Origin of the sequence: Saccharopolyspora soli (assembly GCF_022678645.1) — a bacterium.
Taxonomy (GTDB): Bacteria; Actinomycetota; Actinomycetes; order Mycobacteriales; family Pseudonocardiaceae; genus Saccharopolyspora; species Saccharopolyspora soli.
Window position 1 is genome coordinate 1 of the sequence record NZ_JALBWV010000025.1, and the last position, 56,423, is coordinate 56,423.

50 protein-coding genes and 1 pseudogene (1 of these 51 running past the window's edge) are annotated in these 56,423 nt (G+C 67.7%); 20 read left to right on the forward strand and 31 right to left on the reverse strand.

Going from position 1 to position 56,423, the window contains the following annotated elements:
- Positions 1 to 504 precede the first annotated feature (504 nt).
- Entirely contained in the window at positions 505 to 1,371 is an 867-nt protein-coding gene (locus MOQ72_RS19890) for a Sco1979 family transcriptional regulator (protein ID WP_242185377.1), read from the reverse strand.
- An 87-nt stretch (positions 1,372 to 1,458) separates the two neighbouring features.
- Here MOQ72_RS19890 and MOQ72_RS19895 point away from each other — a divergent pair, with 87 nt between their 5' ends.
- On the forward strand, positions 1,459 to 1,674 hold the full coding sequence (locus MOQ72_RS19895; RefSeq protein WP_242185379.1) for a hypothetical protein: 216 nt from the start codon (positions 1,459 to 1,461) through the stop codon (positions 1,672 to 1,674).
- On the opposite strand, the gene MOQ72_RS19900 is transcribed toward MOQ72_RS19895, so the two are convergent.
- Positions 1,664 to 2,509, reverse strand: a complete 846-nt coding sequence (locus tag MOQ72_RS19900; RefSeq protein ID WP_242185380.1) for an SAM-dependent methyltransferase — start codon at positions 2,507 to 2,509, stop codon at positions 1,664 to 1,666. The genes MOQ72_RS19895 and MOQ72_RS19900 overlap by 11 nt on opposite strands.
- Before the next feature lie 427 nt (positions 2,510 to 2,936).
- On the opposite strand from MOQ72_RS19900, the gene MOQ72_RS19905 reads away from it, so the two are divergent.
- The 3 genes from MOQ72_RS19905 (at position 2,937) to asnB (ending at position 6,726) form a co-directional block, all read left to right on the forward strand.
- Positions 2,937 to 4,094: an AfsR/SARP family transcriptional regulator gene (locus MOQ72_RS19905; protein ID WP_242185381.1), complete on the forward strand. Its 1,158-nt coding sequence runs from the start codon at positions 2,937 to 2,939 to the stop codon at positions 4,092 to 4,094.
- Between the two features lie 7 nt (positions 4,095 to 4,101).
- Positions 4,102 to 4,401 carry a hypothetical protein gene (locus tag MOQ72_RS19910; protein ID WP_242185382.1) on the forward strand — a complete coding sequence of 100 codons (300 nt, stop codon included), beginning with the start codon at positions 4,102 to 4,104 and terminating at the stop codon, positions 4,399 to 4,401.
- 489 nt (positions 4,402 to 4,890) lie between these two features.
- Entirely contained in the window at positions 4,891 to 6,726 is a 1,836-nt protein-coding gene (gene asnB, locus MOQ72_RS19915) for an asparagine synthase (glutamine-hydrolyzing) (RefSeq protein WP_242185383.1), read from the forward strand.
- Between the two features lie 78 nt (positions 6,727 to 6,804).
- Here the strand turns inward: asnB and MOQ72_RS19920 are convergent, their stop codons facing one another.
- Positions 6,805 to 7,695 carry a LysR family transcriptional regulator gene (locus MOQ72_RS19920; RefSeq protein WP_242185384.1) on the reverse strand — a complete coding sequence of 297 codons (891 nt, stop codon included), beginning with the start codon at positions 7,693 to 7,695 and terminating at the stop codon, positions 6,805 to 6,807.
- A 115-nt stretch (positions 7,696 to 7,810) separates the two neighbouring features.
- On the opposite strand from MOQ72_RS19920, the gene dgoD reads away from it, so the two are divergent.
- Genes dgoD through MOQ72_RS19940 form a run of 4 tightly spaced genes read left to right on the forward strand, consistent with a single transcriptional unit; the run spans position 7,811 to position 12,452 of the window.
- Positions 7,811 to 9,007 (forward strand): galactonate dehydratase, encoded by a 1,197-nt coding sequence (gene dgoD / locus MOQ72_RS19925; RefSeq protein WP_242185385.1) that lies wholly within the window; start codon positions 7,811 to 7,813, stop codon positions 9,005 to 9,007.
- Positions 9,007 to 10,107, forward strand: a complete 1,101-nt coding sequence (locus MOQ72_RS19930) for a maleylacetate reductase (protein WP_242185386.1) — start codon at positions 9,007 to 9,009, stop codon at positions 10,105 to 10,107. Before dgoD ends, MOQ72_RS19930 begins: the two co-directional genes overlap by 1 nt.
- Entirely contained in the window at positions 10,104 to 11,078 is a 975-nt protein-coding gene (locus MOQ72_RS19935) for an NAD(P)-dependent oxidoreductase (protein WP_242185388.1), read from the forward strand. The genes MOQ72_RS19930 and MOQ72_RS19935 overlap by 4 nt, the downstream gene beginning before the upstream one ends.
- 33 nt (positions 11,079 to 11,111) lie before the next feature.
- Complete coding sequence (locus tag MOQ72_RS19940) at positions 11,112 to 12,452, forward strand: MFS transporter (protein ID WP_242185390.1); 1,341 nt, start codon at positions 11,112 to 11,114, stop codon at positions 12,450 to 12,452.
- 198 nt (positions 12,453 to 12,650) lie between these two features.
- Here the strand turns inward: MOQ72_RS19940 and MOQ72_RS19945 are convergent, their stop codons facing one another.
- Both MOQ72_RS19945 and MOQ72_RS19950 read right to left on the reverse strand, forming a co-directional pair.
- Positions 12,651 to 13,100: a VOC family protein gene (locus MOQ72_RS19945; protein ID WP_242185392.1), complete on the reverse strand. Its 450-nt coding sequence runs from the start codon at positions 13,098 to 13,100 to the stop codon at positions 12,651 to 12,653.
- A 24-nt stretch (positions 13,101 to 13,124) separates the two neighbouring features.
- Positions 13,125 to 14,354, reverse strand: coding sequence for an FAD-dependent monooxygenase (locus tag MOQ72_RS19950; protein ID WP_242185393.1), 1,230 nt, complete (start codon positions 14,352 to 14,354; stop codon positions 13,125 to 13,127).
- A gap of 247 nt (positions 14,355 to 14,601) precedes the next feature.
- Here MOQ72_RS19950 and MOQ72_RS19955 point away from each other — a divergent pair, with 247 nt between their 5' ends.
- Complete coding sequence (locus MOQ72_RS19955) at positions 14,602 to 15,603, forward strand: TetR/AcrR family transcriptional regulator C-terminal domain-containing protein (RefSeq protein WP_242185394.1); 1,002 nt, start codon at positions 14,602 to 14,604, stop codon at positions 15,601 to 15,603.
- A gap of 856 nt (positions 15,604 to 16,459) precedes the next feature.
- Positions 16,460 to 18,190 (forward strand): oxalyl-CoA decarboxylase, encoded by a 1,731-nt coding sequence (gene oxc, locus MOQ72_RS19960; RefSeq protein ID WP_242185395.1) that lies wholly within the window; start codon positions 16,460 to 16,462, stop codon positions 18,188 to 18,190.
- A gap of 165 nt (positions 18,191 to 18,355) precedes the next feature.
- Here oxc and MOQ72_RS19965 read toward each other — a convergent pair whose 3' ends face one another.
- From MOQ72_RS19965 to MOQ72_RS19975, 4 genes are all read right to left on the reverse strand, one after another.
- On the reverse strand, positions 18,356 to 19,336 hold the full coding sequence (locus tag MOQ72_RS19965) for an aldo/keto reductase (RefSeq protein WP_242185396.1): 981 nt from the start codon (positions 19,334 to 19,336) through the stop codon (positions 18,356 to 18,358).
- A 402-nt stretch (positions 19,337 to 19,738) separates the two neighbouring features.
- Positions 19,739 to 20,695 carry an ABC transporter substrate-binding protein gene (locus tag MOQ72_RS19970; protein ID WP_277954372.1) on the reverse strand — a complete coding sequence of 319 codons (957 nt, stop codon included), beginning with the start codon at positions 20,693 to 20,695 and terminating at the stop codon, positions 19,739 to 19,741.
- Positions 20,696 to 20,999: 304 nt separating this feature from the next.
- Positions 21,000 to 21,203 (reverse strand): RGCVC family protein, encoded by a 204-nt coding sequence (locus MOQ72_RS45650; protein ID WP_372495479.1) that lies wholly within the window; start codon positions 21,201 to 21,203, stop codon positions 21,000 to 21,002.
- A gap of 108 nt (positions 21,204 to 21,311) precedes the next feature.
- Positions 21,312 to 21,515: a cold-shock protein gene (locus MOQ72_RS19975; protein WP_242185398.1), complete on the reverse strand. Its 204-nt coding sequence runs from the start codon at positions 21,513 to 21,515 to the stop codon at positions 21,312 to 21,314.
- A gap of 614 nt (positions 21,516 to 22,129) precedes the next feature.
- Here MOQ72_RS19975 and MOQ72_RS44555 point away from each other — a divergent pair.
- Entirely contained in the window at positions 22,130 to 22,258 is a 129-nt protein-coding gene (locus tag MOQ72_RS44555; protein WP_277954373.1) for a hypothetical protein, read from the forward strand.
- A 231-nt stretch (positions 22,259 to 22,489) separates the two neighbouring features.
- On the opposite strand, the gene MOQ72_RS19980 is transcribed toward MOQ72_RS44555, so the two are convergent.
- Positions 22,490 to 23,536, reverse strand: coding sequence for a glucose 1-dehydrogenase (locus MOQ72_RS19980; protein WP_242185399.1), 1,047 nt, complete (start codon positions 23,534 to 23,536; stop codon positions 22,490 to 22,492).
- 546 nt (positions 23,537 to 24,082) lie between these two features.
- On the opposite strand from MOQ72_RS19980, the gene MOQ72_RS19985 reads away from it, so the two are divergent.
- Positions 24,083 to 24,262, forward strand: coding sequence for a hypothetical protein (locus MOQ72_RS19985; RefSeq protein ID WP_242185401.1), 180 nt, complete (start codon positions 24,083 to 24,085; stop codon positions 24,260 to 24,262).
- A gap of 263 nt (positions 24,263 to 24,525) precedes the next feature.
- Here MOQ72_RS19985 and MOQ72_RS19990 read toward each other — a convergent pair whose 3' ends face one another.
- Both MOQ72_RS19990 and MOQ72_RS19995 read right to left on the reverse strand, forming a co-directional pair.
- Positions 24,526 to 25,101 carry a GNAT family N-acetyltransferase gene (locus MOQ72_RS19990; RefSeq protein WP_242185402.1) on the reverse strand — a complete coding sequence of 192 codons (576 nt, stop codon included), beginning with the start codon at positions 25,099 to 25,101 and terminating at the stop codon, positions 24,526 to 24,528.
- A 266-nt stretch (positions 25,102 to 25,367) separates the two neighbouring features.
- Positions 25,368 to 25,814 carry a head GIN domain-containing protein gene (locus MOQ72_RS19995; RefSeq protein ID WP_242185494.1) on the reverse strand — a complete coding sequence of 149 codons (447 nt, stop codon included), beginning with the start codon at positions 25,812 to 25,814 and terminating at the stop codon, positions 25,368 to 25,370.
- 582 nt (positions 25,815 to 26,396) lie between these two features.
- On the opposite strand from MOQ72_RS19995, the gene MOQ72_RS20000 reads away from it, so the two are divergent.
- Positions 26,397 to 26,879 (forward strand): hypothetical protein, encoded by a 483-nt coding sequence (locus tag MOQ72_RS20000; RefSeq protein ID WP_242185403.1) that lies wholly within the window; start codon positions 26,397 to 26,399, stop codon positions 26,877 to 26,879.
- Positions 26,880 to 26,978: 99 nt separating this feature from the next.
- Here the strand turns inward: MOQ72_RS20000 and MOQ72_RS20005 are convergent, their stop codons facing one another.
- Both MOQ72_RS20005 and MOQ72_RS20010 read right to left on the reverse strand, forming a co-directional pair.
- Positions 26,979 to 28,205 (reverse strand): hypothetical protein, encoded by a 1,227-nt coding sequence (locus MOQ72_RS20005; RefSeq protein WP_242185404.1) that lies wholly within the window; start codon positions 28,203 to 28,205, stop codon positions 26,979 to 26,981.
- Positions 28,202 to 30,193 carry a hypothetical protein gene (locus MOQ72_RS20010; protein ID WP_242185405.1) on the reverse strand — a complete coding sequence of 664 codons (1,992 nt, stop codon included), beginning with the start codon at positions 30,191 to 30,193 and terminating at the stop codon, positions 28,202 to 28,204. The genes MOQ72_RS20005 and MOQ72_RS20010 overlap by 4 nt, the downstream gene beginning before the upstream one ends.
- A gap of 519 nt (positions 30,194 to 30,712) precedes the next feature.
- On the opposite strand from MOQ72_RS20010, the gene MOQ72_RS20015 reads away from it, so the two are divergent.
- Genes MOQ72_RS20015 through MOQ72_RS20025 form a run of 3 tightly spaced genes read left to right on the forward strand, consistent with a single transcriptional unit; the run spans position 30,713 to position 34,396 of the window.
- Entirely contained in the window at positions 30,713 to 33,070 is a 2,358-nt protein-coding gene (locus MOQ72_RS20015) for a xanthine dehydrogenase family protein molybdopterin-binding subunit (RefSeq protein WP_242185406.1), read from the forward strand.
- Positions 33,067 to 33,918 carry an FAD binding domain-containing protein gene (locus MOQ72_RS45210; RefSeq protein WP_242185407.1) on the forward strand — a complete coding sequence of 284 codons (852 nt, stop codon included), beginning with the start codon at positions 33,067 to 33,069 and terminating at the stop codon, positions 33,916 to 33,918. Before MOQ72_RS20015 ends, MOQ72_RS45210 begins: the two co-directional genes overlap by 4 nt.
- Complete coding sequence (locus MOQ72_RS20025) at positions 33,911 to 34,396, forward strand: (2Fe-2S)-binding protein (RefSeq protein ID WP_242185408.1); 486 nt, start codon at positions 33,911 to 33,913, stop codon at positions 34,394 to 34,396. Before MOQ72_RS45210 ends, MOQ72_RS20025 begins: the two co-directional genes overlap by 8 nt.
- Before the next feature lie 53 nt (positions 34,397 to 34,449).
- On the opposite strand, the gene MOQ72_RS20030 is transcribed toward MOQ72_RS20025, so the two are convergent.
- The 8 genes from MOQ72_RS20030 to MOQ72_RS20065 form a co-directional block, all read right to left on the reverse strand.
- The gene (locus MOQ72_RS20030) at positions 34,450 to 35,298 is read right to left on the reverse strand and encodes an iron-sulfur cluster-binding protein (RefSeq protein WP_242185409.1); all 849 of its coding nucleotides are present in this window, start codon (positions 35,296 to 35,298) and stop codon (positions 34,450 to 34,452) included.
- Positions 35,295 to 36,557 carry a Zn-dependent hydrolase gene (locus MOQ72_RS20035; RefSeq protein WP_242185410.1) on the reverse strand — a complete coding sequence of 421 codons (1,263 nt, stop codon included), beginning with the start codon at positions 36,555 to 36,557 and terminating at the stop codon, positions 35,295 to 35,297. Before MOQ72_RS20035 ends, MOQ72_RS20030 begins: the two co-directional genes overlap by 4 nt.
- A complete protein-coding gene (locus MOQ72_RS45215; RefSeq protein WP_242185411.1) occupies positions 36,554 to 37,030 on the reverse strand; it encodes a hypothetical protein in 477 nt (158 codons plus the stop codon). The genes MOQ72_RS20035 and MOQ72_RS45215 overlap by 4 nt, the downstream gene beginning before the upstream one ends.
- Entirely contained in the window at positions 37,027 to 38,334 is a 1,308-nt protein-coding gene (locus MOQ72_RS20045) for an MFS transporter (RefSeq protein WP_242185413.1), read from the reverse strand. Before MOQ72_RS20045 ends, MOQ72_RS45215 begins: the two co-directional genes overlap by 4 nt.
- Entirely contained in the window at positions 38,334 to 39,296 is a 963-nt protein-coding gene (locus tag MOQ72_RS20050) for a dihydroorotate dehydrogenase (RefSeq protein WP_242185414.1), read from the reverse strand. The genes MOQ72_RS20045 and MOQ72_RS20050 overlap by 1 nt, the downstream gene beginning before the upstream one ends.
- 71 nt (positions 39,297 to 39,367) lie before the next feature.
- Positions 39,368 to 40,702: an MmgE/PrpD family protein gene (locus MOQ72_RS45220; protein ID WP_242185415.1), complete on the reverse strand. Its 1,335-nt coding sequence runs from the start codon at positions 40,700 to 40,702 to the stop codon at positions 39,368 to 39,370.
- Entirely contained in the window at positions 40,699 to 42,117 is a 1,419-nt protein-coding gene (locus MOQ72_RS20060) for a dihydroorotase (protein WP_242185416.1), read from the reverse strand. Before MOQ72_RS20060 ends, MOQ72_RS45220 begins: the two co-directional genes overlap by 4 nt.
- A complete protein-coding gene (locus tag MOQ72_RS20065; RefSeq protein WP_242185417.1) occupies positions 42,114 to 43,112 on the reverse strand; it encodes an ornithine cyclodeaminase family protein in 999 nt (332 codons plus the stop codon). The genes MOQ72_RS20060 and MOQ72_RS20065 overlap by 4 nt, the downstream gene beginning before the upstream one ends.
- Positions 43,113 to 43,327: 215 nt before the next feature.
- Between MOQ72_RS20065 and MOQ72_RS20070 the strand changes: the two genes are divergently transcribed.
- Positions 43,328 to 44,110 (forward strand): IclR family transcriptional regulator, encoded by a 783-nt coding sequence (locus MOQ72_RS20070; RefSeq protein WP_242185418.1) that lies wholly within the window; start codon positions 43,328 to 43,330, stop codon positions 44,108 to 44,110.
- Positions 44,110 to 45,114, forward strand: a complete 1,005-nt coding sequence (locus MOQ72_RS20075; protein WP_242185419.1) for an asparaginase — start codon at positions 44,110 to 44,112, stop codon at positions 45,112 to 45,114. The genes MOQ72_RS20070 and MOQ72_RS20075 overlap by 1 nt, the downstream gene beginning before the upstream one ends.
- Here MOQ72_RS20075 and pqqA read toward each other — a convergent pair.
- From pqqA to MOQ72_RS20110, 7 genes and pseudogenes are all read right to left on the reverse strand, one after another.
- Entirely contained in the window at positions 45,011 to 45,442 is a 432-nt protein-coding gene (gene pqqA, locus MOQ72_RS20080; protein WP_242185420.1) for a pyrroloquinoline quinone precursor peptide PqqA, read from the reverse strand. The two genes, MOQ72_RS20075 and pqqA, sit on opposite strands and share 104 nt — an antisense overlap.
- Positions 45,355 to 47,040 carry a PQQ-dependent dehydrogenase, methanol/ethanol family gene (locus MOQ72_RS20085; RefSeq protein ID WP_242185421.1) on the reverse strand — a complete coding sequence of 562 codons (1,686 nt, stop codon included), beginning with the start codon at positions 47,038 to 47,040 and terminating at the stop codon, positions 45,355 to 45,357. Before MOQ72_RS20085 ends, pqqA begins: the two co-directional genes overlap by 88 nt.
- 13 nt (positions 47,041 to 47,053) lie before the next feature.
- The gene (locus tag MOQ72_RS20090) at positions 47,054 to 47,515 is read right to left on the reverse strand and encodes an MSMEG_3727 family PQQ-associated protein (RefSeq protein WP_242185423.1); all 462 of its coding nucleotides are present in this window, start codon (positions 47,513 to 47,515) and stop codon (positions 47,054 to 47,056) included.
- Positions 47,516 to 48,020: 505 nt separating this feature from the next.
- Positions 48,021 to 50,321, reverse strand: a complete 2,301-nt coding sequence (gene katG / locus MOQ72_RS20095; RefSeq protein WP_372495481.1) for a catalase/peroxidase HPI — start codon at positions 50,319 to 50,321, stop codon at positions 48,021 to 48,023.
- A 24-nt stretch (positions 50,322 to 50,345) separates the two neighbouring features.
- Positions 50,346 to 51,740 (reverse strand): DNA-binding protein, encoded by a 1,395-nt coding sequence (locus MOQ72_RS20100; protein WP_242185425.1) that lies wholly within the window; start codon positions 51,738 to 51,740, stop codon positions 50,346 to 50,348.
- A 535-nt stretch (positions 51,741 to 52,275) separates the two neighbouring features.
- Positions 52,276 to 52,383, reverse strand: a pseudogene (locus MOQ72_RS45225) (proline racemase family protein); the annotation flags it as partial.
- Between the two features lie 206 nt (positions 52,384 to 52,589).
- Complete coding sequence (locus MOQ72_RS20110) at positions 52,590 to 53,513, reverse strand: SDR family NAD(P)-dependent oxidoreductase (RefSeq protein WP_242185429.1); 924 nt, start codon at positions 53,511 to 53,513, stop codon at positions 52,590 to 52,592.
- 101 nt (positions 53,514 to 53,614) lie between these two features.
- Between MOQ72_RS20110 and MOQ72_RS20115 the strand changes: the two genes are divergently transcribed.
- Entirely contained in the window at positions 53,615 to 54,199 is a 585-nt protein-coding gene (locus MOQ72_RS20115) for a TetR/AcrR family transcriptional regulator (RefSeq protein WP_242185430.1), read from the forward strand.
- Between the two features lie 167 nt (positions 54,200 to 54,366).
- On the opposite strand, the gene MOQ72_RS20120 is transcribed toward MOQ72_RS20115, so the two are convergent.
- Together MOQ72_RS20120 and MOQ72_RS20125 are read right to left on the reverse strand one after the other, a co-directional pair.
- Entirely contained in the window at positions 54,367 to 54,561 is a 195-nt protein-coding gene (locus MOQ72_RS20120) for a ferredoxin (RefSeq protein ID WP_242185431.1), read from the reverse strand.
- 27 nt (positions 54,562 to 54,588) lie between these two features.
- Positions 54,589 to 55,800: a cytochrome P450 gene (locus tag MOQ72_RS20125; RefSeq protein WP_242185432.1), complete on the reverse strand. Its 1,212-nt coding sequence runs from the start codon at positions 55,798 to 55,800 to the stop codon at positions 54,589 to 54,591.
- Positions 55,801 to 55,924: 124 nt separating this feature from the next.
- On the opposite strand from MOQ72_RS20125, the gene MOQ72_RS20130 reads away from it, so the two are divergent.
- A protein-coding gene (locus MOQ72_RS20130; protein ID WP_308197916.1) for a TetR/AcrR family transcriptional regulator crosses the window boundary here: on the forward strand, positions 55,925 to 56,423 show its 5' portion. The gene runs 146 nt beyond the window's last position; 499 of the gene's 645 nt are visible here — the first part of the coding sequence; its start codon is at positions 55,925 to 55,927; its stop codon lies off the right edge, out of view.

Sequence of the window (56,423 nt, forward strand, 5' to 3'; positions counted from 1 at the left end):
GCCACACCACGTTGGGAAGCTGCTGCGCGGGCATACCGTTCTGGATGTTCGTCATCCGAACCCCACCCTTCCCCGAATTAACGCTGCACGATCGCTTGCACGTGCAGTTGATCGTGCACGCACACTAGCAGTAGCACGCGCAGCTGCACGTGCACGCACCATGGTCGTGATCATCCGGTGATCAACGATCGGCGCGCGGCCGGTCTACCTCGTCAGAAGACGAGTGTGAGGTGGCGATCGAACCCATTGCCGCCGCTGGCACTGAAGGCGGTCGGCCGGGATCGTGGCCCATGATCACCGATGATCCGGGCGGTGCTGCGGCGTGGGCCAGCAAAGGAGCGTTGTGCGGTTCGGAGCCAGAAGGTCACATCACCGCGGTCCGGCACACGAACGCCTAGGGTCTTGGACGGCGCGGGATGATTACGTCAACGAACGCAACCCGTTCCGTTTCCGTACGTCCTGTCTTCCTTGCTGGAGCACCGACGTTTCCGGGCCGCCTGGCCACTAGAGATCTTCGAGTGCGGTTTCCAGTGCTGTGCGGGTGCGTTGTGGGGGATGAGCGTCAACGGTGAGGCGGTGGAAAGCGGTGCTGTAGACCTCAACTTCGTCAGGTTTGTCGAGGTACAGCGCGCCGCAGAGGTGTTCCAGGTAGACGATGTCAGGGATTTCCGGTTCGGCGAAGCGCAGCACGGTGAAGGCGCCTTCCGCGCTGGAGCGACCGACTTCCAGCGGCAGGATCTGCAGCGACACCGTCGACAGGGTGGTCGCATCGAGCAGATGCTCGATCTGCTGGCGCAGCGCCGCCGAGCCGCCGATCGGCCGGTACAGCACCGACTCGTCGATCACCGCCCACAACCGCGGCGCTTTCGCCTGGCTGAACAGCTTCTGGCGCTGCATGCGCAACCGGACCCGCCGATCCAGCTCGTCTTCCGGAAAGTCTGGACGACCCTGCGTGGCCACCGCACGGGCGTAGCTCTCGGTCTGCAGCAGACCGGGCACGAACTGGATCTCGTAAGTCTGGATCCGGGAAGCGGATTCCTCCAGCCCCACGTAGTCCTGGAACCACGAGGGCAACAGGTCGTTGAAGCGATACCACCAACCCGGCTCGTTCGATCGGCGCACCAGGTTCAGGAACGTGTCGCGCTCCTCCGGGTCGTCCACGCCGTAGAGTGTGAGCAGGTCGGCAACGTCGCGTTCCTTGAAGCCGACTCGGCCCAATTCGAGACGGCTGATCTTCGACTCGGAACCACGGATGGCGTCTCCGGCGTTCTCGCGAGAGATCGAACTGGCCTCACGCAACCGACGCAACTGGCTGCCCAGCACAAGACGACGAGCCGTGGGGCCGCTCTCCGAGACACTCCCTCCAGCCACGCGAGACCTCCTGCACAGCGGACTGCGACCGCAGCATATTAATCGATTTCAGCACCGATAGTGCCGTATCCGCGGAGAATCTCTGCCGTGGCCGCGATGGTGGGCCGCCTGTTCTACCAACCGGCTTCGGGCGGCATCCCACCTATCTGTACGACGGTGACGGCCTTGCGCGGCACCGTCCTGACGGCGTCTGTCACGATCACGCATCTCCAGTACGGCGACGGGTGCTGGCGGGAGGGGAGGATGTTCGCAGACCCCTGGAAGCGCGGCGAACGGCAGGGAGTTCCGCTGGTCACCGTTTGATGGCAACGCCCCCGAGCATGTGGACCTGGGCGTCGGTGAATCTCGCCGCGGCGTCGTCCGGGTGCCAATGGTTGATCAGTGTCACGCCAGGAGGCAGCAGTTCCAGGCCATCGAAGAGGTCCTCGACCTCGGTCTGGTCCATCGACCTGGCCGGGATCCCTTTCGCGTTGTAGGAGGCAATGCCTTTGTGCACCTCTTCGGGCGCGCTGATGTGCGTCGTGGTCGACACCACCAGGGCGCTGCCCTGGGGCAGCGGCGCCATGAGACGGGCGATGATGTCCCGCGCCTCCCCCTGGTCGAGGATGTAGTGCATGACCGCGAGCAGGGTCAGCGCAACCGGCTGGTCCAGGTCGAGAATCTCCCGGTATTCCTCGGAATTCAGGATCGCGTCCGTGTCACGCAGATCCGCGTCCACGTACGCGGTGCGCCCCTGCGGTGTGCTGGTGAGCAGAGCACGCGCATGCACCAGCACGATGGGATCGTTGTCGACGTACAGGATGCGCGATTCCGGGGCCACCTCTTGCGCGACCTCGTGCAGGTTCGGCGAGGTCGGTAGTCCGGTGCCGACGTCGAGGAACTGCCGGAAGCCCAGCTCCGCCGCGAGGTACCGCGTCACCCGAACCAGGAAGTCGCGGTTCGCGCGCATCGACTTCGGCAGGTTCGGCCAGCCTTCGGTGATACCGCTGGACGCTTCCCGGTCCGCCGCGAAGTTGTCCCGACCGCCCAGCAAGTAGTCGTAGATCCGCGCCGGATGCGGCTTGTCCGTGTGGAGATCGGGAGGAGGACGGTAACCATCCTCATCCGCTTTCGACCCTAGCCAATCCGTGCCCGACATGACGCCCTCCAACGATGATCACAAAAATCCGTGTGCACTCTATCGTCCACATCTGGTGCGTGGTCGAGCCGACAAAACTGTCGCCAGTACGAGCTCCGCCCCGTCGCTGACCACCACCGCGTCACCAGCACGGAGCTCGCCGAACGAGTACGAGGAAAGCCGAAGAGAACGCACTACAACCGAACTCACAGACCGGTGCACCGCCGCTGCTCGGCCTACCGGAGCAGTTCCTCGACTGTTCGGCGTGCTCGACGTCGAACGTCCACAACCGCACCGTTGGGTCCAAGCTCCCGCTGGCAAGAGTTTCGCCGTCCGGACTGAAGCGGGTCTCCGGCGCAGACGAGTTGCGTTGCGCCGTTTTGCGGCATGTTGCTGATGCTTTCTTCTATCGTCCTTGCGCGGGAAACGGAAGCGGGGGTGGATCAGCGTGCGGTTCGAGGTCTTGGGGCCGGTGCGGTTCTCCCGCGATGACGGCGCCGCGATGGCGGTGTCCGGGGCTTTACGGCAGCGGCTGCTGGCGATGCTGCTGGCGCGGGCCAACGAGCCGGTGTCCATGGACGCGCTGGTCGAGGCGATGTGTGCGGGCGAGACCAACGACGAGCTGCCACACCGGCTGCAACTGCACGTCCACCGGCTGCGCGGCATGCTCGACGACCCGGCCAGGTTGGCCTTCGGCGCGGGCGGTTATTGCCTGGCGGTTCGGCCCGATGAGTTGGACGCCGACCGGTTCGCGGCACTGCTGGAACAGGCTGGCCAGGTCACCGAACCGCAGCAGACCGTGAAGCTGATCCGGGAGGCGCTGCGGCTGTGGCGTGGCGAGCCGTACCAGGGCCTGGACATGCCGGAACTGGCCGCGGACGTCAGGCGGCTCACCGAACTCCGGCTGGTGGCCACCGAGGACCGCTACGCCGCCGAGTTGCGCTGCGGCAGGCACGCCGCGGTCGTCGCCGACCTGACCGAACTCGTGGACCGACATCCGCTTCGGGAACGCCTGCACGCGCTGCTGATGACCGCGCTGTACCGCACCGGACGGCAGGCCGACGCGCTGGCCGCCGACCGCGACGCGCGGTCGGTGCTGGTCGAGGAGCTTGGGCTCGAGCCGGGGTCGGAGCTGCGCGAACTGGAGGCCACCATCCTGGCGGGTGCACCGCTCGAAAACGGCGGGCCCGCAGCGCATCCGGTGCCCGCGCAGTTGCCGCGCAACGTCACCGGATTCGTCGGTCGCGACGCAGAACTGTCCCTTTTGGACAAGTTGCTGGGCGCCGCGGGTGAGTCCGTGGTCATCTCGGTGGTCGTGGGCACTGCCGGGGTCGGGAAGACCGCACTGGTGGTGCGCTGGGCGCACCGCGTCCGGGACCGGTTCCCGGATGGTCAGCTCTACGTCGACCTGCGCGGCTTCGGCCCGGACCGGCCGGTGCAACCCGCCGAGGCACTCGCGGCCTTCCTGCGCGCCCTCGGCCTGGACGGCACCGCCATCCCGCACGATCCCGGCGAACGCGCGGGCCGCTTCCGCACGCTGGTCGACGGAAAGCGCCTGCTGGTCGTGCTGGACATCCGATGCGGACCTGTTCAAGCGGGTCTATGACACCGCGATGGACGTCGTCGTGCCCAAGGCGGGCGTCTCCGCCAACTGGGCGTACAAGATCGAGCGGCACTTGGCCGAGGCCGGGCTGGTCGACCTGCACACCCTGCACCACCGCGAGACGGTCACCGGCGGAACCACCGGATGCCTGCTCTACCGCAACTACGTACAGCAGGCGGAGGCACCGCTGCTGGCCAATGGACTCACGGAGGACGAGTTGCGTAGTTGCTGCGACCTGCTGCTCGACCCGCGCTTCCGCACCTGGTTCTACCTGTTCATCTGCAGCCGCGCCCGCAAACCCATCGAGTAGCCCACTGTGAACGAGGGCCTTCGCCCGCTCAGCACGCGCGAGTGCGCGAACGACGCTCGTGATGACGGTGTCCGTGTGGCTCTGGGGGCCGTGCACCAGCTCATCGCCGCACCAGACCCCATCGACATCCCCCGGTTCGAGAACGAGTCGTGGCCATGCTCACCCGCTACCTCACCGCAAGCCCGGTAAAACATCACCCTTCCCCGGGCGACCGCCAGGCCGATCCACACTCGGCCGCACCGGCATGCCGAGCACGCTGACGGACGACGGCCCGGCCGCTGCCGCGACTTACCCAAAAGCATCACTAGGCCCTGAACTGCGGTTTCAGGCACTTATCGGCCATTTCGCACACACCTTGGCCCCGAGTGAGATAGGTCACCGGCCGCGGCGGGGCGGTCACTCGTCTGTTGGATGCCGGCCGCAGCCGAGAAGCCTAGCCTAAGTAATTAGTTAGCGTAAAAAACATCTTTTGGTGATGGGGTGGTAACAATGTGCGGCATCGCCGGGTGGGTTTCGTTCCGTCGCGACCTGACCACGCAGCAGGCCGAGGTGGACGCGATGACCGAGACCATGTCCTGCCGCGGGCCGGACGCGTCGGGCACCTGGTATGCGCGGCATGCCGCGCTTGGACACCGTCGGCTCGCAGTGATCGACCTGCCCGGTGGCGCTCAGCCGATGGTGGTGGACACGCCGGACGGCGCGGTCGCGATGGTCTATTCCGGCGAGGCTTACAACTTCACCGAGCTGCGCGATGAGCTGCGGCGGCGCGGTGTCCGGTTCGACACCGATTCGGACACCGAGGTGGTGCTGCGCGGCTACGTGGAGTGGGGCGAGGCACTCGTCGAGCGGCTGAACGGCATGTACGCCTTCGCCATCTGGGACACGCGCAGCGACAAGCTGGTGATGATCCGGGACCGGATGGGGATCAAGCCGTTCTACTACTACGAGACCGGGGACGGTGTGCTGTTCGGCTCCGAGCCGAAGGCGATCCTGGCCAACCCGCTCGCCGAGCAGGTGGTCGGGCTCGACGGGCTGCGGGAAGTCTTCGCATTCGCCAAGACGCCCGGCCACGCGATCTGGGAAGGCATGCGCGAGCTGCGCCCCGGCCATCTGGCCGTGGTCGACCGCAACGGCCTACGCGAAACGTGCTACTGGAAGCTCGAGGTCAGTGACCACACCGACGACCAGCAGGCCACCGTGGCGCAGGTGCGTGAGCTGCTCGACGACATCGTCCGGCGGCAGCTGGTCGCCGACGTGCCGCGGTGCACGCTGTTGTCGGGCGGGCTGGATTCCTCGGCCATGACCGCCCTGGCCGCCGGGCAATTGCAGGAACAGGGCGAGGTGGTGCGCAGCTTTGCCGTGGACTTCCCCAACCAGGCGGAGAACTTCCGGGCCGAGGACATCGCGCCAACCCAGGACACCCCCTATGTGCACGCGGTCGCCGAGCACATCGTCTGCGAGCACGAGGACATCGTGCTGGACGGTGCCGCGATGGCCGATCCGGCCGTGCGGGCCGCCGCGGTGGGCGCCCGCGACATCCCGGTCGGCATGGGAGACCGGGACAACTCGCTGTACCTGCTGTTCAAGGCGATCCGGGGGAAGTCCACAGTGGCGTTGTCCGGAGAGTCCGCCGACGAGGTCTTCGGCGGCTACCCGTGGTTCCACGACGAAGCCCAGCGCAACGCGGACACCTTCCCTTGGCTGGCTAACACGCGCTCGCCCATCAACACCACCGGACTGCTGAACGCGGAGCTCACCGCGAAACTGGACCTGGACACCTACAAAGCCGACCATTACCGGCAGGCGCTGCGCGAGGTGCCGCACAAGGACTCCGAAACCGGGCTTGAGCGACGGATGCGCGAAGTGTGCTACCTGCACCTGACCCGGATGGTGCAGAGCCTGCTCGACCGCAAGGACCGCATGTCGATGGCAGTCGGCCTGGAAGTGCGGGTGCCGTTCTGCGATCACCGGCTCGTGCAGTACGTGTTCAACACACCCTGGTCGCTGAAGACCTACGACGGCCGGGAGAAGAGCATCCTGCGCGGCGCCACGCGCGACGTGCTGCCGGAATCGGTGGCCAACCGGAAGAAGAGCGGCTACCCGGGCAGTTTCGACCCCGACTACCTGGCCGCCATCCAGGGGCACGTCCACGACCTCCTCGACAGCGACCACCGGGTCCTGGACTTCTACGATCGGGACGCGGTCAAGGCCGCCAGCACCGCGACCATCGCCACGATCACCAACGCGCAGCGGTCCGGGCTCGAACGAATCCTCGATTTCGCCACCTGGCTCGACCTCCGCAAACCCGTCCTGAAACTGGACTGACCGGCAGGCGGCGCACCCTGGCCAAACCTGCCCCGCAGGTTGGCCAGGGTGGCGGGCGAGGCTGAGCTCGGCGGGCAGCTACCGCATGTCCCGGCCAGCCACGTGGGCGGCGGCCACGAAGGCGCGCGTGGCCGGGGCACTGCTGTCGGCGTGGTACGCCACGCCGATGCTCAGGTACGGCCGGGGACCGCTGATCGGCCGGTACTGCACGCCGTCGCGGGCCAGCCGCTGGGTTCGCGACGCGATGAAGCCGAGTCCGACCCCGGACGCGACGAGCCCGATGATCGACTGCGCCGGATGCGCCTCCATGGCGATTTTGAGGCTGAAGCCAGCGTTCTGGCACAGCAGGAGAACGGTGTCGTAGAGGTGCGGCGCGATCTGCCGGGGGAAGATCACCACGGGTTCGCCTTCGAGGTCGCTCAACCGAACCTCGTCCCGTTCGGCGAGTTCGTGTCCGTCCGGCAGCGCGATTTGGAACGCGGTGCGGCCGATCTGCTCAGTGGCCAGTGCCGACTCCTCCAACGGCGGGTGCACGAGACCCACATCGATGTCGCCGTGCATCAGGGCGCGCTCCTGTTCGGCGGTGGTCAGCTCGCGGACCACCAGCCCGACCTTGGGCAGCCGCTCCCGGAATCGGGCGGCGACTTCGGGGAAAACCACGTAGAGCGCGGGCGAAGTCACGCCGACGGTCAGCTGGCCGATCTCCCCGTGCGCGGTGCGCAAGGCCAGCTCCGCGGCGACGTCCATTTGGCGCAGCGTCTTGCGCGCCTCCACCGCGAACACCTCGCCCGCCGGGGTCAGCGACACGGTCCGCTTCGTCCGGTGCGCCAACCTCAGCCCGAGCTGCCGTTCGAGTTTGCGGATCTGCTGGCTCATCGCGGGCTGGCTGATGTGGCAGCGCTCCGCAGCGCGGTGAAAGTGCAACTCCTCGGCCAGGGCGACGAAACATTCGAGTGAGGATCGGTCCACTCCCCCGATGCTCGGCTGATAATCGCACCGAATCAATACATGCGAACAAGAAATTGGACGTAATCGACGCGCGACTCCTAGCGTGAGCCCACCACGTCACGAAGGAGTCGCCTGGATGTCCGTGCCCGAGGGCCCCCCGATCCGCATCACCGCGGTCGAGACGACCGTCGTCAATGCGGAAATGCGCAACTGGATCCTCGTCAAGGTCCGCACCGATACCGACGGGCTGCACGGCTGGGGCGAGGCCAGCCTCAACTGGAAGACGCGCGCCGTGCTCGGCGCGATCGAGGACCTGTCGAGCATGATCGTCGGCCGGGATCCCCGGGACATCGAGCAGCTGGTGCGGATCATGACCAAGCACAGCTACTACCGGCTGGGCATCATCGGCGCGACCGCGATCAGCGGCATCGAGCACGCCCTGTGGGACATCCTCGGCAAGTCGCTCGGCCAGCCGGTCTGGCGGCTGCTGGGCGGCCGAGTCCGCGACTCGGTGCGCGTGTACACGCATCTGGGGCTGGGCGACATGCGCTCGGTCTACGACACCGTCGACATCGGACAGGCGCGGGAAAAGGCGGCCGCCGTGGTCGAGCAGGGCTACGACGCGCTGAAGGTCGTGCTCGTCCCGTACGGCCACCACCTGACCGTCGCCGCCGAACGCCGCCACGTGGACAAGCTGATGGACGCGCTGCGCGACACGGTGGGGCCGGACGTCGACATCATGATCGACTTCCACGGTCGGACCGCGTCGATCGCCGCCGCCCTGCAGTACATCGACGTGCTGGCGCCGTACGACCCGTTGTTCTGCGAGGAACCGGTGCAGCCAGGCGACACCGACGCGCTGCGCGAGGTCACCCGTCGCGCCCGGACTCCGATCGCCGCCGGTGAACGGCTGGTGGGCCTGCGCGAGTTCCTGCCGGTGCTCGCGGCGAAGGCCGTGCACGTGGCGCAGCCGGACCTCAACCACACCGGCGGTCTGCTGGAAGGCAAGCGCATCGCGGCCGTCGCGGACGCCGAGCTGGTCGGGATCGCGCCGCACAACCCGAACGGGCCGATCGCGGGCGCGGCGGCGCTGCACTTCGACGTCAGCACCCCGAATTTCCTCATCCAGGAAGAGATGAGCGGCGCCGTGAGCTGGTACGACGACGTCGTCCGCACGCCCATGCGCCGCGTCGACGGTCACTGGCAGGTGCCCACCGAACCCGGACTCGGCGTGGAGGTCGACGAACGGGAGGCCGCGAAGCACCCCTACCAGCCCGAGGTGCCGCACAGCGGTTCCGCCGTGCTCGCCGACGGAACGGTGGTGGACTGGTGATGCGGACCTTCGACTACCCAGGAGGCGTGCACAACGCGACCCCACCGCGCGTCGTGTTCGGTCCGGGCAGCGCGGCTGGCCTGCGCGACGAGGTGGAGCGGCTGGGCGCCCAGCGCGCCCTCGTGGTCACGACACCGGGCCGGGTCGCGCTCGGCAACCGGATCGCCGCGCAGATCGGGGACCGCTGCGCGGGCCTGCTGCCCGAGGCGGTCTCCCAGGTGCCGATCGAGCTGGCCCGGCGCGGCCGCGACAAGGCCGCCAGCGCGGGCGCCGACTGCCTCGTCGCGGTGGGCGGCGGCGCGGCGACCGGGCTGTGCAAGGGCATCGCCTACGAGTCCGGCCTGCCGATCATCGCGGTGCCCACCACGTACTCGGGCTCGGAGATGACCGGGTTCTGCGGAATGACCATCGACGGCATCAAGCGCATGCACGAAAGCCTCGCCATGCGACCGTCCACAGTGGTCTACGACGCCGAACTGTCCCAGCAGCTCCCGCTGCCGATCAGCGCCGCGAGCGCGCTCAACGCGCTGGCGCACTGCGTCGACTCGGTCTACCTGCCTTCCATCAGCCCGCTGCTCGTCCCGGCCGCGGTCGAGGGCGCCCGCGTCGTCGCGAACGCGCTGCCCCGGCTGTCGTCCGCCCCGGACGACCTGGAAGTGCGCAACGAACTGCTCTACGGCGCCTACCTCGGCGGCGCCGCGCTCACCGGCGGTTTCGCGCTCCAGCACGCGATCGCGCACATGCTGGGCGGCAGCTTCGGCGTCGAGCACGGGGTCGCGCACGCGGTCGTGCTGCCCTACGTCACCGACCACCTCGTGCGCCGCGCGCCCGAACCGCTCGGCCGCATCGCCGACGCGATGGGCACGCCGGATCTCCCCGGCGCCATCTGGGACCTCGCCGCCGATGCCGGGCTGCCGGTGCGCCTGACCGACGCCGGACTTGGACCCGGCGACCTCGAACGCGCCGTCGAGATCGCGACGACCGCCGAGGACCACGACGATCCACGCCTCGCGGGCAACCCCGCCCCGGTGACCAAGGACGTCGTCGAGTCCATTTTGGACGCTGCGACGCGCGGAGACCGGCCAGGAGGCCGGTCATGAAGATCATCATGATCGGCCAAGCCGCTGAGCACGAGGACGAACTGCGCTCTGGTTTGGACAGCCCACATCCGATCGTTTCCTGGCCCCGCGAAACCGCGAACTCGGCCAGCCACGACGCCGAAATCGAACCCGACGACGTCGTGATCACGCTGCGCTGGTTTCGCGAAGATCGCGACGTGCCCCCGTTTCGGCTGCTGCACGTGCCAGGCGCCGGACTCGACGGGGTCGACCTCGCGGCCCTGCACCCCGAAACCATGGTGGCCAACGTCTTCGAGCACGAGATCCCGATCGCCGAGTTCGTCCTCGCCCGGCTCCTCGAATGGGAAATCCGGGCCGCGACGATGCAGGCAGCGTTCACCTCGGCCGACTGGCCGGAACAGTACCGGCACCGCACCCCCCACGGTGAGATCCACGGGAAAACGCTCGGCATCATCGGCTACGGACGCATCGGCCGCGCGATCGCCGCCCGCGCGGCAGTCTTCGGCGTCCAAGTCGCCGCCGTCGACGACTTCGCCATACCTGACGACGTGGCCGAGCTGCTGCCCACCGAATCGCTGCCCGAGTTGTTGGCGCGCAGCGACTACGTGGTCGTCGCGTGCCCGCTGACCCCGGAAACGACCGGTCTCATCGACGCCGCCGCGCTTGCCACGATGCCGTCGCACGCAGTGCTGGTCAACATCTCCCGCGCCCCGATCATCAACGAGGACGCCCTCTACGCGGCGCTGCGCGAAAAACGCATCGGCGGCGCGATCCTCGACGTCTGGTACCGCTACCCGACCACGTCCGACGATGTCGTCGCTCCGGCGACGCAACCGTTCTGGGATCTGCCCAACGCGTGGTGCACACCGCATTCCAGCGCTTGGACCCACCAGCTCCCGCACCGGCGGTACGCCGTCATCGCGGACAACATCAACCGACTGGTGGCTGGACAGCCGCCACGCAACCTCGTGCGAGCGAGATCGGCGCGCTGATCCCGCTCTGGTTCAGCTCAAGGAGGAGCGACCATGGATGCGAACCTCGATCGAGAGGCGATCTGGGCTGAGTCCAGGCGGCGCCTCACCCCCGGCGCCGTGGTCGGCAGCCTCATCGAGTGGTACGACATCGCCGTGTACGGCCAGGCCGCCGCACTCGTCTTCAACACCCTGTTCTTCCCCAGCTTCTCCACCACCGCTGGACTGGTCGCCTCATTCGCCACCTTCGGGGTCGGCTACTTCGCGCGACCGCTCGGCGCCATCATCTTCGGGCACCTCGGCGACAAGCACGGCCGCCGCGCGTCCCTCGTCGGCACCCTGGTGCTGATGGGCGCGGCCACCGTCGTCATCGGCTTGCTACCGACCTACCACACCGCGGGACTACTCGCCCCGGTACTGCTCGTGATCTGCCGACTCGTCCAGGGACTCGGCGTGGGCGCGGAATACGCGGGCGCGGTCATCATGGTCGCCGAGTTCGCCCCCGACAAACGCCGCGGCTACTTCGCCTCACTCCCCGCCAGCGGCGTGTTCCTCGGCATCGGCCTCGCCGCCGCCGTGACCGCCGCGGTATCCGCGCTACCTGAGCCGCAATTGTTGGCCTGGGGCTGGCGAATCCCATTCCTGCTCAGCTTCATCGTCGTCGGCATCGGACTCATGATCCGCCTCCGGGTCCCCGAATCACCCGTGTTCACCCAAATCAAGCAAGCCAGGGCACGCACCAGGTTGCCGCTCGCCACGATGCTCAAGGTCGTCCCGAGGCGGTTCCTGCTCGCGATGGTCGCCAACGGCGTGCTCGCGTTCAACATCTACGTGGTCCAGACCTACTCGCTGAGCTACCTCGCCAGCAAACACGTCTCGAAGAGCGTCGCACTGGTGGCGCTGCTCTTCGGCTGCGCGGTAGGCGCCGCGGCCATCCCGATCATCGGCAAGCTGTCCGACCGCAGCGGCCGCAAACCCGCGTACCTCGTGGTCAGCGCCGTGTGCGCGCTCGTACCGTTCCCCTTCTTCTGGCTGCTCGACACCCGCAACGCGGTGCTGATCCTGATCGCGTTCGGGCTCGCGTTCGGCAGCTGCCTGGCCATGTTCGGCTCGCAAGCCGCCTACTACGTCGAACTGTTCCCCGCCGCCTACCGGTTCAGCGGCTTCGCCCTCGCCCGCGAGATCCCCGGCGCCGCGCTGGCCGGGCCCGCACCGGTGATCGCGGTCGGACTCGTCACGCTCGCCTCCGGTTCGCCGATCCTCCTCGCAGCAGCGATGGCGATCGTCGCCGCAGCCGGATTCGTCGCGGTACTCGCGCTACCGGAAACCCGCGGCATCCCGCTAGCCGACCCCACCAAGACGCTGAACGTCACCGTCCCCACCGCCGAACGCTGACGTCTCGCCCGAACTCGCCCCCTGCCCAGGCGGATCCGTGATGTGGTGTCAAGATCACTAGCAGAGGCCCTTCCCATGCCCCGCACCAGGACCACGGACAGGCTCTTAGTCGCTGAGAGATGGCGATGGTGCACGCACCTTTTCGAGTTGTTCCGCGGCTGTGATTGCCCTTGAGCGCATTCATATTCGACTGATTCCTCAACGGTGGCAGGCGTCGATCAAGCCTTGGATTCTGATCTTCGTCATGCCGTGGACCGCGTTCAGGATTCGATCGGCTGTATCGCGTTCGGTGCCGTCCAGAAGCTCACCCAGTGCTGTGGGCATGACCTGCCATGTGACGCCGAACCGGTCGGTCAACGAGCCGCCAGGCCCCTCCTGACCTCCGTCGGTGAGTCCTGCCCATACCGCGTCTATTTCCTCCTGCGTGCCGCATTCGACATACAGGGAGATGGCTGGGCTGAAGGCAAGTGGCGATTCGCCGTTGAATGCGATGTGACGCTGTCCGGCCAGGTCGAAGACAACGGTTGTGACCCGGCCGTCCGGCGCGCGCTGTACGTCGATGATCTCGGAGTCGACGAAGATCCCGGTGTAGTGGTTGGCGGCCTCCTCGGCCTGACCGTCGAACCACAGGAAGGTGCTCAATTGCATGCCTCTGCTCCTCGGCTTCGCGTATCAGCGGTGTGCGAGTGCTGCGTAATCCTTGAGCCGGACGGTGTTGGCGACGTTTTCCATGCCTCGGTGGGCCAGGCGTTTCGGCAGGTACGGCAGGATCCGGACGGACTGGTTGCGCAGCCAGAGTTGCGCGCGCGAGTCCGGCATCAGCCCGCCATCTCCTGCGCCACGGGCGAACTCGTGAGCTCGGTTGACGAACTCGCGCATCTCTTGTTCGTAGCGGGCGTAGCCGAGGTGGTGGTCACCGTCGGCCGCGGCGAGTTCTCCGGCGAGGATGTACGCGCCGACCAGGGCAAGACTGGTGCCGATTCCCGACATCGGCGAGGCGCAGTAGCCAGCGTCCCCGAGCAGCACCGCGCGGCGGTGTGACCAGCTGTCCATCTGAACCTGGCTGACCCGGTCGAAGTAGAAGTCCGGCGCGTCCCAGATGGCGGACAGCATCCGAGGGATCTCCCAGCCCTCACCGGCGAAGCTGTGCGCCACGATTCGCTTCTGCTCGTCGACGTCATGCCTGTCGTACTTCTGGGGTGCCAAGCGCCAGAAGAACCCGGCCAACGTCTTTCCCGGCTCGGGCAAGGGAGCAAGACCGGCCGTTCTGCCCGCACGGCCCGTCCCTCCGGGCATCGTGTACATCAGCTGCCAGCCGTCGAGGTCCAACGTGGTGCTGGTGGTGAACAGCGACACGTAGCAGCCCAGGTCGCGGATGTAGCGCTGCTCCGGCCCGAACACCAGTCGGCGGACGTTGGAGTGCACCCCGTCCGCGCCGACCAGCAGATCGAATCGCCGTGCGCGACCCGCCTCGAACTCGATATGGACGCCGTGCTCGTCCTGCTCGACCGCAGTGATCGAATCGCCGAAGACGTACTCGACGTCGTCACGGGTTGCCTCGTAGAGGATCCGCGCGAGATCGGTGCGACGAATCGCCATTTCGGCGATGGGTCCACCGGAATCTCCGAACACCTCAGTGCTCAGCGTCGCAACCCGTTTGCCGGTGCGGTCGACGAACGCCATGCCGTGTGCTCCGGTGTGCGCCTGCCGGACCTGAGCAACGATGCCCGTCCGCTCGGCCACCGTCCGAGCCGTTCCGCGGATGTCGACGGCGTGGCCACCGCTACGGGGCTCGGGGGCGCGCTCCACCACAGTTGGATGGAACCCGAACCTGTGCAGCCAGTACGCCAGGGCCGGTCCCGCGATCCCGGCACCGGAAACGAGGATGCTGCGGCTCTGCATCGGTCCTCCTTGCTTGTCGTCGTGGTCCGGAGCCCGCCGTGAGCGGTGGCGTACCGGACCGAGATGGATCGGATGACGATCGATGCGTGCACATGGCCGCACGCGTACGCCGTATCTTGTTTCGAGAACAAAGTATCGCCATACTATGTGCTGTTCAATCGGCATATTGGAGAATTCGTACTAGTACATTTAAGAAGTCGACTAGTACACTGGCTCGTCGAGCATCGCACTGTCGGACAGGGGAACCATGTCATCGACGCAGCGGCCAAGTCCGCCGTACCGAGTGATCGCCGCGGAGATCCGTGCCCGGATCGAGAGGGGTGATCTCAGACCCGGAGATCGGGTGCCCTCCATCCGGCAGATCGCCCAGCGTTGGGGCGTGGCAGTCGCAACCGCGACCCGGGCAGCGGCGGTCCTCCGCGAGGAAGGGTTGGTCGAACCGAGGGTCGGTGCAGGCACCGTGGTCAGTGCCAGCGCACACGGCAGTCACGAGCTGCCTGCCAAGCAGGCCACGCCCGAGATGCCTACGGCAGCGGAACTTCACGGGCCCGGACCCGCCGAGCAGTCGGCGAAACGGACGCGGCTGTTGCAGGCGGCCATCATGGTCGCCGACACCGAGGGGCTCGACGCGGTGTCGATGCGGCGACTTGCCGCCCACTTGGGCGTCGGCCCGATGTCGTTGTACCGAAACGTCGCGAACAAGGAAGAACTGCTGATGCAGATGGCCGACAGCGCTTTCGGTGAGATCGTCCTCCCCCGAGAAGGGCCAGAAGGCTGGCGCGCCAAACTCGAACTGATCGCCCGCGAGGAGTGGAAACTGTCCCGGCGACATCTCTGGCTTCCCAAAGTTGTCTCGTTCACCCGGCCGCTCCTCGCGCCGAACATGATGGCGCACACCGAGTGGACACTCCGCGCGCTCGGCGGACTCGGCCTGTCGATGGCCACCCGGATGCGCGAAGCGCTCACCATTCACGCGCTCGTCCTCACCGCTGCCGCATCCCTGGCAGAAGAAGTCGACGCCGAACAGCGCACAGGTATCACGCTCGACCAGTGGCGGGCAACGCAACGGGAGCAAGCACGAAAACTCCCCGACCGCACAAAATTCCCGCTCCTGGCGGAAGTCCCAGGAGGGACAGCTGAAGATCTCAATCGATTGTTCGAATACGGTCTCGCTCGGCATCTCGACGGATTTGCCGCCCTAATCGCCGACAGTTCGAATAGCGAGCCGCGGCGAGGTCCCGACAATTGATCGACATCAGATCCTTTGGGAACGCAGCAGCACTTTGCGCTGCCCCGGTCGGTACCCGCCACGCCTGGTCAGCACGGTGCGGATTACGACCCGGACCTGCACGGCACATCTTGATCGTTGAGCCCGACGATTCCGGCGATACTCGTGCCCTCCCGACGTTGCGCAAACATCCAACGCGCTTGGCCTGCTGTGGCGGGGTCCAGCTCCAATCGCTGCAACCGGTGACCCCACTGTGCGTGTGCTTGGTTCGGGTGCGGGCAGCATCAACCAGCCGTTGCCCATGCGGCGGCCGACCGCCACTTCCCGCCTGCGAGACCTTCTCCAACGAGACGGGCCAAGCAACATCCAGTGACACCCATCACGTCCGCCCATTCAGCTCATCCGCCGTCGAGGACACCGAGCAGCGAGGCTCCTCTTCCCGCTCGCCCGGCCAGCTGACGCGGAACCACCAACTGGGAGCTGCAGGCCCGACCCCAAGACCGAGCTCTCTCCGATCAGTTCAAAGAAGTGGAGCAAGACCAGTGACCTGCCGCAAAACACGTCGTGAGCACCCGAAATCCGGGCGGGGACGACATCGGCGGCCGGCTACCTCAACCCCGTTTGCATCGCCCTGTCCGCAACCCCCTTCGCCTGGACGGATCTTGTGCGACACCTGCGGGCAGAAGCCGGACCTCACCAACCACGAACCCAGGGGCCGACCCCTCGCACAGGGGCGGTCCTTCCGCGCGCTGACGATCCACCCCGTCCACCCCCTAGCCCTCAACGACGGGATGCAGGATACTGCATACAATCTGGCGACTGAGATCGCTGGTGCTTGCAGAGAACGGACGAACGGCCCCTAGGGAGGATCCGGACCATGACGGACGCTGTCACAAAGGCCACGGAAGCGGAGGGGGACGACACGGCTGCCCTGACGGACGGGATCCACCTGGTCGTCGACGCGCTGAAGTTGAACAGGGTCGAGACGATCTACGGTGTCGTCGGCATCCCCATCACGGACCTGGCGCGCCTGGCACAGTCCTCCGGGATCCGCTACATCGGATTCCGGCACGAGAGCGACGCGGCGCATGCGGCCGCGGCGGCCGGGTTCCTGACGCAGAAGGCGGGGATCTGCCTGACGGTCTCCGCGCCGGGCTTCCTCAACGGCCTGGTCGGACTCGCGAACGCCACCACCAACTGCTTCCCGATGGTGCAGATCTCCGGCTCCAGCGAGCGGCACATCGTGGACCTGCAGCGCGGTGACTACGAGGAGATGGACCAGCTGGCGGTCGCCAAGCAGTTCTGCAAGGCGGCGTACCGGGTGTCGCGGGCGGAGGACATCGGGCGGGGCATCGCGCGGGCGATCCGTACGGCGGTGAGCGGTCGGCCGGGCGGTGTGTACCTGGACATCCCGGCGGCGGTGCTGGGCGAGATCCTCGACAAGGAGAAGGGCGAGAAGTCCCTGTGGGAGGTCGTGGATCCCGCGCCGAAGCAGATACCCGATTCGGCGGCCGTGGACCGGGCGATCGAGCTGCTGGCCAGCGCGGAGCGGCCGCTGATCGTGCTCGGGAAGGGCGCGGCGTACGCGCGGGCCGATGAGGCGATCCGGCAGTTCGTGGAGTCGAGCGGGATTCCGTACGTGCCCATGTCGATGGCCAAGGGGCTGCTGCCGGACGACCACCCGCAGTCGGCGGCGACCGCGCGGTCGCTGGCACTGAAGCAGGCGGACGTCGTGCTGCTGGTCGGGGCGCGGCTGAACTGGCTGCTCGGGCACGGGGATGCGCCGCAGTGGAACCCGGACGCGAAGTTCATCCAGGTCGACATCGCGGCGAACGAGATGGACTCCAACCAGCCGATCGCCGCCCCGCTGGTCGGCGACATCGGCTCGGTGATGGACGCGCTGGTGGAGCGGACGAAACCCGGGCAGATCGCGGCGCCTTCCGCGTGGCGGGAGGAGCTGGGCGAGAAGTCCGCGGCGAACGTGGCGAAGATGGCCAAGCGGCTGGAGGCGGCGAAGACCGCGCAGCCGATGAAGTTCCTGGGCGCACTCCAAGCCATCCGCGACGTGATCGCCGAGCACCCGGAGGCGTACGTCGTCAACGAGGGCGCCAACGCCCTTGACCTGGCCCGCAATACGATCCCGATGGCCGTGCCGCGGCACCGGTTGGACTCCGGCACGTGGGGCGTGATGGGCATCGGCATGGGCTACGCCATCGCGGCCGCGGTGGAGACGGGGCAGCCGGTGATCGCCATCGAGGGCGATTCGGCGTTCGGCTTCTCCGGCATGGAGGCCGAGGTCATCACCCGCTACGACCTGCCGGTGATCACGCTGGTGCTCAACAACAGCGGCGTGTACCGCGGTGACGATGCCTCCCCGTCGGGCGACCCAGCGCCTACGTACCTGCGGGCGCGGCACGACGTCCTCATGCAGGCGTTCGGCGGTACGGGATACCAGGCCACGACCCCCGACCAGGTCGGCGAGATGCTGCGGAAGGCCCTCGCGGAGGGCAAGCCAGCGCTGATCGACTGCGTCATCGACCCGGCGGACGGCACCGAGTCCGGCAACATCAAACACCTCAACCCGAAGGGCCTCACCTCGAAGAAGTGAGCCCTGCCCGACCAGCGGCACCCGAGGGCTGACGGCTCCGGGTGCCGCTGATCAGGCTCTCGTCGCGTCTGTCCCATCAGGACGTCCCAAGTGGACCCCCGCAGGACAGGCGGGAGGACAAAAGCCTCCTGCCTCAACCGATTTCGGCAAGCAGAAGGCGTGTAATCAGCTGTGACCGGCGATCGGCTTGGGCTGGTAGAGCTCCTCGAGGGAAGCCAGCTCGTCGTCGGAGAGCGGGACATCGACGGCGGCGACGGCGTCCTTGATGTGCCCGAGCTTGGTTGCGCCGACGATCGGTGCCGTCACGGTCGGCTGGTGCAGCAGCCAGGCGAGCGCGATCTGCGCGGCTGCGACGCCATGCTTCTCGGCGACCTGCGCCACGCGGTCGACGATGGCGAAGTCGTTGTCGTCGTACAACGTGTCGCCGAACGAGTCGCTGCGGGCCCGAAGTGTCCGCTTCTCGCCGCCCCGGCCGCGGCTGCCGGTGAGCAACCCGCGGGCGAGCGGGCTCCACGGGATCACGCCGACACCCAGGTCCTGGCAGAGCGGCAGCATCTCCCGCTCCTCCTCGCGGTAGACCAGGTTGTAGTGGTTCTGCATGGACACGAACCTGGTCCACCCGTGGGTCGAGGCGGTGTACTGCGCCTTGCTGAACTGCCAGGCGTACATGCTGGACGCGCCGATGTAGCGAGCCTTCCCGGCACGTACGACGTCGTGCAGCGCCTCCATCGTCTCCTCGACCGGCGTCTGCGGGTCGAAGCGATGGATCTGGTACAGGTCGACGTGGTCGGTCCCGAGCCGACGCAGGGAGGCATCGATCGCGTCCATGATGTGGCCGCGGGACAGCCCGCGGTCGTTCGGGCCGTCACCCATGGCGCCGTGCACCTTGGTGGCGAGCACGTAATCCTCGCGGCGGGTGAAGAAGCGGCTGAGCAGTCGGCCGGTGATCTCCTCACTCCGGCCGAGGGAATACACGTCCGCGGTGTCGTAGAACGTGATCCCCGCCTCGGCCGCGGCACGGACGAACGGTTCGGCGGCGTCCTCGTCGAGCGACCACTCGCGAAGCTTCGGGTCGCCGTAGCTCATCATTCCCAGGCAGATCCTGGACACCTTCAGTCCGGTGCCACCCAACCGCACGTACTCCATTGCGAACCTCCGGTCATCCTTCGATCGCGGACATCGTCGGCGCTAGCCGCTCGTTTCCAGGTCGTACGAGCGGCAGGATGCGGTCGCCGACCGTCGCCGCACACGATAATCAACATCCCTACGGGACGAAGAACTCCAGGAGCAGCCGGGGCGTTCCCTCGGTCGGTTGGATGGTCGCGCGCCGCGAGGACGGGGACCTGACCCACCGGTTCCTGGGCCTCTCAACCAGCAAGCATGACATCGACCCGCACACGCTGACCGTACACGCCGCCGAGGTCGAGACGCACGACTGCTCCGGCTTCCAACACGACTGCCTGAGGTAGTTGTTCGCCTCGGGGCGCACGGTCCTCTTGAGGGCCCGCTGGAGCCAACAGTTGTAGGTAGGTCATGTCAGCAGTTCCCTCATCGGTCGAGCCAGGTCGTCGCGAAGAACATGTCGCGGGATATGTAGCGGTCAACGCCCTTGACTTCGGGCCTGGTGATGGTGGATAGGTTGCTGTGGCTGAAGTATGCGAACACGAGATCCTGTCCCGTGAGCTGCTCGACCTGCTGATAGGCCCGTTTGTGCGCGGACGGGTCCATGGTGCCCGCAGCCTCGTCCAGCAGTGCGTCGACCTGGGGATTCGAGTACTTGCCGAAGTTGTTGGGCGCTCCGGTGTGCAGTAGACGCCAAACAGCTGGGTACGGGGTATCGATTGTTCCCACACAAGTCGTGGCCTGGAAGTCGCCGCTCTGCACGACTTGGGAGGAGAACTGCGCGAGGTCGTAGAACCGCAGGTCGACGCGGATACCGACCGCGGCCATCTGGGCCTGCAGGAACTCGCCAAACTCCACCCGGTTCGGCGCGTTCGACGTCTTGAAGCTGAAGTTCGGGTTCCCTCCGCTTCCCGTGTATTCCTGGATCAGCTGCTTGGACTTCTCCGGATCGAACTTCGGCCACGCGTCCGACGCCGCCTGCGCATGGTACGGGCTATCCGTGTTGAACAGGCTGTCCGCCGGGACGAGCCTGCCGTTGTACAGACTCGCACCCAACGCGGGAATGTTCATCGCTCGGATGACTGCCTCAAGCATTCGGCGATCGTTAAACGGTGGCCGGTTGAAGTTGTAGAGCAGGTATTCACCGAGATCGCCAGGCCCGTAGTAGAACTTCAACTTCTGGTCGCGCATGGCGCGGATCAGCTCATCGTTGTAACCACCGAAAATCAGGTCGACGTCACCGTTCCGCATCGACGCGTACCGCGTCTCGGTGTCCGGCAACGGCCGGAACTCCAAATTATCCAAATATGGGCGAAGAGCGCGGGAAACGCTCCCAACGGAGTTTTGAGCTCGAACTCCACGGTCAACGGGTCGACCGCGCATGGACGCGATCTCTCGGGCGGAGCTGTACGCGGGTGACGAGGCCTTGTCGATGTGTCGTTGCGCCTACAGCCAAGATCACCCAAATACCGAAAGGTCATGAATCAGAGGTTTGGTCAGCGGGCGGTCAAACGATCAATGGTTGGTGAAATCGAAAAGTACTTCGGGTGACCATGCAGGTGTACCGACTCCGCCCGCCGAACTTCGAGGGTGCCTACCCGCCTCGTCAAGCCGGGTGCGCGGTACCAGCCGATCGTGCGCAGCAAGTGTGTGACACCGGCGGCCTACCCGCGTGTGTCGGGTGGCGCTAGTCGTTGGTGGGCTGATCGCGGCAGACGCACCCGCGCGTGAGGGCGCGGGACATCGTCGCCGTGCAATACCGGACAGCGATGGGGTCGTGGGCAATCCAGATGTGAGGACACACCGCGCAGAGCTGATTTCCGTCGTCGGTGTGCAACTCTGAACCGCTGGAGAGGGCGCTATTGGATGTCATGGCAACCGTTTTCCGCATCGAGGGCAGCGAAGAAGGCACACGGCACAACTCCCCTCGGCGGAGGAGCTGAGCCGTGGCTCGGTGTCCCCGCCGGTTCCCACCGGTCGAAGCACCTTCTGGGGTTGCTCAGACAGCGCGTACGTCGCTGGCCTGCGGTCCCTTGGGACCCTGCGTGACCTCGTAACTGACCCGCTGGCTCTCATCGAGACTGCGGAAGCCATCCGAGTCGATCGACGAATAGTGCACGAACACGTCCGCGCCGCTGTCGTCGGGCTCGATGAAGCCGAAACCCTTTTCCGAGTTGAACCACTTCACGGTTCCCTGCGCCATGTCTGTCTCCCTAGTTGGCGTGCGAAGTGCGAACAACCACCTCGTGTGGCAGTCCGGGTCGCGGTTCCAGACGGCAACTACTCCAGCAACACCAAAGACAGCAGCTCGCCCGCAACATCATCCTGCGAGCGTGCGCCAACACGGACCCAGAAAACTTACGACCACTGCCGACGCTACCACTCTCAGCTCGCGGCTCGGCTGACGACCGACACCGCCGGTCGCGACTGCTGTACGGTAGGTGAAGCAGAGGATGCCCGATCGGTGCTCCGATCGGCTCCGTGACCAGGGCGGTGCGGCCGCCCGGCGGGTGGACGTTGAACGCCGATTACCAGGGTGCTCTTAATCGTGACGGCGCCAACCTTCGACGCGAATCCGCTCGGTAGTCGGCCCCGCTTTGTCGTTCTGACTACATCCCGTGCGCTCAGCGTTGCGGCCGAGACGGCCAAGGCGTTGGAGCGTCTTCGCATCACCAAACCATGAGGAAGCACACCATCACCGACTCGACCAGATTTCGATCAAGGCGTCACGGCGCACCATCCCGCGAACCGCATGCCTCGCCCGAGACCGGTACGGCTGACGAACGAGTTCAGACCCGTCACACCAGCAGAGACGCCGTGCCTTCCGTGCGATTCCGGCAACCCGAGCCCGACAAGGCCGAACACCACCCAGCTGCGGTCCGCCGCGACGAAGACACGATGCACCAGCTACGCAACCCGTTCGAGGCCGCCCGCCCGACGCCGTGAACCGTCGGCGCTCGTGCCCCCTGGGAGCAAGGACTACCGCGCATCCCACATGACATAGCCCGCGAGCCAAACGCGGGTGCGCCCCAGCTGTCACCAGGCCCGCAACCAGGTTCCGCCGAACTGTCCGATGTGGAACCTCATGAACCCGACCAACTTGGCTGACATCGGATTTGGGATTGGAGCTTCGCATCAAGTGGTGCCGAACTCCCGTGCCGTATTCGCATCGATCGGTCAAGTCTGGAGGTCGACGACGACCTTCAACTCGTCAGGGCCCGTGTCGAAGACATCGGTCCAGTCGCACAGCGGGATCCGGCGGCTGATCAGCGATTCCAGCCAGCTGCGATCCGCGCCGCCCAGCGCCTGCACGGCCTGGTTGTAGTGGCGCAGATTCGCGTTGACGCTGCTCACAACAACGTCGTTGTCCAGCATCAACTCGTTGTCGATCGCCGCCTCCGCAGGAAAGGCGACGGTGCGGTGGCGGCCCGTGAGACCAATCAGCACGGTGATGGCATTGCGCGCGGTATGTTGCAGTACCTCGAACACGACCCTTCCGGATCCGGTCGCCTCGATCACGATGTCCGGATTGCAGCGCAGATCGCCCAGCGAGGTGTGGTAAGTGGCACCCAGCGCGCGTACTAGATCGGGTTTTGGCCCCTCGGTGGCCTCGTCGAGGACGTGCACATCCAAGCCGCGCTGCATGCCGAGCAGAGCGCCGAGCAGACCCATCGGTCCGGCGCTGGTCACCAGGGCGTGGCGGGGAGCGAAGTAGGCGCGTCTACCGACCATGTCGGCCTGTTCCCATGCCTTGGCCACCACCGATGCGGGCTCGGTCAGGACTCCCAGCGCACCGAGCTCAGGGCCGACCTTGATCGCGTATTGGGGCTCGACCGTCCACTGCTGAGCGCCGAATCCGTCCAGTTCCTTGATGCCGCGCTCGGTGTACTCGCCGTTGAGGCAGAAGTCCCACTGCCCAGCGGCACACGCCTCGCACGGCTGTGGGTCCGGGCGCCGGACGACGCCGACCACGTAGTCACCCTCCTGGAAACCGCTGATCCCGGGCGCGTGGACCACCCGACCGACGGATTCGTGGAAAAGAACCATGCGGTCTCGCCCTGGTGGTGAGGCGCCGTGCGCTCGTTCGGTGACATCACGATCGATACCGCAGAATCCCACCAGCAGTCCTTGCACAAGCAACTGCCCCGGCTGCGGAACGGGATCGGGCAGTTCGGTGACCGCCGACAACTCCGGACTGCCCGGCACCACAGTGGCGGCCTTCACCCACAAGCTCCTTCCTCACGTCGGCTGGTACCAACGCAACGACCAGAGCGGCCCGAGACAGAACGCGACAGAACCTCCGGAACAAGTCGCGGCATCAAGATCGTGATCCGCGCCGGACGCCACAGAGTCAAAGTGAAGGTTACCTGCCTTGTGCCCACCGCATGGGGCCGCCACGGTGTGCCGCTGTCAATGGCCAACGGGCGTGCATCCTGCCGCTGTGGACGCGGGTCAAATCGACCCGCTCGCTGCCAAGTGCCGAGTGATCAGCGTGGCGGACCGGACGGCCGTTGGTAGCGCCAACGTAAGGCATTCCGATCAGGACGATCGCCCGCAATCGGCGGCCCGGGAGTGGGGTAACGCACCCAGCGCGCTCAGCTGTCGACCTGGGGTTCGTCGACTACGTCCCATCACACAGGCAACTCTGCTCTCATCCGCCACGCGAATGTCTTCAGAAGGCAACTGGAACTCTGCCAAGCTACGCTTTCCGGCGAGGTGCGTAAGCGTGCATTGGGGACACGCCAGTGCGGATCGGGTGAGGAGTGCGCCATGAAGCACCCCGAGGAATACGCGAGATCAGCCGAGGAGTGCCTGCAGCAGGCGAAGGAGCATTCCACCGAGGAGATCCGACAGACGAACCTGACCGAAGCCGCGGTGTGGGCGCAACTGGCTCAGGCGGCAGCCGCGGTCTACGCCGCCGACCGACGTGAGGCCAACCAGCGGTCTTGACATGGTCCGACACCCGCCGCTAGGTCAGGAAGCTGAACACGGCGCACCAACCGCCCTACCGCAACCTGATCGGATACCGGCTGGGTACGTACGGGCTGCCGGGAAACAGCACCAAGAACTCTCCGCTCGAAGACGAGTGAGGTGGGAGCAGCCCAGTCGTTCACTGGGGCAATCAGCTCGCGCTCAACCGGCTGCCCGCAACGTTACGCCCGCCAAGGCAGGAAAGGAGAAAATCACCGGTCAGCGGTCTCGCTGATGTGGTGTCAGTGCGCCTCGATGTTCGGAGGAAGCTCCGCCGGGGGCGCCGACCAGTCGAGGTCTGCTGGCCGGAGGCGGTAGAGCTGCATGACCTGGCCGAAATACTTGCCGGTCTCGCCAGCCCATTCCATGCCGTTGCGACGCACCGTTTCAGCGGCACGGACGTTGTCGGGGTGGACCACCGCGAACAGCTCGTCGATCTCGTGTTGGAACGCCCACCGCGCCAAGACGAACATCGTCTCGCTGGTATAGCTGTAGTCCCAGGCATCCGGGTGCAGTTGCCAGCCGATTTCGAGGTCCTGGTTGCTGGGTGGCAATGGCAGCAGCGTCGCACCACCGATCACGCGGTCGTCCTCGCGCCGCTGGACGCACCAGTGTCCGGCAGGTGGAAGTGCCCTCATGTCCTCGGCGATCCACTGCCGTAGCAGCAGGCGCATGGCGGTGACGTCGGGAACGCGTTCCATGATCGGGCTCAGCCAACGGGCCACCTCGACGTGTCCGAAGACGTCCAGCGCCGCCTGCGCGTCGTCGATGTGCCAGGTCCGCAGGACCAACCGGTCCGTAACCAGCCGCTGCCCCATAAATCCCACGATAACCGCCGCTGCTGCCCCTGTCCCGCCAACCCCGCGCGGACCTGGGTGTGCTTCCTCGGCTGGCCGAGGGCCTGAAAACCGTGCTTCAACAACGGAAAACGATCGCCGCCGAGGCGGAGGGAACCCTCGATGCGCGTCCGCTTCGGAAAGATCGGGTGGGAATCGGAATGTGGTGGGTTCTCGCCGGGTGCGGAGAACCCACCACTTGTGTTATCCGACGCTCAGCGTGCGATGTGCGCGCTGATTTCGGTTATTCAGTGGTTCGGGAAGTAGGGCTTGTCCTGGCCAGCGTGGAAGTGGTAGCTGGTCCAGTAACCGGCGTGCCATTTGTGGTCGGCGCCCCAGTAGCCGTTGTGCCACTGGTAGTTCCACTGGTCGCGGTTGTTCCAGTAGCCGTTGTTCCAGCCGTCGTCGCGGTCGTGGATCTGCACCGATGCGTTGCTGCTGGCTTCGGCGGAGCCGCGCCCGCTGACGTTGGCGGATGCGTTGCTGCTGGCGTTGACCGAGCCCCGTCCGCTGATGTTGGCGGATGCCTGGCTGTTGGCTTCGGCAGAGCCTCGTCCATTGATCTGGGCCGATGCCTCGCTGGAGGCGTGGGCGTCGGTCGCCGGGGTGGTCTCGGCCGAGGCGACGCCAGCGATTCCGAGCCCGAGTGGGAGCGCGAGGGCTCCTGCGACCAAAACACGGTTGATCTTACGCATCAGAATTGACCTCATTATTTTGGATCATCGAAACGCGTCACCAGGTGACGGATGGCATAACCGAGTCATGTCATCGGCTTGGTGGCCGCGAGACCCGTTTGCGATCTCGCGTACCGATCAACCGCCGAGATCCCTTTGGTAATCCCAAATGGACTGTGTTCAAGCAGACAGGAGCTTTCCTTGCCGTGCACGGAATTCGTCGGGAGACTTCGGATCCGCTACAGGGGAGGCGGGTGATGATCGAGGTAAGAAATGGACCGTTTGGGACGGAAGTGTCTATCGATGCACGGCAATCACGAGTCGCTGTCGGACGACGAAAGTCGTTGCAGGCCAGCAAACCGACCTGGGAATCAGCTGGCTACGCCACGCTTGAACGGGTCCTGGCGAACTGACCGCGTGGCTGCGTACCAGCGGACGAAGTCCGACTGTCGTACTAGGGCCCAGCCACGGAAACCGCGCCAGAGCCGACCTCCCCACATCTCGTGATCGGTCGGCCCGCGGTGGGAAGACCCGGCGTACCTCTGGACAGCCAGAACCTCGCCGGTGGTTGCGAGATTTTGATCTCGCGGTCACGGTATGAGGATGGGCACGGATCAGTCGGTGCGCTGCGAGGTCCCCTACTTCCCGGCCGCCGGGGTGGGATTCGGACTGATGTGGATCGTCGGGCTGGTGTACGTGGGTCTCCAGGGACCCTCCCACCCCGGATACCCCTGGGACCTGCTCGTGTTCTTCGGGCTGCTGCTCCTCACCGTCTGCGGCGGTCTGATCAGGAGCAGGCACGTCGTTCGGGCGGTCGAGTTCACCGAGTCCCAGGTCCGACTGGAACGCCGCGCGGACGTGCGGACGGTGCACATCGCCAACGTGCGAGCGGTGTGGATCGAGCACACCGGCGACACCGCGAGCGGCTACCAGGAGACATCGCTGCGGTTGGAATGGCGCGGTGGAAGCAAATCGGTCGTCTGCTACCACGATCCCGCACTGGGCCAAGCGCTCCTGCGGCTGCTCCCCTCGCACGTCGCCGTGAAAGAGCGGTGGGACCAACTCCGAGAACCGTCGACCGGTTGACGACCAGGTCGTTGGTGCCATCGCCCGGCGGAGTGGCGGACAGGGTCTTCCCCGGTGCTGCCCGGGAACTTGTTGGACACGCTCCGGGGTCTCCCCTTCTCAGCGGTAGGTCGTGCGGATCGAGCGGGCTGCTTCCCTGACGTCCGGGTCGACGTGGCGGCGCAGGGCTTCGAGCCGTTCCGCGCACGCCGGGGTCCAGCCGGTTCGACGTGCCGCCTCGGTGAGCAGCTGGCCCGCCAGGAGCCCCGGCACCGATCCGGCGCGGCCGATCAGGTGCTCGACGACGGCCAGGGTGGTGTCGGGGTCCAGCGGCGTTCTCGCCACCTGCCAGGATTGGTCGCGCCAGCGGTGCGGGCGTTCGTCCACGGCCGCGATCAGCTCGTCCCAGATGGCGAAGTCGGGCGGGCCGTCCAGTGACCGGGACGCCAGGTGCCGCAGCAACGGTACGGTCGCCGCGTGCATCCCCACGGCGCGACACGCGTTGATCAGGATCCTGCACCTGGTGGTCTCGCGCTCGATGTCAGGTTCGGGAATCGCCATGTGCGTTCGGTGCGCCACCAGTTCCGCGAGGCGGTGCCAGGCAGTCGGATCACCGGCCGTGATGTCGGTGACCAGCCGGTCGACCAGGGCCGCCAGCGCCCGGTGCCGGTGGGCGACCAACGCGGACACCGTCTGGAACAGCTCCTGCGGAGCATCTGCCGAGACCAGCCGGGGAAGTTCGTCGATCGCGTCCGGGGCGTGCTTCCACCAGGCGGCGTAGGCAGTGGCGACGGCAGCAGGCACGTCGGGGTCGCTGGTGAGGACATCGGCCAGGACCTGGGCCAGGACCGGGCGCTGACCGGGTGCGAGGCGGCTCGGCGGCACCGCGAGAACGACATCGCGCACGCGCGCGGGCGAGCGGATCGCCTCGGCTACCACCACCGGAACGCGGTCGTCCTCGCCCAGGAACCCGACCAGAGCAGCGGCCGTGGCCGCTCGGACGTCGTCGTGCCGGGCGGCGGCCCACGCCTCCACGAGCACGTCGACAGCCCCGGCGGGACGACGGTCGCCCAACAGCCTCGCCGCTTCTCTCGCGGCGCCGACCGAGCCGTTGACCAGCACCGGGCCGAGGCTTTCGATGGCTGCGCCGTCGGGCAGGGAATCCAGTGCCGCCCCGAGTGCGCGCACTGCGGCACGAGCGGCGGGTCCGGCCGGTCCGCCCGCGTGGTGGAGCAACACCGGCAGCGCCTGCTCGGGATCGGTGGATCCCAATGCGATCAGCGCGGCTGCGGCCACGGGCTGCGCAGCGGTTTCCGCGATCGACGTCAAAGTGTTCGGATCGGTCACGAATCCCGCTGCGGATTCCCGTTCCCGCAAACCGGTTTCCGGATCGTGGGCCACAGCCGCGGCGTGCGCCTCGATAGCGGCCGACTGCGTCGGCGTCCATCTGCCGAGCCGACTGGGCGGCACGGCAGGCAACGGTTCGCCGGTCTCCAGCAAGCGGTCGAGCAGGTCGGTCCGGCGGGTCGAAACGACCTGCCAGAGCACGTCGGCCCTGCCGAGCGCGGATCGTGCGCGACGAGTTCGCCGACGCGCTGGTCCCGTGTGGCGGGGTCGGCGACCCATCGCCGCGCCGCTGCTGCTGCGTCCGCCGGATTCGCTGCGGTGCGGGCGATTTCGCCGATCAGCGCTTCGAGTTCAGGTGCGGAAGCCAGCTTTTCGCCGAACAACCCGGCAACCCGCAACGCCGCTGAGTACCGGCCGCTGCGGGCATCGTGCAGCACTCGCTCGCGCAACTCGGCCCACAACTGCGGACCAGCGGTGACTTGGTGTTGTGCGGAGAACTGACCGGGTGATCTCGGATCTGCATGCAACCGGGCGGCCAGCCCCTGGAGAGTTGTGACCCGCTCCGCGAGTCCGCGAGCCAGCGCGCCGGTGAGGGAACGCACCAGCCACCGCGACACCAGGACGAAGGTCTCCCGAGTGGCGTCGCGGGACGCGACCGTAGCGACCACCGCTTCCCGCACCACCTCCAGCGGCACGGCGGACAACAGCCGGGCTGGTGCGTCGGCGACCGGGCGCAGGGCGGAGGCGCGGACCACGTCCTGGTCGGACCAGGCGCGCCTGGCGGCACGGAGGGCTTCGGTGAACGCGTCCGGATCGCGCTCGGCCACCGCGCAGGTCAGCAGCGTCGCCCAGGCGACGCGACGTTCCTGGTAGCGGTGGCTGGACGTGGCTTCCAGCAGCGGTGCGGCGGCCTCGCTGTAGGGCAGGGCCCCGGTGATCTCCAAATGGCGCCAGGAGCGCTCGCTTCTGCTCTCGGCCAGAATCCGGCGCGCCAGCTCGATCCGGTCCGGATCAGGCAATTCCCGCAGTTCGCCGACCGCGATGGTGGCTGTCAGCTGCTCGCCCGGATGAGCCAGCTCCACGACCTGCCGCCGGATCTGGATCGGCAGTGCGCGCAGCAGGCAGGCGCGCCCCGGGCCGCGTCCGAACCAGGACAACAGGTTCGCGATTTGGTCGACGCTCAGCGCCGCGATTGCCCGCCGTGCGACCGCGGGCAACGTGACGCCTTCATACCCGAGGGAGCGCAGCAGCGTTCGGCCGTCCCAGCGCAGCAGCTCCGCTGGCTCGGACAACAGCGCCCCAGTCAGCCGCGGGTCGCGCGTGAGCATCGAGCAGACCCTCGGCTGGTCCCGCAACAGCCGGGCGACGACCAACGGCTTTTCGGTCGCAAGCAGGGCCAGCAGATTCCGGTGTCCGCGCAACCACCTCGACAGCTCCTGCCCATCGCGGTCGGCAGCTTCGCCTGCGACGTACTCCGCCACAGCGGCAGGTGCGTTGCGGACGAGCCGGTGCAGCACACCCACCCCTGCGCCGACTTCGGGAAGCCAGCGTGCGACGACCTCCGGTGAACAGGCGGGCAGGAGTGCGGCGGCGTCTCCGGGACCGTGCCGCCGGTGAACCTCCGCGATCAACTCGTCGGCGAGTGCCCGACGGCGCGACCGCCGCAGAACGCCGTACACGGCAACCCGATCCCGCGGTGCTCCCCGCACGACGAGTTCGGCCAGCGGCGAATCCGGGATCGGCAGACGAACAGTCGCGGCCAACGCGCGTGGGCGCAGGACGGGATCGGCCAGCGCCCGCTCGACGAAGTCCAGGTCGCGGCGCACCACAGCCAAGTGCAGGGCGATGTGGCGCTCATGATCCCCAGCTGCGTCCAACGCACGGCGAACCGCGGCGTACTCGCTTTCCGACAACGCCAGGGCGTGCTCAGCCAGAGCGCGCATCCGGGCCGGGAACGGCAGCGATTCGAACTTGTCCCAGAAGGACATTGATGACATGGTGCCGGGCTCGACGGCTCGCGGCTCGTGCGGCGCGCTCACGCGGCGGCGGTCATGTCATCCCTCCGTGTACTCACAGCGCCATGATGCCGATCAAGACTTCGTTCCGCAACCAGTTTCGCGAGGCTGAGGCGCCCTGGGAGCGACCTCCGTCCGAACTCAACGAGACATGTGTTCAGGTCCGCACATTCGGGATGTTGACGGCTGAATCACGTGGTGGCATGGCGTACCTGACCGATCGCACTGCAGGTGGATCTCGTGGTCGGTTTTGGGTTGATTCGATGACCGCGCGAGTCCTGCCAGGCTCGGTCGTCACTGATGAACGCGATGGGGACCGCGCGCGTGCGCGCGGGAGCCGTTCTTCCGGTGGATTGCACGCGAACCCGGGTTGCAGCAGGCTACCCGAGGGAGCGCCACTGTGACCGCCGCCACCGGGTCTCTTGCTGCGAGCACCGCAGGGAAGGCGACTCCCGCCGCGGGCAGTGACCGGGAGGCCAGATGGTGCGACCAATGCAAAGCACGCGCCCGACGCTGCTGGGTGTTCGGGTACCGCGCATCGAGGACGACCGGCTGGTCACCGGGCGCGGCCGCTACGTCGCCGACGTGGTCCTGCCGGGCGTGGTGGAGGCCGCATTCGTCCGCAGCGAGCTTCCGCACGCGCAGGTGGTCCGCGTCGATGCGTCAGCTGCGCTGGATTCACCCGGGGTGCACGCGGCGTTCAGGGGTTCGGACCTCGACGTCCACGCGGTTGCGGACCCGATGCCGTGGGTCCGCCCGGTGCACCACTTCCCGCTGGCACGGGACCGAGTCCGCTACGTCGGCCGCCCGCTGGCGGTGGTGGTCGCCGACGATCGCTACCTCGCGGAAGACGCCGCCGAACTGGTCGACGTCGACCTCGAACCACTGCCCACCGTGGACACCGTTGAGGCGGCCCTCAGCGCCGACGCGCCACTGCTCTACCCGGAGTGGCGCGACAACCTCCTGCTGTCCCTGGCTCCCGAGAACAAGGCCGTGGACGAGGCGTTCGAGCGGCTGCGCGTGGTCAGCGGCACCTACACCACCCACCGCCACGCGGCCGTTCCACTGGAACCCCGCGGGGTCTTGGCCGAATACCGCGACGGGCGGCTGACGGTGTGGACCTCCACCCAAGCTGCTTTCCTAACGCGGTCGATGCTGGCCAGCGTGCTGGGGCTGCCCGAACGCGACATCCGGGTGATCACGCCCGACGTCGGTGGCGGGTTCGGTCAGAAGAACGAGATCTATCCCGAGGACTACGTGATCCCGTGGCTGGCGATGCGGCTGCACCGCCCGGTGCGCTGGATCGAGGACCGCCACGAACACCTGATCTCCGCCTGCCACGCGCGCGACATGCGCATCGACCTGTCCGCCGCGGTTCGCGACGACGGCACCATAGCGGCCCTGCGCGGGCGGATCCGCACCGACCTGGGTTCCGGTGAGATGTTCCCCGGCGGGTTCGGCCCCAGCATGGTGGCCGTCGGATCGCTGTGCGGGCCCTACCGGATTCCGCACCAATGCGTAGCGGTCCAAGGCGTGGTCACCAACAAGACGCCGTTGGGCGCCTACCGCGGTTTCGGAATGCCGGAAGGCACTTTCGCCATCGAACGACTGGTGGACAAGATAGGCCGCGAACTGGACATCGATCCACTCGAACTACGCCGCCGGATGATCATCGGACCGCACGAGCTGCCCTACGAAACCGCCGCGGGTGCGCGACTGGACTCGGGCAGCCACCGGAGGGCCTTCGACCGCGCTGTCGAGATCGGCGAAGAACTGCTCGCCTCCGAACGCGAACGCGCCGAACCCGGCGCGCACCTCGGCGTCGGCTACGCCACCTACATCGAAGGCGTGGCAGCCAGCGCCTTCTCGATCACCGGCAGCTGGAGTGGGCAGGACTCCGCGGACCTGCGCTTCGACGCGGACGGCGGCGTAACCGTGGCGGTGGGCATCTCCGCCATGGGGCAGGGCGCGCACACCATGGTGGCCACCCTCGTCGCCGAGGAGTTGGCCCTGCCGATGGAGCAGGTACGAGTGGTGATGGGCGACACCGATATCGCTCCGTTCGGTCTGGGCAGCTGGGCCAGCCGCAGCACCATCGTCGCCGGGGGTGCGATCGCGCAGGCCGCCGAAGTGTTGCGGCGCAAGGGGACTGAAATCGCCGCGCATCTGCTGGAAGCCGCCCCGGAGGACCTGGAACTGACTGGCGGCGGGTTCCAGGTGCGCGGCAGCCCCGGCAGCTCGGTGCCCTGGGAACGGGTGGCACGGGTGGCGCTGACCCGCACCTTCGACTTGCCGCCGGGTGTCGAACCTGGACTCGACGCGCGGGCGAGCTACGAACCGCCCGGAATGGACCACCAGCCGCGTCCCGACGGCAAGATGAACGCCTCGGCCAGCTACACCAACGCCACGCACGCCGCGGTCGTCAAGGTCTATCCCACGACCGGCGTGGTGCAGGTAGTGCGGTACGCGGTCGTGCACGACTGCGGGCGCATCATCAATCCGCAGACCGTCGCTGGCCAGATCCACGGCGGTGTCGCACAGGGAATCGGCGGCACTCTTTACGAGCAGCTGCCCTACGACGAGGGCCAACCACTGGCCACCACGTTCATGGACTACGTGCTACCCACCGCCTGCGAAATCCCCGACATCGACACCGAAGAACTCTGCAGCCCCGCACCCGAAACCGCCTTCGGCGTCAAAGGTGCGGGCGAAGCGGGCATCATCGGCCCGCCAGCGGCGATCGTGCGCGCCGTCGAACACGCCCTGGAACCGCTGGGCGTGGCCGACATCAACACCACTCCGCTGACCCCCTCGGTGGTGCGACAGCTGATCGAGGAGGCCAGGTCGTGAAGCCGCCACCGTTCCAGCACGCCCGCCCCGAAACGCTCGACGAAGCGGTGCGGCTGCTCGCCGCCGACGAGGACGCGAAAATCCTCGCTGGCGGGCAAAGTCTGCTGCCGATGATGAACTTCCGGCTCGCCCGCCCCAGCATCCTGGTCGACATCGGCCACCTGTCGGAGTTGACCGAGTTGCGCCGCGAGGACGATGTACTGGTCATCGGGGCGGGCGTGCGGCAGCGGGCCGCCGAGACCTCGCGGCTGGTCCAGCAGACCTGTCCGCTGCTCGGGCAAGCGCTACGCCACGTCGGCCACCGCCAGATCCGCTCCCGCGGCACGGTCGGCGGCTCGCTGGCCCACGCAGATCCAGCAGCGGAGCTGTGCGCGGCCGCGTGCGCCCTGGGCGCCGAGGTAGTGGCGATCGGCACTGGCGGTCGACGCACCATCCCCACCGCCGAGCTGTTCCTCGCGCCCTACCAGACTTCATTGGCCGCCGACGAAATCCTCACCGAGGTGCGCCTTCCGATCCGGGGTACCACCCGCTGCGGATTCGCCGAAATCACCCGAAGAACCGGGGATTTCGCCATTGCCGGTATCGCCGCGGCGCTGGAATTCGACGGCGACACCGTGATCCAGGCCCGCTTGGCCGGTCTCGGAATCGGCGGCACAGTTCAGCGACTCCGCGAAGCCGAAGAGACGCTGCGCGGGCGGCCGCTGAACACCGAAACCATCAACGCCGCAGCCCAAGCCGCCGCTGACGCCACCACCCCACCCGGCGACATCCACGCCGATCCCATGACCCGCCGCGCCGCACTGCGCGTGGCCGCACAGCGAGCTCTGGAGCAGGTGGCGCATGACTGACGGCCCGACCACACACCGCGAAATCACCCTCACCGTCAACGGTCGCGAAGTCCAACGCCGCGTCCCGGTGCGTCGGCTGCTGGTCGACTTCCTGCGCGACGACCTCGGCCATACCGGCACCCACGTCGGCTGCGAACACGGCGTCTGCGGTGCCTGCACCGTGCTCATCGATGGCGAACCCGCACGCTCCTGCATCACCCTGGCGGTGCAGGCTCATGCTACCGAGGTCACCACGGTGGAAGGTCTCACCCCCGAGCAGGGGCTGAGTCCGGTGCAACAGGCGTTCAAGGACTGCCACGCACTCCAATGTGGTTTCTGCACACCGGGATTCATCGTGACCCTGTCCGCCGCCGACCCCGACGATCACCCCGACGACGCATCCGTCCGCGAACTGCTGTCCGGGAACCTCTGCCGCTGCACCGGATACCAACACATCGTCGACGCCGTAAACCAAGCCTGGGGCCGCACCACGGGATAGGCGCTCTAAAGACTATCCATTGTGGACGTCAATGCGGATCGCCGACACTAGCGCTAAACGCCCACCGCGCCGTACATCCGTTCTGTTCCAACGAGTTCGAACACCGGACCGTCCCGGCACACCAGTGCTCCTTCCAGCTCACCGGTCCCGGTCCCCGCCGGGCACCCGTGGCAGTAGCCGACACCGCACGCCATATGCGCCTCAACGGAGACCTGCACCACCGCGTGCCACCGCGCGGCCAGTGCGCCGCTCAGCTGCGTCAGCCGCTGCGAGCCACTGGTCAGGATCTGCTGTGGCGGGCGATCGTCGAACGCCCGCACCAGGCGGTCGTGCAGCACACCGGGATCGCTTGTGCCGTCCGCGTCGTTCACCTGCCAGCTGCTGCTCGCCTGGCGGAACACCTCCGCGCCGATGACCGACGCCGGGTTCCGCCCGCTGAGCACGGCGATCAGGTCCACGCCATCCGCGAGGTCCTGCGCGACCGTCGTCATGGCACAGATCCCGACACCCCGCCCGATGATCAGCACGCGATCCGTGTCCTGCCGGACCACGAACCCCTGCCCCAGCGGCCCGATCACCACCAGCCGCTCACCGGGCGCGAACGTGGCCAGCGCCGTCGTCCCGCCGCCGACGACGCCGTAGACGACGTCCAGCGTGCCGGTTTCCGCGTTGCGCGTGTAGATCGCCATCGGCCGCGGCAGCACCGGGCCGGGTTCGTGCTCGCGCGCCGCGCTGATCATGACGAACTGGCCCGGCCGGGCGGTGCCAGCGATATCCGGCGCATGCAGCCGCAGCAATCGGTAGCGGTCGGTGTATGCGCGGTTGATCAGCACCTCCGCGGACAGCCACGTCGGAGCGGCCCGAGGTCCGGCGATGGTTTTCAGCGATGCCGCCGGGCTCATGGCAGGCGTCCGTCCAGCCGCAGCAGGCTCGCGGTGAGCGCGGTCGTGCCCAGCGCGATGTCGGCGATGCTCGTCCACTCGGCCGGGTCGTGGCTGATGCCGTCCCTGCTCGGCACGAAGATCATGCCGGTCGGCGTGACGTGGTTGATCTGCTGGGCGTCATGGCTGGCCCCGCTGGGCAGCACGCGCGGCTCCAGGCCCAGCATCCGGCAGGCCGCAGCCAGCCCATCGCGCACCTCGGCGGGCAGCCGCACCGGCGGCGTGTCGGCCAGGTGCTCGGTGCGCAGGCCGATGCCCCGCCGCGCGCAGATCTCCTCGGCCTTCGCCACGATCTCGCGTGCGGTCCGCCGCTGCCGGTCGGTGTCCGTGCCGCGCACGTCGACCCACAGCGTCGCCGCACCCGCAATGGTCGTCATCGACCCCGGTGCCACCTCGATCTTGCCGACCGTGGCCCGGGTGCCCTCGTTGTGTTCGTCGTTGGCCAACGCCTCGATGAGCAGGACGACCTCCGCGGCGGCGGTCACCGCGTCAGCGCGCAGGTGCATCGGGGTGCCACCGCTGTGCGAGGCGCGACCGGTGAGCTCCAGCCGGAACCTGGTGCTGCCAGAGATCAGGTCCACCACACCGATCCGGGCACCGGCGGCCTCCAGCACACCGCCCTGCTCGATGTGCAGCTCGACGAACGCGGCCCAGTCGGCGGGCGCCCAGCGTGCCGAGTGCACCGCGGCCGGATCGAGCGCCACGCTCGCCATCGCCTCGGCGAGGCTGACACCGTTCGCGTCGTGCTTGCCCGGCAGGTCATCGGCACCGGTCAGGCCAGCCGCGATCCGGCTGCCGGTGCACGCCTGCCCGAAGCGCGCGCCCTCCTCCGCGGCGAACACCACGAACCGCACCGGATGCCGGTGCCGCACTCGATGTTCCACCAGCAGCCGTGCCGCCTCCATCGCCCCGCAGACACCGACGATCCCGTCGTAGGAACCCGCGTTCGGCACACTGTCCAAATGCGACCCCGTGCCGATCGCGGGCAGTGCCGGGTCGTCGCCGGGCAGCTCGGCGATCGTGTTGCCCGCCGCGTCGCTGTGCACGGTCAGTCCCAGTGCGGACATCCGGTCCGCGAACACCGCGTGCGCGCGCCGTTCCAGTGGCGTGTAGGCAAGGCGCGTGACGCCCGGCCCACTGTCCGGTTCGGACAGTGTGGCGAAGGTGTCGATGAGCTCGCGCAGCCGTGCCTGATCGGCGGCGAGGTCGACCGGGATCACCGGGTGAACTCCTTCGTCTCGTCGGCGGAAAGCAGCGCGACCGTGCGCACATCGGTGACCGCGGCGAGTGCCTCCGACGGCAGGACCGCGGCCACCGCGACCGTCTCGGCACCCGCGCCGGACACCACGCGGCGCAGCGTCGCCAGCCTGCGCTCGCTCCACTGCGTGGCGAGCAGCGCGATCCGCGCCCCGGAGGTGACGGCCTCGTCGACGGAGACGATCCCCTCCAGCTCCGCGACCCGGCTCACCCCAGCACGCAGGTAGTGCGCGACCGCGTGCACGAGCACCGCCTCGTCGGAGGTGTTCCACACCACCAGGGTGTCGGGTTGTGCCGTGCGCAGCGCTTCGGCCAGTACCTCGCCGAGGACGTCCACATGTCCGGGCGAGCGGGCGGTGTTCACCGTCCGGCCGTAGGTGTCCTGCGCGACGCCGAGCGTCCGCAACGCATCCGCCGGAGAAATCGTGCTGGTCACGATGACGCTCCCTGGTAGCTTCGCGACACCTCTTCATCCAGTTGCGCGCCGCGGCGGTCCGGGATGAGCAGCATCGCGATCATGTCGATGATGTAGATCAGCGCCAGGAATCCCAGCGCCGCACCGAATCCCTGCCAACCGGCGACCAGTGCGACGGCCAGCGGCGCGAGCCCGCCGACCCCGCGGCCGATGCCGAACAGCACGTTCTGCGCGGTCGCCCGTGCGGCCGTCGGATAGTTCTCCGCGATGATCGCGCCGTACCCGCCGAGCATGCCGTTGGCGAACACACCCATCACCGCGCCGCCGAACAACACTGCCGTCGGCGAGGTCAGCTGGCTGTACACGAACAGCGACACGCACGCGCCCGCCTGGAAGATCCAGAACGAGCGGCGCCGCCCGATCCGGTCCGCGAGCTGGCCGAAGATCATGATTCCGGCGATCATCCCGAGCACCGTGACCGCCGTCCAGATCCCGGACTTGGTCATGCTCAGTCCGAGCTGTTTGGACAGGTAAGTGGGCAACCAGGTGAGGATGCCGTAGTAACCGAAGTTCTGGATCGAGCAGATGATCACGATGCCGATGCTGGTGCGCAACGTCCGCCGGTCCGCGACCAGCAACGCGAACGGGTTCTGCTTGACCTGCCCGGCGCCGACCGCCTGCCGGTGCCGCACGAACGCCTCCGGTTCCGCCAGCCGCAGCCGGAAGATCACCGCCACGATCGCGGGAAAGATGCCGATGATGAACAGGCCCTGCCAGCCCCACAAGGTGATCACCGGTGCGGAAAGCACCGCGGCGAGCAGGACGCCGAGCTGGAAGCCCACCCCCACCATGGACGTCGCCCGAGCGCGTTTGATCGCCGGGAACGCCTCGGCCGCCAGTGCCATGCCGATGCCGAACTCGCCGCCGATCCCCATCCCCGCGATGAACCGGAACACCGACATCGCGACGAACCCTTGGGACAACGCCGTCAGCGCGGTGAAGATCGCGAACAGCAGGATCGAGTAGGTCAGCACCCGGACGCGTCCAAACCGGTCGGCGAGCGCACCGAAGAACAGTGCGCCGGTGACCGTGCCGATCAGCGTGATGGTTGCGAGCAGTCCCGCCTCAGTGGTGGACAGGCCGAGACTCAACGTGATCGCGGGCAGGGCGAACCCGAGAATCTGGAGGTCGTAGCCGTCCATCGCATAGCCGAGCGTGGCGGCGAAGACGGCCTTGCGGCCATACGGAGTGACCTGTTCCGTGTCGCCGGGTGCCGGGCCGGTGCCGTCGCGGACCGCCTGGGTGTTCGTCTCGTCGTTCGTCATTAGTGTTCCTCCGGTCGGACGGTGAGCGTGCCGATGAGATCCGCGAGACGGGCGGCCCCGAGCTGCGCGACCAGCGCGGGGAGTTCCGCCACGATGTGCGCCATCGTGTTGGGCCGGGCGAAGGTCGCCGTGCCGATCTGCACCGCGGTCGCGCCAGCGACGAGGTACTCGGCCACATCGCGCGCGGAACGGATACCGCCGCAGCCGACGACCGGGATGCCCACGGCCTGCGCGGCCTGCCAGACCAGCCGCAGCGCGAGTGGTTTGACAGACGGCCCGGACAGACCGCCGGTGCCATTGCCCAGCGCGGGACCGCGGCTGCGCAGATCCACCGCGAGTGCCGGAAAGCTGTTGCACACGGTCACCGCGGTCGCGCCCGCGTCCTCAGCCGCCTTCGCCGCGTCAGCGATCGACCCGAGCTGCGGGCTGAGCTTCACCAGCACCGGCTTGTCGCTGCGGGCGATCACACCCGCCACGACCCGCCGCATCGCGTGCAGATCGGCGTCCAACGTCGCGCCCCCGTGTTCCAGGTTGGGGCACGAGACGTTGACCTCCAGGCCGACGTGCTCCGCGCCAGCGAGTTCTTCGGTGGCACGCCAGTACTCCTGCGCGGACAGCCCGCCGACGCTGATCACCACCGGCACGCTGAGCTGGGCATGGCCGCCGAGCCCGGACCGGCGGAACTTCGCCACCCCCTGACTCGGAATGCCGACGCTGTTGAGCATCCCGTGCGCGACTTCGGTGAGGCGGTGCGTCCGGTTGCCCGGCCGGGGCTCGGCGAACACGGTCTTGGTCACCACCGCGCCGAGTGTGCGCACGTCCAGCAGGCCCGCCAGCTCCGCTCCGAAGCATCCGGACGCTGGCATGACGGGGTTGGCCAGCGTCAGGTCACCGAGCCGCACGGAAAGATCGACCGCGCCGGAGTCGTGCTGGGCGTTTTCTTTGGTATCCGCTACGGCCATCAAAGTGGAAACCTCTTTTCACTTCGAAGTAAGCGAGCGTGCCGCCCGGAGTACGGCACTGTCAAGGTTTGCTACACAGGCTTCACAAGCCGCAACGGCCGAAGCGCCTCGGCGCAGTCGTCCAACGCGGCAAGGCCGAGCAGCCGGTCCCACAGCTCGGGCGCGATGTCCCCGACGAGATCGGTGAACTTGGCGCGCAACTCGTCCGCGGACAGCGGGTCGTGGTGGTGGCCGCGCGGATCCTGCACGGTCGCCGCCACACTGCCCTGCGCGTGCACCACCACCTCGGTCGGCGCGTGCTCCGGCCAGCTGCGGTCGAGCTCGGAAGCGAGTGTGACGCGCACCTTCTCAGCAAGTCGCGCCACGGTGGGGTCGTAGTCGAAGGTGGCGGGCGTCGACTCCCGCCGGGTCAGCGCGGCCGCGACGGTGTAGGGCAGGGAGAACCGTGCGGACAGGTCGTTCGGCGCCGCCTGCCGGTCGAGCTTGAGGTTGTTCGCCACGGTGCGCACCTCCACCGAGCGAATGCTGTCCACCGGTACCGCGGGCATGGACAACACCGCATCGACGGCACCGTGGGTCAGCGCGCATGCGCTGTGCCGCTTGAAGTAGTTGCGCAAGATGCGCGGCCGGGCCGGATCCGCGGCGGCGGTCAGCGCGTCGATGTCCACCGGTTTCCCGGTCACTTCGCCGAAAAGTGCCGGTACCGACTCCAGCGTCCCGGTGAAACCCGCGCGGTGCAGGCGGATCGCGCGCAGCGCCGCCTGCGCGGACAGGCCCATCGCGGTGTTGCGCGCGGTGGCCCCCGCATAGCAGGCGTTCCACACCGGAACCGTCGGTGTGGTCGCCGCGATCGCTGCCACGGCAGCCGGGTCCTCGCCCAGCAGCAGTGCCACGCTGACCGCCGCGCCCACACCGGCGAGGTGCCCGTGCGGATGTGTCGGCGGGCGCAACTGGAACGCGGCGAACAGCCGGGCGCTGACCTCATAGCCCGCGACGACCGCTTCGAGCAGCTCGGTGCCAGGGCGATGCGCAACCTCGGCCGCTGCCAGCGCCGCTGGCACGATGTGCATCGCGGGATGGCCGGTCGGCCGGGTGCCTTCGTCGAGTTCGAGGAAGCCTCCCGCCGCCCCGTTCAGGAACGCGGCCTGCTCCGCCGACACCGGTGCGGCCCCGGCGACCAGTACCGTCGCACCGCCGGTGCCCGGCACCGCACCACCGAGCTCATCGGCGTTTTCCCGCAGCCGGGTCATTTCCGCGGTGCGACCACCTGCGATGCTCACGCCGATCGTGTCCGCGACGACGTGCGCCGCATGTCGGCGTACCGGCTCATCGAGCGTGCCGATGAAAAGCGTGCTCGCCTGCGTGATCGACTCCGCCACGCACGCCGCGAGCTCCTCGGCGGTCACGTGCTCGGCCGATCGGCGAGCGCCGCAGCGTGTTCGGCGCGGATGAACCGCCCGCGCCGTGGTGCGACGATCTCGCGATCGCGCACCACGACCTCGCCGCGCAGGATGGTGGCGACCGGCCCACCGCGCAGTTCGAACCCATGCCACGGGCTGACCGGCTGCTTGGCGATCAGCTCCTCGTTGCGCACGGTGCGCCGCAGCTCCGGATCGATGATCACCAGATCGGCGTCGCTGCCCGGCCGGATGACGCCCTTGCGCGGGTAGAGCCCGTAGAACCTGGCCGTCTCGGTGGCGGCGATCTCGGCGAGCCGACTCGCCGTCGTCTTGCCGCGGATCAGCGCGTCCATCAGGACGGGGCCGAACGTCTCGCAACCGACCGCGCCCGCAGGCTGGGTTTCGAAACCGCGTGCCTTCTCCTCGACGGTGTGCGGCGCGTGATCCGAACCCAGCGACACGATCGTGCCCTCGTTCACCCCCGCCCACAACGCGTCCTGGTCCTGCTGCTCGCGCACCGGCGGATACACCTTCATCACCGGACCGACCCTGGGATAGTCCGCATCGGTCAGCGTCAGGTACTGCGGGCAGGTCTCCGCGGTGACTGCGATTCCGTTGCGCCGCGCCGAACGCACGGCGTCCAGGCCCATGGCCGAGGCCAGGTGCACTACGTGGAACCGGCAGCCGGTCGCCTTCGCGAACTGTGCGGCGATGGAGATCGTGGTCGCTTCGGCGACCGCGGGGCGAGCGGCGAGCAGATCCTCGTACGTTTCGATCGGGTGGCCGAGCGCATGCTGGCTGGTCGCGAGCACGTCCTTGTCCTCGCAGTGCGCGGCGAGCACCCCACCGTGCTTGGCGACCTCCGCGAACAGCTGCAGCACCTGCCCGTTCGGCGGCGGCATCAGCAGGTTCTCCGGCCTCTCGTCGCCGATGTTGTACACCAGCGAGCGGGTTTCGCGGTGCAGGGCGTAACCCCAGAACAGTTTCACCGCGACCGCGCCAGCCTCGAACAGCGGACCGATCTGGTCCAAATTGGACTCACCGAGCGACAGGCCCCACAACCCGAAGTCGGTCCACGCGGACTGCTCGTGGTGCGCGCGGCGCTGCTCGAAGACCTCGACCGAATCCACCGGCGGGATGGCGTTGGGCATCTCCAGCACCGTGGTCACCCCGCCGACGAGCGCACCACGCGTCGAATGGTCGAAGTCCTCCTTGTGGCTCAGGCCGGGGTCGCGGGAGTGCACGTGCGGATCGATGAATCCGGGGAACACCAGCTTGCCCGCCGCGTCGTACCGCTCGTCACTGTCCACTGTGGTGCCTCGGTCGAGGATCGCGCTGATCACCCCGTCGCTGCACAGCAGATCGGCGTGCAGCAGCCCGGCGGGCGTGACGAGTTGGCCGTTGGTGACAAGCAGCTTCATCGGTTTCTCCTCGAATCTCGATCGAACGCGGGCAACCATGCGTCGATAACGGTGCCCAGCTCGGCGACTCGCGCGGCCTCAAGCACCCGGACGGCACAGACGAGGTCCTGGATGGCCAGCCCGTGCGACTCGAACACGGTGATGTCGTCGCTGCTCGACCTGGCCGGTACCTCGCCGGACAGCACGCTCGCGAACTCCGTTGCAGCGGCCGGGTCCAGGCCGTTGGCCAGCAGATCACCGCACTCGGCGGAGGCGACGGCAGCGGAGTCGACCACCACGTGCGCCGCGCGACGCAACGTCGCACCGTCGAGCTCCCGGCGCCGGGCATGATTGCTGCCAACGGCGTTGATGTGCGTGCCCGGCCGCAGCAGTGCCCCGTCGAACAGCGGCTTGGCCGCGCCTGTTGCGGTGATCACCACGTCCGCCCTGGGCACCGCGGTTTCCGCGCTGGTGCCAGCTTCCGCGGTCAGCCACGGGTGCGCGTCCTCGATGCTGCGCGCGGTGGTCGCCGCTCGTTCGGCATCGCGACCGACCACCAGCACCGTGCGCAGTTTCGGCAACACCTCGGTTAACGCGGTGATCTGCGCGGGCGCCTGGTATCCGGTGCCGAACAAGCAGGCGGTGGCACTTTCCGGCCGGGCCATCAGCTGTGTCGCGAGCGCCGATGCGGCCGCGGTGCGCCGCTGCCCGAGCAGGTCCGCCTGCACCATGCCGCGCAGCTGCCCGGTGCGGTGCGCGTAGACCAGCACCGTGATCACGCTCGCCCGGTTGATGTCCCGGCGCACCACCGGGTACGACTTCACCGCGACCGCGTCCAGGGTCGGCGCGATAGCGGACATCACGTTCAGCGTGACCGCGCCCATGCTGCTGCGCTGCCGGGGCTGGTCGTGCGCGGCACCGGCGCCGAGGAGTTCGAACGCGGTCCGCACACCGGCAAGCGCGGCATCCGGCGGCAGCAGCCGATCGACGGTCTGATCGTCCAGGATCCGCGACATGCGTTCCTTCCCACGGCTCGCACGCGACTGGAAACATCTTTCCAGTTCCGAGGTGACGAGCATGGACATCCGCTCGCGGCTTTGTCAACCTATCCGCATGGATAGCTAGGATCTGGCGGTGACAGCCCTGTCATCCGGCGGAAACGCCGAGGAAACGTCGCGCACACACGGCAGTGCATGGCACGGGGGAAATCACCACGGGAGGAGCTGGTTCGATGAGTGCTGCGAAACCGATTGAGGTGGTCGTCCGCGCCGTGGACGTACTCAACACGGTCGGCGCCGCGAGCTCCGGGCTGACGCTGCAGGAGCTGCACGCCGAGCTCGACATCCCGCTCGGCAGCCTGCACAGAATCCTCGGCACGCTCAGCCAGGCCGACTACCTGCGCCGCTCGCCGATCACCAAGCGCTACTTCGTCGGCCGCGCGGCGCGCACCCTCTCCGGCGGCACGGGCTCGCACAGCGCCAGGCTGATCAAACCACCGGCCGCGCTGATCGACGCCGCGAACGAGACCGGCGAAACGGTGTTCCTCACCGAGTTCATCGGCGATGTTCCAGTTTGCGTGTCCATTGTGGAGGCCGAGCACGCGCTGCGGCTGTTCGTTCGCATCGGCCAGGAGATGCCGCTGCACGCGGCCGCATCGAGCCGCGCGATCCTCGCCTACTTCGACGAGGACGTGGTGCGGACCCTGCTGGAGGAGTCGGAACCGCTGACCGAGTTCACCACGGGCACCCCGCACAGCGTGGCCGATGTCATGCAGGTGCTCAAGGAAGTCCGCGAACACGGCTACGCCACCTGCGACAACGAACTGGATCCGGACGCCTGGGCGGTGTCCGCGCCGATCCGGGACGCCGACGACAGGGTGCTGTCCAGCGTCACGATCACCGCACCCGGATCCCGGGTCGCCGACCCGAAGGTACGCGAACGCGTGACGGAGGCGGTGCTGCGCGCCGCCGAGGCGTTGTCCGCCGAGCTCGGCAATCCGGGCCCGGTGTCCTGATGGCCGCGCCGCGTTCAATCAGCCTGATCGCCACGGGTGGCACCATTTCGGTCGCGCCATCGCCCGCTGGCGCGCAGGCACACCACGGCGTGCGCGCGCTGACGCCGCCAGCCGAGCAGCTGCCCGCCGGAATCGAGGTGCACCCGAGGGATGTGTTCCGCCGCTCCTCCCGGCAGCTGACCATGGGCGATCTGTGGACCCTCGCCGCAGCCGTCACCGAGGAGATCGCGGCCGGGCGGGACGGTGTGGTGCTCACCCACGGCACCGACACGCTGGAGGAGACGGCCTACGCGCTCGGCCTGCTGGTCGACACCCGCGTGCCGGTCGTCGTCACCGGCGCCATGCGGGCACCGCACCTCGCTGGCCCGGACGGTCCGGCCAACCTGCGCGCGGCGGTGTGTGCGGCGACGAATCCCGCACTGGCGCCCTACGGGCCGGTCGTCGTCTTCCAGGACGAGGTGCACGTGGCGCGGCTGGTCACCAAGACGCACAGCGCACGGGTGGCAGCGTTCAGCTCACCGGCTGCCGGGCCGGTCGGTTTCGTCGCGGAGGACGAGCTCGAACTGCTGCTCGGCCCGCCGCCCGGATCCGACTTGCTGCCCGACCGCAGCCCGCCGACCTGCCGCATCGGCATGGTCCACGCGGCAACCGGTGTCGACGGTTCCGCGGCCGACGCAGTTGCGTCCGATGTGGACGGTCTGGTGGTCGCCGCGCTCGGCGCCGGGCACGTCGCACCGTCGCTGGGTGAAGCACTCGTCCGGATCGCGGGCTCCGGCAAGGCCGTCGTGGTCGCCAGCCGCTGCCCGGACGGCGCGCTGCTGGCGCACACCTATGGCGGCGCCGGTTCGGAGACCGAGCTGCGCCGTGCCGGTCTGCTGTTCGCGGGCATGCTCTCGCCGGTCAAGGCGCGGTTGCGGCTGGCTTTCGGCCTGTCCGCGGGAATTTCCGCAGGCGAGCTGTTTCCGACCCGGCGCCCACCTCAGGGTTCTGCGGAATCGCCATAGGACTCCGGCAACCGCACAGGGTGTGACCCCGCGGTCGGCACCGTTCGCGAGCGCCGTGGTGACCCGGCAGCGGCAGGGGCACCGGACGTATGTCCGGCGCCCCTCGATCGCTAGTCCGCCAACCAGCCACGTACCTGGTCACCTCCGGCGCGACTCCGATCTCGTCGAACGCGGGCGTCTCCCAGCCGGTGGGCTGACCTCCCCTCTGCCGGACTCCGGCTGGTTCACCTCGTGGCGCTGCTAGTCCGGGAGTGCGAAGACGATCAGTGCGCTTCCGTGGCCAGCGCCGAGCATGCCGGGGAGGAATCCCTCGATCCAGCCGCCCCATCCGACCGGCACAGCGACGTACTGCTTGCCGTCGACGCTGTAGGTGATCGGGCTGCTGTGGTGGCCACTTCCGCACTGGAACTGCCACAGCAGTTCGCCGGTGCGGGCGTCGAGCGCGTTGAACTCCCCGGACGGCTCACCGGCGAACACAAGATCGCCTGCCGTGGCCAGCACCGAGGCGCACATCGGAACCTCGTTGCGCCAGCGCCACTTCTCCTCGCCGTTGGCGTCGAACGCGCTGATGGACCCGGCCATGTCGTCGGCGTCCACCTGAACGCCCGCACCCCAGTACGGGATGCTTTCCTTGAAGTCCCGGCGCCGCCGGGTTGCCGTTGCCCCGACATCCTGGACCGGTACGTAGAACAGCTCGGTCCTCGGGCTGTATGCCGCGTGGGTCCATTCCTTGGCGCCAGCCGGTCCCGGGTAGAAGTGGACCGGATCGCCCTCCTTGTCGGGGTACCTCCTGGGCGTCACCTTGCCGTCCCTGGTGATCGCACCCCAGTCGATCCGGTCCACGAAGGGTGTGATGTGCTGCAGCTCGCCGTTCGTGCGATCCAGGACGAAGAAGTAGCCGTTCTTGTCGAAATGCCCGAGCAGCTTCTTCCCGTCGTGCTCGAACAGGATGTTCTCCATCGTGCTGTCGTAGTCCCACACGTCGTGCGGGGTGCACTGGTAGTGCCAGCGGATCTGACCGGCGTCGGCGTCCACCGCGACGATGCTGTCGGTGTAGAGGTTGTCGCCCTCGCGGACGGCTCCGTCGAAGTCCGGTGCCGGGTTGCCGGTGCCCACGTACAACAGGTTGGTCTCCGGATCGAAGGTGCTGGTGACCCAGCAGTTCGCGCCACCCCGCGCCCATGCCTCACCATCGGCGGGCCATGTCTCGGAGCCGGGCTCCCCTGGCTTCGGCACCATGTAGCAGCGCCAGACGGGCTCTCCCGAGTCGATGTCGAAAGCGTCCAAGTGCCCGCGCACCCCGAACTCCCCGCCGGAGCTGCCGACGATGACCATGTTCTTGACGATCAGCGGCGCGACCGTGCCGCTCTCCCCGGCCCGCACGTCTCCATAGGTCTTGTCCCAGACGCGCTTGCCGTTGGTGGCGTCGAGCGCCAGCAGGTGGGCGTTCCCGGTGACCATGAAGACCTTGCCCTTGGCCACGGCTACGCCGCGGTTCACGTTCCCGCAGCACAGGGACACGTCGTAGGGGACGGCGTGCTTGTACCGCCAGAGCTCCTGACCCGTTTTCGCGTCCAGCGCCCAGAGCCAGCCGTCCCAGCCGGAGAGGAACATGACCCCGTCCACCACGATCGGGGCGGCCTCGAACGCGTAAGTCGAAGCGCCCGCGATCATGCCGGAGGTACCGGCCTGGAACATCCAGGCGGGACCGATGCGCTTGACGTTCTCCGTGTTGATCTGGTCCAGCGTGCTGTACCGCTGCCCGTCATAGGCGCCGTAGTAGGTGAGCCAGTTGTGCGACTCCGACCTGGCATTGAGAAGCCGCTCGTAGGTAACCCTGGAGACCACGTCCGGCGCAGTCCCGGTCTTGCCGCTCAGCGTTCCCTGATCGATGGCCTCTCCGGCATCAACGTACTCAACGGTCATTGCCTGCTCCTTTCTACGGCCGCGGCTGGTCGGGGCGGTCGAGGCGGGCCTCCGGCGGAACGTCCCCCAGTACGACGATGGCCCCGGTCAGCCCGCGGCCTTCGTCGTTTCCGGTGGGCGAGCTGTACCAGTAGTAGCCCGGCCCATCCAGGTTGAGGGTCGCCCTTCCTTTCGAATGGTTCACCAGCCAAATAAATTTCTTGTCGCCATTGCTCGGCAGCAGCGCGCAGTGCGTGTTCAGGTCGTCATTGATGAGCGTGAGCTCAAGATCACCCCCATGGGGCATGACCAGGATCGAGGGATCCCAGGCAATTTCATCGGGATTGATCCGGATCGTCGCCTCCATCGTGCCATCGGCCCGCTCCGTGGCCCGGCCGATGTTTCCGGTCGCGAGCACTTGACCAATACCTGCTTTGTTCTGTCCGTCCAACCCGATCTCGCTCAGCAGCTCGGCTCGATCCTTCGCGGTCGTCACCGGACTTCACCTCCTCATCCCGAACCCCTGGTAGCAACTGTTCGCATCGGTCGCGATCACGGTCGCACGTCGCGGGGTGTTGTGCACCTTCCGCTCGACAAACGAGTCAACCCGGTTGACATGAGAAATGGCCCCAGCGAAATACCCGAGGCCAATTCGGGTAAATGGGCCGCGTGATCACGTACGCCTGGTTGTGATTGCAGTAGCATGTACTGACGTGGGACAAAAGGCACATTGAACTAATTGTGCGGCCCGGCCCCCGATCAACAAATCGGTAAGGCAGACTCTACGCCGGATGAATCCGCACCGACAAGGACGAGCGCCAATTCGGGCTGGTTATGCCGTTCGTACGCCACGAGCTACCGTTCGTACCCCGATGCGCCACTGCGAGGAGGAACAACGCCGCGCCTCGTCCCCGCTGGCAGCCAACAGATGTCTGATCAATGATCAACACCGACTCGACCGGTCACGACGCCTCGCCCCGCGTCTCAGCGCCCGACGACGATCAGGCCATGTCGTACCGGTCGAGGTTCATGACCTTGTCCCACGCGGCCACGAAGTCGTGCACGAACTTGGCCTTCGCGTCGTCGCTCGCGTAGACCTCCGCGAGTGCGCGCAGCTCGGAGTTCGAGCCGAAGACGAGGTCGACGCGGCTACCGATCCACTTGACCTCGCCGGTGGCGCGGTCGCGGCCCTCGAAGGTCGCCAGGGTGGCGCCGCTTGTGGACGTCGCCTTCCACTCCGTGCTCATGTCGAGCAGGTTCACGAAGAAGTCGTTGGTCAACGACTCGGGCGCCGATGTGAACACACCCAGCGGGGACTGCTTGTAGTTCGCGCCCAGCACCCGCAGTCCGCCCACCAGGACGGTCATCTCGGGCGCGCTCAAGGTCAGCAGGTTCGCGCGGTCGATCAGCAGGTACTCCGAGGGCAGCCGGTGTCCCTTTTCGAGGTAGTTGCGGAACCCGTCGGCGGTGGGCTTGAGCGGGGCGAAGGACTCCACGTCGGTCCACTCCTGCGAGGCATCCGTGCGTCCCGGGGTGAACGGGACCCGCACGTCGTGCCCGGCGTTCTTGGCGGCCTGCTCGATGCCCGCGCACCCGCCGAGCACGATCAGGTCGGCCAGCGAGATCGACTTGCCGCCGCTTTGGAGGTCGTTGAACGACTCCTGGATGCTTTCCAGGGTGCGCAGCACGGTGGCCAGCGTGTCCGGGTCGTTGACCTCCCAGCTCCGCTGGGGCTCAAGGCGGATCCGCGCCCCGTTCGCCCCACCTCGCTTGTCGCTGCCCCGGAACGTGGACGCCGACGCCCACGCGGTGGAGACGAGCTGGGAGATCGACAGCCCTGAGGCCAAGAGCTTGCTCTTCAGGTCGGCGACGTCCGCATCGTTGACCAGTTCGTGGTCCACCGCGGGCACCGGGTCCTGCCAGATCAGCTGCTCCTGCGGGACCAGCGGCCCGAGGTAGCGCTGAATCGGCCCCATGTCGATGTGCGTGAGCTTGAACCAGGCCCTGGCGAACGCGTCCGCCAACTGGTCCGGATTCGCCATGAAACGCCGCGAGATCGACTCGTAGACCGGGTCGAGCCGCAGCGCGAGGTCGGTCGTCAGAACCGTCGGGGCGTGCGTCTTCGACGAGTCGTGGGCGTCCGGCACCGTGCCAGCCCCGCCGCCGTCCCGCGGAGTCCACTGCCACAAACCGGCGGGGCTCAGCACCACGTCCCACTCGTAGCCGAACAGGGTCTCGAAGAAACTGTTGTCCCACTTCGTCGGGGTGGGGGTCCAGATACCCTCAAGCCCACTGCCGATGGTGTCCTTGCCTTTGCCGGTGCCGTAGCTGTTCGTCCAGCCCAAGCCCTGCGCCTCGATCGGGGCGCCCTCGGGCTCGGGGCCGAGGTGCTTTTCCGGGTCGGCCGCGCCGTGGGTCTTGCCGAACGTGTGCCCACCCGCGATCAGCGCGACGGTCTCCTCGTCGTTGAACGCCATCCGCCGGAACGTCTCGCGGATGTCCCGCGCCGAGGTGAGCGGGTCCGGCACGGTGTTCGGGCCCTCCGGGTTGACGTAGATGAGGCCCATCTGGTCGGCGGCCAAAGGGGTTTCCAGCTCCCGGATGCCGCTGTGCCGCTCGTCGCTGAGCCAGGTGCGCTCGGGGCCCCAGTAGACGTCCTCGTCCGGCTCCCAGACGTCCTCCCGCCCACCGGCGAAGCCGAAGGTCTTGAAACCCATCGTCTCCAGCGCGCGGTTCGCCGCGAAGACCATCAAGTCGGCCCAGGAAATCTTGCGGCCGTACTTCTGCTTCACCGGCCAGAGCAGGCGGCGCGCCTTGTCGAGGTTGCGATTGTCCGGCCAGCTGTTCAGCGGCGCGAAGCGTTGCATGCCTGCGCTCGGACCGCCGCGGCCGTCAGCGATGCGGTACGTACCGGCGAAGTGCCAGGCCATCCGGATCACGAGCGGGCCGTAGTGGCCGAAGTCGGCAGGCCACCAATCCTGCGAAGTCGTCAGCACCTCGTCGAGGTCCCTGGCCAGGGCGTTCAGGTCAAGGGTTTGGAACTCCGCTGCGTAGTCGAAGTCATCGCCCATGGGATTGGCCGAAGCCGGGTGCTTCCGCAGGATCTTCAGGTCGAGCCGGTTCGGCCACCAGTCGTGGTTGCTCGCGCCCGCGGTCGGGTGGCGGTACCCGCCCACGCTCCCATCGGCGGCGGCCCGGAGGGTCTCGCTGTACGGGGCGCCGTGCGCTGGGACGCCGAGCGCACCCGCACCTCGGGCGCGGTCGTTCTTCTTGCCGACAACGGCGTCGGGGCTGTCAGACACGAAACTCCTTCCGGGCTTAGGACCTCAGAAGCCCAGTGCCCTTCGCACGGCTGGCGCGTTCCGCCGGGAAACCGGCACCATCTTGTCCGTCTGGTCATCCATGACCAGCACCAGCTCGCCCTTGCGCCGCCGCTCGATCTCGCGGATGCGGCTGAGATTGACCACGTACCGGCGGTGCACCCGCAGGAATCCGGCAGCCGCCAGCTCACCGTCGAGCTTGTCCAGGCCCGGAGAGGCGGCTCGCAGTCGCCCTTGGTCGGTGGACAGCCACACGTCGTTGCCCTCTGATTCCGCGAAGGAAACCTCCGGCAGCCGCAGCAGCACCATCCGGTTGTCACGCATCGCGACCACGCGGCGCGGCTGTGCTCGCGAGTGCGCGTCCCCCTCCGCCTGGGGCAACTGCTCCCCGCTGGAAGCACCGAAGGAGACCAAGTTCCCGATCAGCCGACCGGAGACGAAGGCGGGCCGGATGCTGATCGGTATCGGCTCGTCGGCGAGGTGGGTGAAGATCTGCGTCGAACCGACCCAGTCAGGATTGCGGGCTGCCTGCTTGCTGGCGTACCGGGCGGCTTCGATCAACTCCGGCAGCCCGGGGTTCCATCGCAGCGTGGGATCGACTGCCGGGGTGGAGGCTGGGACGCCAAGGAGCACACTTGCCGCGTCGTCGGCGATCACCACCTTGCCCGCGGCATCCACCGCGGTGAGCGCCGCACTGGAGCGTGTCCTTGCCTGGTTGTACGCGGCGACCAGCTCAGTGCCACTGTCCCAGGCGCGCCTTCTCAGCGTGCACTGGGTCTTGGTGGCGGCGTTTGCCAGCCATCCGCTCGCGGAGGCGGGAAGCGGGTTGCGCCAGCTGGAGATGTTGAGCACCGCGATCGGCTCTTTGGTCACCACGTCACGCACCGCGACGCCCGCGCAGGCCCAGTTGTGGAATGCCTGGCACCAATGCTCCGCACCCCTGATCTGTACCGGGTGGTGCTCTTCGAGTGCCGTGCCCATGCCGTTCGTGCCAGCCGCGCGCTCGGACCAGGAATACCAGGGCGCGAGATTGGAGTCGGCGGCTATGGTGCGCGTGGCTTGGTCGCCCCACTCGGCCAGGATCCGGCCGGTGGCATCGGTGACGGTGACTATGCCACCGAGGTTGCTCACTTCATGTGCTATGAAGGCGGCACGAAAACCCAGCTCAGCGAATACGACATCTTGTTCGGGCGTATATTCTCGTTCCACGACGGCCACCGGTGCTTCGGTCAGGTGCGGGTCCACCCGGTACTGCTCCCGGCAGCGATGCCAGGAGACCGCCACCTCGGGCCGCACCCCGCGGACGTCATCCTCGCCCTGTACGAAGCATTCCCATGCCGCGTACACCGTGCCCTTGTCCGAGCCCTCGGACGTCCGCTCGAGCCTGTGTGCGTCCCTCATCGTTGAGACCGCCTTTGGTCTGTAACCGACACGGGAGCGCCCGGTCCGCACCGGTGACCGCTCGACTCTGCCTGATCCACGGCGGACCGGGCCGCGTCGCATGTGTTGCTGCCGCACCCGGTGTACATCCGACGGTGCACGCTCTGCGGTGCACGCCCAGGCATTGTTTCCGTGCAGTTATCGACTTCTAAAGCCGAATGTAAAACTTGCAATCTCTCCCAGCAAGGGGACCGACCAATCCAGGCCGACCGCCAGACCCGCCTGGAGCAGTGGGCATTGACCCCGGCACGGTTATCGCACGAACGCGAGAAAACGCTGCGCGCAGGGGCACTGCTCGTGCCGTCCCCAGGTGCCCGTCCCGCGATGGACGCGGCGACGGTGGTGATGTGGCCGATCGTTCCCCGCTCCAGCTGACCGCCGGTGAAATGCGTGCCGTGCATGGCTCGGGTCCGGACCAGCTGCCGCGAATGTCCATCATGGACGGTCTGGTGGCGAGGATGCGCTGCTTCTCAGTTCGCTCGAACGGGATTCCCGAGGTGTCCAGCTCTACGGTGACAGGTTCGGCAGCCTCGATCATCCCCGTCTCGACCAGGACGGTGACCACTCCCATCGTGCGGTGCCCGCTCGTCGGCAGGGGACCCGCTCACGTTGTGGCGTCAGTATTTTCCCCGCGCGCAGGGAAAGTCCGTCCCGGCCGCACACTTCGTCGCCGAAGAACGCCCGGATGAGGTCCGCCACGATCCAGTCGCACATTGGCGCGGCTTGGCCGCGCCCCTGGGTTGTTCGATGGAGGGCAGCAGACTGCTCCAGTACGCGGTCGAGCGGCAGTTTCTTCTGGTGCCAGTGGTGTCAACCGACATGCCCGAGTTCGACGGGAAGACCGCACAGCGCCGCCGCGGTGTGCCACAACTCGTCCTCGCGGTCGCGGTCATAGGACTCCGGTGAGGAGTCGTCGACGGCACGCCGGTCGATGTAGGTGCCGCTGCCCCCTGGACGAGGGCCCGTTGCGGCGCGGGCGAGAAGGGCACCGGCCGCAGCGGGTGAGAGCGCGAGCGGGGTGGCGGTCAACGCGTGCAACAAGGTGCGCGAGAGGAACCGGACGAACGGGCTGGCGTCACGCACGAGCCCGGTACCGGGTACGTAGCCGGGGTTGAACGTGTGCACATCCACCCCCTGGGGCAGCCGCCGTGCCAGCGCGTGCACCATGTAGATCACCGCGAGTTTGCTGGTGGAGTACGCGGTCCGGCCTTCAGCAGCCGTCCGCGCCGCTGCGTCGTCACGGGGCCGGGCCAGGGTGGGCGCGCTCTCCCACCGAGGTGCGGGCACCATCCCCATGTTGTGCCGCAGGTCCCCGAAGTGCGTGTCACTGCCCACGATGACAATTCGCGCCGGGGCGGTGAACTCCTCCCACAACAACCGCACGAGCAGGTAGTTGGCCAGCACGTTCACCGCGAAAGTCGTCTCGATGCCGTCACCGCTAGCGTGGGTACGACTGGTCATCTGCAGCCCGGCATTTCCGACGAATCCGCACAGCGGCGGCAACGCACCCGACCGCAGACCCTTCCGCAGCTCGGCGGCCGCCGAACGAATCGACCGCATCGAGGCGAGATCGCACGAGACCGCCGACACGTTCGCGTTGGCTGTTGCCCTCGCCAGGTCCCCGACCAGCTGCTGACCCGAACCCCGTGCCGTCACCACCAGATGGATCTCCGGGTGGTCACGCAGGATCTTCTCGGCCGCGATCCGCCCGAATCCCCTGCTCGCGCCTGTCATCAACAGGCTCCCCGTGGGTTTCACCGTAGTCCCCTAATACTTGAACCCTTTTGGTACTGGATACCATAAAGTATCGGGTTCGCGCACGCTAGGATGTGGGCATGGCCCAGCAGGTTCCGCTTCGCGAACGGAAGCGACGGCGCGCGCAGGAAGCGATCGTCGACGCGGCGTTCGCACTGTTCGCCGAACGCGGCTTCGCCGACGTGACCGTGACCGAGATCGCCGAACGAGCCGAAGTGGGACGCACCACCTTCTTCCGCTACTTCGGCGACAAACGGGAAGTCCTCTTCGCCGACGAACGCGAGCTCGTCGAACAGCTGCTCCAGCGCGGCAGCGAGCCTCCGCCGAAGCCGCCGACGTTCAGCGAGGCGCTGGATCAGGCCCGCGCGGCCGTGGACGCGATGTGCGCGGCGGTCACGGCCGACGAACAGCGGTATCGACTGCACGAGCAGCTCATCGCCGACAACCCCGAGTTGCACGACCGCAGCGAACGCAAACTGCTGCACCTCACCGACACCATGATCACCGCACTGGCAGCACAGGGAACTGCGCCGGAAGAAGCCGCACTCGCGGCCCACCTCGCCCTCGCCTGCTACCGAGCGGGCAAAGCCACCGCCGGTGCTGACCCCCGGAAACTGAAGCGAGCGGTCGACGAAGCGTTCGACCTGCTCCTGCGGAAGACCTGAACCCAGCTGGTCGAGAGCGGCATCACTGCCGCCCTCGACCCTGGACAACGGATCGTGGGATCAGGGCTTCTGGCACTACTTCGGGACATTGCCTCAGATGTCCGACTACGAGCCGACCGCTGGCGACATCGACCTCTGCTCTTGTCAAGGGCAGCCGCGCTCGGCGGTCACTCCTCGACGGTGATGGCCAGGGCTGGGCACGTCGCCGCGGCGTGGCGGACGTCGGCAGCGACCTCAGCTGGCGGATTGGGGTTGAGCACGACGACGACGCCGTCCTCGTCTCGCTGGTCGAACACATCCACAGCGGCCAGCACGCACTGACCCGAGCCGACGCACCTGTCCTGGTCTGCGGTCACCTTCATGGGCTCTCTCCTCCGCGCGGCCGCGGGCTACCAGGTCACCGGCAGTTCGGTGACACCGCCGGTGATGGTGGGGCGAACCTCCAGATCGTCGATGTCCTTGGCCAGGCGCAGCCCAGGCAGGCGCTGGGCGAGGGTGGCGAAGACGATCCGCAGTTCGGTGCGGGCGAGGCTGGCGCCGATGCAGAAGTGCGCACCGTGCCCGAACCCGAGGTGGGCGCGTTCCTCCCGTTCGGGGTCGAAGGTTTCGGCGTCGGAGTAGGCGGACTGGTCGCGGTTGGCGGCGTTGATCGACAGGATGACGGCATCGCCGCGCTGGATGGTGACGTCGGCGACGTCCAGGTCGGTGTGGGCGTAGCGCAGCAGGCCGAGATCGCCCGGTGCCCCCAGGCGCATGATCTCCTCCACCGCGGCATTGACCCGGCCCGCGGGGTCGGCGGTCAGCGCCTCCCATTGATCGAGTCGGGTGAGCAGGAACAGGGTGCCCAGTCCGATCCGGTTGACCGTGGTCTCGTGCCCGGCGAAGAGCAGTCCGACGCACAGCCGGACCATCTCGGCGTAGTCGAACTCCTCGTCGGCGCTCTGCGCGCGCACGAGGTCGGAGATCACGTCCTCGCCCGGCTGGGCGCGTTTGGCCTCGGCCAGTGCAGCCATGTACTCGCTGAACTCGACCCGCGCCTGGTGGGCGTCGCCCCCGCTGGAGTAGGTGGCCATCCGATCGGACAGCGACCGGAAGTGCTCGCGGTCGCTCTCGGGCACCCCCAGCAGCAGGCAGATGACCGCGACCGGCAGCGGGAACGCCAGCCCGGCGTGCAGGTCGACGACTCCGCTGGGTGCGGCGGCGTGCTCGGCGGCCAACTGGTCGAGGTAGCCGTCTACCAGGCCCTGCACGTGATCGGAGAGCATCCGCATCCGCTTGGCCGAAAACGCCGGCGTCAACAGGCGCCGCATCCGGCCGTGGTCGGCTTCCTCGGTCTCGTAGTTGCCCGTCGGGCCGTCCTGCACCGCGGCGGTCGTGATGCGCGACGCCCGTTCGGGCTCGGGGTGGGAGCGCCCGAGCCGTTTGTCGCTGAGCAGCGTGCGGACCTCGTCGAATCGCGTGACCAGCCACGCGGGGTCACCGGCTGGGGTGGTGACCGGCGCGACCGGCGCCTCTCTGCGCAGCACCTCGTACAGAGGCGCGAGATCAAGCACGTTCGGCCGCTCGAAGGGCATCTGCAGGCGCTCGGAAGCAACGCTCATGGCTCTCCTCCTGTGGTGTCTCTCGGCACAGCCGACTCTAGTATTTTCTGACAGCTGCTGCCAATAATGTTTGACCGGCTAGGGTGTGCCAACGCGCATCCGGCAGCCGTTTGTGGAGGTCTCCGTGGTTGAGCGAAACGACCGCCGAACCCGCCGCGGGCGTCCACCGGTGAGCGACCAGCAACGCCAGCAGCAACGGCTCGACATTTCCCGCCACGCGGTGCGGCTCTTCCGCGAGCAGGGCGTGGCCGCGACATCGGGCGAGCAGATCGCGAGGGCCGCAGGGGTGTCCGAGCGGACGCTGTGGCGCTACTTCCGCAGCAAGGAAAGCTGCGTCGAGCCGTTGCTGACGAAGACCATCGACGCGTTCCAAGCGGTCCTGCGCACCTGGCCGTACGACGTGGAACTGCCCGAGCACCTGCGCGCGGCCTACACGCCCGTGCTGGACTCCTCCGGGTCCGACATCGAGGCAGTCCTCGCCGTGGTCCGCATGACGCACGACGAACCCGCTCTGCGCGCTGTCTACCTCGTGCTGCGGGAACGCGCGGAATCGGCCTTCGCCGACGTCCTCGCCGAACGCATGGGCATGCCAGCCGACGAGCTGGAAGTTCGAATGCAGGCCG

What these genes read in the sequence shown, in the direction of transcription:
- MOQ72_RS19900 (WP_242185380.1), bottom strand. Translation starts at nt 2,509, where the DNA reads ATGTCGGGCACGGATTGGCTAGGGTCGAAAGCGGATGAGGATGGTTAC.
- MOQ72_RS19910 (WP_242185382.1), top strand. Translation starts at nt 4,102, where the DNA reads ATGGACGTCGTCGTGCCCAAGGCGGGCGTCTCCGCCAACTGGGCGTAC.
- asnB (WP_242185383.1), top strand. Translation starts at nt 4,891, where the DNA reads ATGTGCGGCATCGCCGGGTGGGTTTCGTTCCGTCGCGACCTGACCACG.
- dgoD (WP_242185385.1), top strand. Translation starts at nt 7,811, where the DNA reads ATGTCCGTGCCCGAGGGCCCCCCGATCCGCATCACCGCGGTCGAGACG.
- MOQ72_RS19930 (WP_242185386.1), top strand. Translation starts at nt 9,007, where the DNA reads ATGCGGACCTTCGACTACCCAGGAGGCGTGCACAACGCGACCCCACCG.
- MOQ72_RS19935 (WP_242185388.1), top strand. Translation starts at nt 10,104, where the DNA reads ATGAAGATCATCATGATCGGCCAAGCCGCTGAGCACGAGGACGAACTG.
- MOQ72_RS19940 (WP_242185390.1), top strand. Translation starts at nt 11,112, where the DNA reads ATGGATGCGAACCTCGATCGAGAGGCGATCTGGGCTGAGTCCAGGCGG.
- MOQ72_RS19945 (WP_242185392.1), bottom strand. Translation starts at nt 13,100, where the DNA reads ATGCAATTGAGCACCTTCCTGTGGTTCGACGGTCAGGCCGAGGAGGCC.
- MOQ72_RS19950 (WP_242185393.1), bottom strand. Translation starts at nt 14,354, where the DNA reads ATGCAGAGCCGCAGCATCCTCGTTTCCGGTGCCGGGATCGCGGGACCG.
- MOQ72_RS19955 (WP_242185394.1), top strand. Translation starts at nt 14,602, where the DNA reads ATGTCATCGACGCAGCGGCCAAGTCCGCCGTACCGAGTGATCGCCGCG.
- oxc (WP_242185395.1), top strand. Translation starts at nt 16,460, where the DNA reads ATGACGGACGCTGTCACAAAGGCCACGGAAGCGGAGGGGGACGACACG.
- MOQ72_RS19965 (WP_242185396.1), bottom strand. Translation starts at nt 19,336, where the DNA reads ATGGAGTACGTGCGGTTGGGTGGCACCGGACTGAAGGTGTCCAGGATC.
- MOQ72_RS19970 (WP_277954372.1), bottom strand. Translation starts at nt 20,695, where the DNA reads ATGCGCGGTCGACCCGTTGACCGTGGAGTTCGAGCTCAAAACTCCGTT.
- MOQ72_RS45650 (WP_372495479.1), bottom strand. Translation starts at nt 21,203, where the DNA reads ATGCGGAAAACGGTTGCCATGACATCCAATAGCGCCCTCTCCAGCGGT.
- MOQ72_RS19975 (WP_242185398.1), bottom strand. Translation starts at nt 21,515, where the DNA reads ATGGCGCAGGGAACCGTGAAGTGGTTCAACTCGGAAAAGGGTTTCGGC.
- MOQ72_RS19985 (WP_242185401.1), top strand. Translation starts at nt 24,083, where the DNA reads ATGAAGCACCCCGAGGAATACGCGAGATCAGCCGAGGAGTGCCTGCAG.
- MOQ72_RS19990 (WP_242185402.1), bottom strand. Translation starts at nt 25,101, where the DNA reads ATGGGGCAGCGGCTGGTTACGGACCGGTTGGTCCTGCGGACCTGGCAC.
- MOQ72_RS19995 (WP_242185494.1), bottom strand. Translation starts at nt 25,814, where the DNA reads ATGCGTAAGATCAACCGTGTTTTGGTCGCAGGAGCCCTCGCGCTCCCA.
- MOQ72_RS20000 (WP_242185403.1), top strand. Translation starts at nt 26,397, where the DNA reads ATGGGCACGGATCAGTCGGTGCGCTGCGAGGTCCCCTACTTCCCGGCC.
- MOQ72_RS20010 (WP_242185405.1), bottom strand. Translation starts at nt 30,193, where the DNA reads ATGTCCTTCTGGGACAAGTTCGAATCGCTGCCGTTCCCGGCCCGGATG.
- MOQ72_RS20015 (WP_242185406.1), top strand. Translation starts at nt 30,713, where the DNA reads ATGCAAAGCACGCGCCCGACGCTGCTGGGTGTTCGGGTACCGCGCATC.
- MOQ72_RS20025 (WP_242185408.1), top strand. Translation starts at nt 33,911, where the DNA reads ATGACTGACGGCCCGACCACACACCGCGAAATCACCCTCACCGTCAAC.
- MOQ72_RS20030 (WP_242185409.1), bottom strand. Translation starts at nt 35,298, where the DNA reads ATGAGCCCGGCGGCATCGCTGAAAACCATCGCCGGACCTCGGGCCGCT.
- MOQ72_RS20045 (WP_242185413.1), bottom strand. Translation starts at nt 38,334, where the DNA reads ATGACGAACGACGAGACGAACACCCAGGCGGTCCGCGACGGCACCGGC.
- MOQ72_RS20050 (WP_242185414.1), bottom strand. Translation starts at nt 39,296, where the DNA reads ATGGCCGTAGCGGATACCAAAGAAAACGCCCAGCACGACTCCGGCGCG.
- MOQ72_RS20060 (WP_242185416.1), bottom strand. Translation starts at nt 42,117, where the DNA reads ATGAAGCTGCTTGTCACCAACGGCCAACTCGTCACGCCCGCCGGGCTG.
- MOQ72_RS20065 (WP_242185417.1), bottom strand. Translation starts at nt 43,112, where the DNA reads ATGTCGCGGATCCTGGACGATCAGACCGTCGATCGGCTGCTGCCGCCG.
- MOQ72_RS20070 (WP_242185418.1), top strand. Translation starts at nt 43,328, where the DNA reads ATGAGTGCTGCGAAACCGATTGAGGTGGTCGTCCGCGCCGTGGACGTA.
- MOQ72_RS20075 (WP_242185419.1), top strand. Translation starts at nt 44,110, where the DNA reads ATGGCCGCGCCGCGTTCAATCAGCCTGATCGCCACGGGTGGCACCATT.
- pqqA (WP_242185420.1), bottom strand. Translation starts at nt 45,442, where the DNA reads ATGGGGCGGCTGGATCGAGGGATTCCTCCCCGGCATGCTCGGCGCTGG.
- MOQ72_RS20085 (WP_242185421.1), bottom strand. Translation starts at nt 47,040, where the DNA reads ATGACCGTTGAGTACGTTGATGCCGGAGAGGCCATCGATCAGGGAACG.
- MOQ72_RS20100 (WP_242185425.1), bottom strand. Translation starts at nt 51,740, where the DNA reads ATGAGGGACGCACACAGGCTCGAGCGGACGTCCGAGGGCTCGGACAAG.
- MOQ72_RS20110 (WP_242185429.1), bottom strand. Translation starts at nt 53,513, where the DNA reads ATGACAGGCGCGAGCAGGGGATTCGGGCGGATCGCGGCCGAGAAGATC.
- MOQ72_RS20115 (WP_242185430.1), top strand. Translation starts at nt 53,615, where the DNA reads ATGGCCCAGCAGGTTCCGCTTCGCGAACGGAAGCGACGGCGCGCGCAG.
- MOQ72_RS20120 (WP_242185431.1), bottom strand. Translation starts at nt 54,561, where the DNA reads ATGAAGGTGACCGCAGACCAGGACAGGTGCGTCGGCTCGGGTCAGTGC.
- MOQ72_RS20125 (WP_242185432.1), bottom strand. Translation starts at nt 55,800, where the DNA reads ATGAGCGTTGCTTCCGAGCGCCTGCAGATGCCCTTCGAGCGGCCGAAC.